This window comes from Sphingomonas panacis, assembly GCF_001717955.1.
Classification (GTDB): Bacteria; Pseudomonadota; Alphaproteobacteria; order Sphingomonadales; family Sphingomonadaceae; genus Sphingomonas; species Sphingomonas panacis.
Genome location: NZ_CP014168.1, coordinates 2188642 through 2246312, shown reverse-complemented (window position 1 = coordinate 2246312; position 57671 = coordinate 2188642). Strand labels below are relative to the sequence as shown.

Genomic DNA, 57671 nt, shown 5'->3' with positions numbered 1-57671 from the left:
CAAACCCCAAACCACCTTGCGCGTTATGTTTAGGCTCACGTCCTGAATCTGTGCGTCGAAGCGTATCAGTGACAATTGCACCATCACGGCAACCATGCCGAAATTTACGCTGTCGCCGAGGTAAAAAGTCGCCCCTACCCACTTTGTCACGAAGCCGCGGTTGCATAGCAAAAGCCCACAAGCGCTCGCCGCCAAAATCAGCAACAGAACCTCACGCGCCCGGGCGTGGAGCCCTCGCGCTGCGTCCACGTCATTCCTGCCAATCATGTTGCCAATCCGCGGCATTACCGCGCTGCCCGTCATTAGACAGATCGATAACGCGAACTGCGCGACATAGCTACAGAAGGTGTATCGGCCGACATCTCCCGGACCGCGCAAATAGCCAATCAGCAGCACGTCCGATGACAGCATCGCCATTTGCACGAGCGACCAGACGAGTGTCCAGTTGCTGAAGCCAAGGACGCGCCTAACGTCGGACCAGTGCGGCCGCTTGATCCCCCACCAGCTCACGTAGCGGCGCGCGAGAACCCACATCACGGAACCGTTCAGGACCGATCCAGTCAGTGTAGCGACCCCAAGCCCAATGATGCCGAAGCCGGAATATGCCGCCCACACCATACCAAGATTGCTGCAGACGAGAAACACCGTCGTCATGCTGTAAGATCGATAGCCCTGATTCGTACCTGCAAGCACCGCGTCGGGTACGCCAAGCAAGGCCGTCAGCAATACGTTCAGCCCAAGCAAGGCGGCCGTTAGCCGGGCAAGCAAAATGTTTTGCGGAGAAAGGCCATTTATGAGAGATGGCAGACTCCAAATTGTAAGGCCAATCGCGACCAGCAAGAATGGTAGCCAGATCGCCCATATCACCATCGCAGCACCGATGTCGCGCTGCTTGCGAGCGTGATCGTCCGAACCTTCCTCCCGCGCAACTATCCATTTCAACGCTTGCGTCGCTCGACCGTCGGCAACCGATGTCAGATCAAGTATACGTAGACATGCCTTCCAAATACCGAATGCATCGACTCCGAGGAAACGGACCAGAAAAGGATTAATGACCAGACCGACGACAGCGAGCACGACAAAATTTAGGTAAAGCGCTAGCGCGTTCAGCTTAATATTGCTCATCGGGGAACGGAGTCCGGTTCAAAAAGTGACAGGATTGAGGCTCGCGCAGCCCCGTGACGATCAGCATAACGCCGCCGCGTAGAGTCGCGATCGGCGCGGGAGAACGACGCATTCGAATCGATCCACGCCAACGCGCGAGTAACGAAGTCGTCCTCCCGCTCCACCACGAGCCCGTCCGCCGCAACCTGTCGCACGATACAACCGCGATCGAAACTGATGAGCTTACATCCTGCAGCTAGCGCCTCGAATAACACGGTTGGCTGCGCTTCGTTTACATATTGCGTAGGAAAAACGAACAGGTCGATCGCATCATAGAAGGCTTGCTTGTCCTCGCCATAAAGCGGACCGCGATAGTCGAGCCGAGCACCGAGATCACGTACCGCCGCTTCGATCGCGGCACGATCCTCATTGTCGCCGACCGGACCGGCTAGAATGCCCCGCACTTCCGGTTCCGCGCGACGGAGCAACTCGAGGAAAATGTACAATCCCTTCTCGCGCGTGAGGTTACTCAGATGACCTACGACGGGTCCCGCCCCCGCCGGCACTCGCGCGACTGGATGCGGTGGTACAAACGCAGCATTCGAAACAATACGCGACGTTTGCGGGCGATACTGCACCTCGAACTTATCGCGCATGATCGAGCAGAGGAATAAATGTGTCATACGCGGCGCAACAGCAAGTATCGCGCGCATTAGCGCTTTGTTCGCATCAATATAATTGAAACTGTGATGATGAAGCTGCGTAGGATAGCCGCATATCCGAGCGACCGTGACGACGGCGAGCGTGTATACCAAGCCGTGCCCGCCTTCACATGCGACATAACACAGCCGCCGCTCCGCACGCGCGCGCCTTACCAGCCCGATGCAGGCGCGGACGCTCGCCGCTACTCGCGATAAGTGCTTGCGAAACCCAGAGGCACCGCGCGTGCCTACGAGATCGTACTTTGCCAGATTTACATTACATCCCGCCTCGTCGAGCACGCGCGCGGTAATATAAGAAAATCCGCTGACCGGTGGCGGGAGTTGGCCGATCGCTACCACGGTACGCCGTATCGTCACACGAAGCTCCTCATGTTCGGATTACCGCAATTGCTGCTGCGCAACGCCCCCGCCAGCAAAGATGTATACTCAAGGCCGATGATGTCCCGCCCCCTGGAAAACGATCGGTTTTGGCCCGATCTCGCCGGTCCGCATTTCCGTTAGCTGAGATGCGCGGGGCTGCCAATCGCTATCGAACGGAAAACCGCATTCGCCCCCGCAGCATAAAATAAGCGATGCCAGAAGGCCCAAATTAAATACGGATGCCTTTCCAAAACTGCAGCACAGAGCGAGCGACCGCGCCGGAACCACAGCCTCAGCCTTGAAGACGAGGGTTGCATTGGCTGCCGTGAGGGGCAAGAAAACGCTAAGTCTGTTGGTGCAGCCTGGCGCCAGTGTAGCGCACGGTTAGTTTCCGATCCCAGCGCCGGCAGCGAGCGAGTCCTTCGAAGAGGGCGTCGTGTGCTTAAGGACGCCAGATGCCGACCGGCGGGAATACTGTCGCTCACTTGTTTACGGATATAGTCCGGCCGCTCCCAACTCACATACTCTCCATGCGAGCCGGGGATCAGCGCCAGTCTCTGACCCGCCCATAGCGACGACTCCTCGACTCATGGGTGGCACCATCATATCCAGCCACGACACTGGCCTACCAAAGGCATAAGCGCCGCCGTAAATCTGGATGACGACCCCATCGGCAATTTGACAAACCAGCCGCGGACGATCCCACTTATCAGTTGCAGACCCTATGCTGACAAACCGAACCACCTCTACATACGTGAGGCAGTCGCAGTTTGAGTACTCAGCGATCGCCGGTCACGAACGCCGTTGAGCCAAGCGGCTTGCCCAATACAGTGGTTTTGCCGTCTCGCACGACTTTCAGGGCGGCAAAGCTAATGCTCGGGCTCTCGCAATGCTGCACTGCCGTTATATTTTCTGCCAAACGAACGGATTCGTTTTCAAAATGAACGACGCTATTCGAGCTCGCACTGCATCGGATCCCCGCTTCGCCAACATTCACGATCATGTCGCGCGCAAAGGACAGTTTTCCAGGCATGTGTACGAAAATGCCGGCATGAGAGGTGGAAGAAATTACATTTTGCTCAAATCGGATTCCAGAACTACCCTGATCCGCATAAATCCCCCAACCGCCGTAATCGCGTGCGTTCCCATTCGAAAGTCGATTGTCCGAAACTACTGTACCTTCCTGACGGCCGAGCGTATAAATGCCGCCGAAATCAGACATCATACCTTGCCCGTAATGATCGATGGCGTTCCCAGTCACGCTGTTGTCGTGACTCAGCGACGGACCGTCGTTCCACACCCAGCCCATCGATATCCCGCTGTAATATAAATCGCTTATGCGGTTCTCGGCAATACGCACGTGACTCGCCTGCCCGCTCAATACGCCTGCAGCGGCATGTTGGATGCGCCCCAGCCCATATATATCGTTGCCAACGATCTGGATGTCGGTTGTTTCCCCCTTCGCTACGTCGCCGGCCGTCCAAGCGGACCCCAGCATCGGCTTGCGCTGAAAGGATCCGACCGAGATCCCGCCTCCTCCCAAATCGTGCAGATGCGAGCCCGTGATCGCGACGTGGGCGCAATTGGCGCGGATGCCGATCCCGTTTGCCCCCGTATGCTCTACAGTGATGCCGCTGAGCAAGACGTCATGACAATTCGCCAATTCGAGTGCTGCGGACAGCCCAACCTCAGCCTGCATCGCCGCCCAACCTTCTGTTGGCACCGCCCAAGCACCATGCGCGAAGGCGATATCGCGAAAAGCGACATCGTGCACCGGCGCGGCCACACTACCCCCTATTACCAGCAATTGCGAGAGCCGTGGCACAACCGCCTTGAGCGTCCCCGGGGTCTCACCGGGAATTGGCTGATACCGTATCGAGCGTGACTGCGGATCGCACTGCCAGGTTCCGGGCGCCAACTGTCTAGTCGGCGCGTTTTCAATATAATAGGGTAGCCCAGCCCTGAACTCGCGTTGGACGCCGTGGCCGATGAAGTCGCCGCGGAGATCGATCTGGCGCGAACCCTTATCGTACCGAGCCAACCACAAGCGCGAGGCGGTCCACGCGTCTATGATAACGATCTCCGTCGCCGCATCCGGGTGAAACCCGACGGGGAGGTCGCCGGCCTTTACAGTGAATCGGTCAACAACCGCCGCGCCGCCGGCCGGGGTCGGAAAAGCTGACCCCATTTCGAACGTACCAGACGACGGCAGTCGCGGCCGCCCGCGACGCTGGTTGCCGACGAACAGTTGGGTAGGACAGATGCCCGCACTCGCGTGCAGATCGAGTGCCGCAATCCACTCTCCGGAACTTCCTGCATGCCACGGACCGACCGGGCTGCCGCCGCTTAACGTAACGCTCGCGCCCGGTTCTGCCCGATAGGTGACAGGTGCATTCGGCGCGCCCGAATCTTCAGGCCCGAGTCGAAGCGGCTGCGATAGAACGTAGGTGCCCCCGGCTAGCAGGACATCTACGCCACGGTCAGAAGTCTTGGCGCGCAATGACCGTACTATCGACTGTGCGCGGGTGATCGTGCGCACGGGGCCTTTCCCGTCGGTGCCGCGGGCGGGCGCCGAGCCGTCATTACGATCGTCGCCATCAGTCGCGACATATACAGCCAACCTCGGCGACGCTCGTCCCGTAGAAACCGCTGCACCACTGGTCGCGACAATCAGACAGCTAAAAAGGATTTTACCGATTGACCTGGGGCTGCTGGACATGATTAGCGTATCCGTCCGCGCAATTCGGGAACCGCTTGGACAAGGCCATCCGCCACAAGACCGGATATCGCGCCGGCGCCGCGAGGATTGAGGTGAATGTAGTCCGCCTGGTAAGACCGCCGCGGATCGTTGGCCCGCACTGACTCGCTGGCCGGAACACTATCGCTGATTCTTCCGTCCAGCGTGCTTCCGCTTGCCGCAGCGAGCTGTTCGGCGGCACTGGGCGAATGCACCTCAAGGCTCAGCGCGCCGACCGCTCCCAGCTTCTGGTAGAATGCCTCGCTGCTGCGGTTCAAGTCAACCACCGGCACACCAGCCTTGCTAGCGACAGCGCGGACCTGCGCCGCCCAAGGCGCGATCGTATCGTCCAGCTTCCCTGCCCGGAAGTGCCGCGAGGCAAGCGGAGTGATTATCACTGGAATAGCCCCCGCGGCCCGTCCCTCTGCGATAAAACGGGCAATATTTTCTGGGAACACGGTCTTGATATCCGTTCCGATTGTTGGGTCAGAATTTTTATCGTTGTGCCCCAGTTCGATCAGCACATAAGTTGCCGCATATCCCGGGGTCCGCATCTCGTTGAGAGCAAGTTGCCAAGAACCTTCCTCGCGATACGTCTTGGAACTGCGACCACCGCGCCCCAACGGCAAGCAGGCGACCATCGGCGATACGTGCAGATCGCAGAATGCGCCGCCCCAACCCGTGGCTTGAGCTGTCGTGGAATCTCCAACTAGAATGATCTTTACAGGCAAATTCTCGAGCGCTTGCTTGTTCTGCGGTGCGTTCGCGCACGTCGCGGCCGTAAGCGGAACCAGCGCCGCCGAGAAAAATGAAAAAAGGGGCGTTCTCATCGTGCTATCCCGCTGTTCATCTATTATCTTACGTCGTAGTCGCCCACCTGTATCGTGAAATGTTTTTCACTCACCCCACCGCCTCACACTGCGCCGCGGTTACCACCTACGCTGTGCAGGTGCAGCATGAAAGTCCTTGCACCCTCGCGTGCCAGGCGACATGGATTGCCGTATCGATCTGGAGGGTAAGACATGGCGATCCTAGTGACCGGCGCAGCTGGCTTCATCGGCTTTCACGTCGCCGAAGCGTTGCTCTCGCGTGGCGAGACCGTAATCGGAGTCGATGATCTCAACTCATATTACGATCCGGCCCTCAAACACGCGCGATTGAGCCAATTATCGACCCGATACGGTAACACTTTCGTCTTCCACAAACTCGACTTTGCCGACGAAGCAAAGCTGGATGATGCGCTGGTTGATGTAAAAATCCAACGGATCGTTCATCTCGGCGCGCAGGCTGGCGTGCGCTATTCGATTGAAAATCCGCGCGCTTATGTACGCTCGAACCTAGTGGGGCACGTGAACTTACTGGAGTTTGCTCGCACACGGAAGGTCGCGCATTTGGTGTATGCCTCATCCTCGTCGGTATATGGCGCAAACAAGAAGCTGCCTTTCGGCGTGGAAGACCGGGTCGATCATCCGGTGTCACTTTACGCCGCGACGAAAAAATCTGACGAACTTATGAGCGAGACCTATTCCCATCTCTACCGAATCCCACAGACAGGCCTGCGCTTCTTCACAGTGTACGGCCCGTGGGGCAGGCCCGACATGGCAATGTGGATCTTCACCAAGGCAATTCTTGCCGGCAAACCAATCCCTGTGTTTAATCACGGTCAGATGCAGCGCGACTTTACCTATATAGACGATATTACAGCTGGCGTCATCGCCTGCCTTGACAACCCGCCCGCCGACGACGGGGCGATCAAGCCTGGAGGCAGCATTGCCCCACACCGGATCTATAACATTGGCAATAACAAACCCGAGCAATTGGGCACGCTAATCAACTTGATCGAGCAGGCATGCGATCGTGAGGCAATTCGCGACTATCGCGATATGCAACCCGGTGACGTTCCCGCGACGTACGCTGACATTAATGCAATCTCGTCAGATTTGGGCTTCGCGCCTACCACTTCACTTCAAGTCGGTGTGCCACGCTTCGTGGAATGGTATCGCAACTACAATAAATAGGGGCCCTTAATCCTTCAACGCGCCAGGTTATATCTCCGCAAGGTGAGGCTGGCATTTGGTACAGCTCCTTAGCGCACCAAGGACCGAGACTCCGAGCACGAAGTTGATTTACCTATATAACCCCATGGCTACTTCGAAATCACCTAAGATACTTTGCCGCCGCCAGCGATCCTCGGCGCGGGCACGGCCCGCCAACCCGTAAGCATGCCGGGCACCTTCGTCGTCGAGCAAAGATTCTAACACCCGGGCCATGGCGACCGCATCTTCAGGAGCAACGACTTGACCGCACCCCTCCACTTCTCGAGCGAGTCCAGTGCCTGGGCTGGCAGTGGCCAGCACCGCTCTGCCAGAGGCAAGCATATTAGCTAGCTTTGACGGCAAGACGAGATCAGCCGCTCCAGCGATCTGCGGCAACAAATGCACGGTTGCGAGGCCAAGCAGATCAGACATCATCTCAGCCGGCTGAAGATCCTGGAACTGGACGTTCGATAGCCCTTCCGCCGCAGCTATTAGTCGATCTCGCGAGGCGCCATTGCCACATATCACGAAAGTGACATCACGCCGATCCGACAACAGCCGAGCCACTTCAGGAATGATCTCGATCCCCTGCTTGTTACCGAGGTTGCCCGAATACAACGCTACGTGTGGAGTCGTAATGTTCCAACGCTCGCGGTAGACCGATGGTCTTTCAAGAGGCTTGATATTGTCGATGTTAGCCCAGTTACGGAATTGATATATGCGCGCGTCCGGCACGCCCAGCTCCCGCAACTTCGCGCACATCTGAGGAGAGATCGTGCTGACCATCCCTCCTTTCAGGCACCACTGCTCAAAGCCCCGCGCGGCGGTGGCGACAATTCCCCGATCCTTGAGGAGGCCAGTGGCAAACGCAGCCTCTACCTCAAAATCCTGAACGTGAACCCAGACTTTGGCACCGAACATCCGAGCGATCGCCCGCGCTGCAACCATCGAGATAAGAGACGGCGCGATGCACATGACCACATCAGGCTTTTCCGCCCGCGCTGCGCGCACCATTTCTGGAAAGGCGCGGAGCGCGAATGAGGCATGGTGGACCAGGCGGCGCCCACCGCTAGGCTTCGACGGCACGTAGATCGGCACGCGGCGGACCTGCACCCCGTTTTCCACCGAATATAGCACCCCCGGTTTCCGGTACGACTCCTGCACCTTCCAATCGGGATAATAGGGCTTGCCGCAGACGACGGTCACCTTGTGCCCCGCTGCCGCCAGGAACTCGGCAGTACCAGCCGTATAGGGTCCGATGCCGACTGGCTCGGGCGCGTAATTCAACCCGAGAATTAAGACGTTCATGCTGTGGTCCGAGCCGCCTCGTAATGATCGAGAAACCATCGATATGTTTCTCGAACACCCTCGGCAAGCGCGACGCGGGGTTTCCACCCCATCGCCTTCAGGCGACTCGAATCCATCAACTTGCGCATGGTGCCGTCCGGCTTTTCGCTATCGAAGGCGATGCGACCCTTAAAGCCGGTGACCTCCGCGATCATGTGCGCCAGTTCCGCGATCGTGACGTCTTCGCCAAAACCTACGTTGATATGACTCAACATCGGCTCGGTGTTTGCCTCATAGGTTTCCTTGTCGAGATCGAACACGAACAATGAGGCCTCTGCCATGTCGTCGACGTGGAGGAATTCGCGCCACGGCTTGCCCGTGCCCCAGATCACCACCTCGTCTGCGCCGCTTTCGACAGCCTCGTGAAAGCGACGGATCAGCGCCGGCATCACATGGCTGTTTTCCGGATGAAAATTATCACCCGGCCCGTATAGATTGGTCGGCATCACGCTGCGATAATCTGTGCCGTACTGGCGATTGTAGCTCTCGCACAGCTTGATCCCGGCGATCTTGGCGACCGCATATGGCTCGTTGGTCGATTCCAGAACCCCCGTAAGCAAAGCATCCTCGCGCATAGGCTGTTCAACTGCGCGCGGGTAGATGCACGAAGAGCCGAGGAACAGCAGTCGCTGAACGCCCGCGGCGTAAGCCTGATGAACGACATTGGCTTCGATCATCAGGTTTTCATAAATGAAGTCAGCCGGATAGGTGTTGTTGGCATAGATGCCCCCTACCTTAGCAGCTGCCAGCACCACGCCATCTGGTTTCTCGCTCGCGAAGAAAGCGCGCACCGCAGCCTGATCGGTCAGATCAAGTTCGGCATGGGTGCGCGTGATGACCTCCACCCCGCGCTCCCGCAATTTGCGCGCGATCGCCCCGCCGACCATGCCGCGATGACCCGCCACGTAGATGCGCATGGAATGCTCTCCCATCAGCCTTCGATCGAGACCGGAAGTTCGTAGCCATGCGCCTTGAGCAGCGCGTGACGCTTGGCGGTGTGGAGGTCCGCGGCGACCATTTCCTCGCACATGGTTTGTACACTGATCTCGGGAACCCAGCCAAGCCGCTCCTTGGCCCGGGTCGGATCACCGAGCAGCGTCTCCACTTCGGCCGGACGGAAATAGCGCGGGTCGATCCGGACGAGGATGTCGCCCGCCTTGACCGCAGGCGCATCATCGCCCTCGACCTTGTCAACGATGCCGACCTCATCGACACCCTCGCCCTCGAAGCGCAGCGTGATGCCGAGATGCGCGGCCGACCACGTGATGAACTCGCGTACCGAATATTGCACGCCGGTAGCGATGACGAAATCTTCCGCCTTTTCCTGCTGAAGCATCATCCACTGCATGCGAACGTAGTCCTTGGCGTGCCCCCAATCGCGCAACGAGTCGATGTTGCCCATGAACAGACAGCCTTCGAGGCCTTGCGCGATGTTGGCGAGGCCGCGGGTGATCTTGCGGGTTACAAATGTCTCACCGCGACGCGGACTCTCATGGTTGAACAGCACGCCGTTGCAAGCGTACATGCCGTAAGCTTCACGATAGTTGACGGTAATCCAGTACGCGTAGAGCTTGGCGACGGCATAAGGCGAGCGCGGATAGAAGGGCGTGGTTTCCTTCTGGGGGATCTCTTGAACCAGTCCGTACAGTTCTGAGGTCGAGGCCTGGTAGAAGCGCGTCTTCTTTTCGAAACCCAGGAAACGGATCGCCTCGAGCAGGCGCAGCGTGCCGATGCCATCGACATCCGCGGTGTATTCAGGCGCCTCGAAGCTAACCGCAACATGGCTCTGCGCACCGAGATTATAAACCTCGTCAGGTTCGACTTCGCGCAAGATGCGCGTGAGGTTCGAGGTATCCGACAAGTCGCCGTAGTGCAGCTTGAGATTCGGCTGCGACGCATGCGGATCCTGGTAGATGTGATCAATGCGCTGCGTGTTGAACAGCGAGGCCCGGCGTTTGATGCCGTGGACCTCATAACCCTTCTCAATCAGGAATTCGGCCAGGTAAGAGCCGTCCTGCCCCGTAACGCCTGTAATCAGCGCCTTCTTGCGTGATGTCACCGCTCACTCCCTAACCATTTTGGCTCAATCAATACGCGAAATACATAACGAGATGAATCCAGCTTTGCCCGAAATCACGCCGCACTGCAACGCACTTGGCGCGCAATCACATCGATAGCGGTATTTTCGGCGGAGCCCGACTGCAGCGCCCGCCCATTTTTTATTACAATCTGCAACCTTCATATAACACTTTACTACGTCGCCGCTCTGTCGCCGCTCCGATCAATAGATGACAGGCCCTCACTGCGGATTTTAGCGCGCATCAAAGACGCCGACGGTCGCCATACCGCAGCGCAACATGCCGTGCAAAGCCCTGCCCGCAAACCCGATTTCTAAGTGGCGCGGCAATGACCATATTGGCGATTTTCGCAGCAGAAACTCAGACAAACCCCGCACGGCGCCTCGGGGCACCTGCGTCAATCGAGCACACCTCCACATCGACAATCGGCTTCGTCAGACGCCCCGCCGACCCGACCTCGAGCTTTTTCCATTGCTCGACCCCATACCCGCACGGACGCGAGCACGGCGGTTCATCGCTAGGGCAGGATTTTCCAGCGAGGTTGACCGCCTTCTGCCCTCCTCATCGCCCGGATTGCCGTTGCGCGCGTCCACTTCTCCCGTCCACAGCATCGCCAGAGCCAGCAGAAGGAACACCTCTCCGATCGTATCGCGGTCGAACAGACTAGACTCAGTGAAGTTGTGACTGAAACAGAAAAATAGAACACTTACAACCAGCGCCCAGGTCGCGTCAGTTAGACGGCGCGTAGCAATCAATTGGTACGCCGGTATAATCAACGTTGCAACCAAGACCAAAATCAACCCAGGCAATCCGACTGTAATCAATAGATCAAGGTAACCGTTATGGCCTTCCGAGACAGTTTGCACCCACCCCTCGCCATACCTAAAAATTGGGCTGGCGTTACCGATATTCCAAAACGAACCGTATCCAGCCGAAAACACCGGATTTGTGAGATAATAGCGCATCATCGCCGTCCAAATCTCAGTACGCCCGGTTAACCCAGAAGAATCCGCAATATAGTTTAGAAATAGCTCGCTCTGCACGCCGAAATGGATCAATGGCACCAAGGCCAAAGCCACAGCGACAAGGATCGGGTTGCGGATTCCCGGCAAGATCGCACGGCGGCTGTTCAGCCAAGCCCTCAGCCGGGTAAATCCAAAGCTCGCAGCAATCGCTATGAAAACAAGGCCCAGCGAGGTTTTTGATGCACTGAACCAAAGAAAGATAACCGACAATAGGATAACGACCGCCGACAACGCGTTTGGCAATTTTCTGCGGTCGAAGGTAAAGAATATTATCGTCAATGCGCAAATCAATCCGGCCTGATTCTTATCTCCCATCAAGCCGCGCCATTTCCCGACGAGAAGCGGATCTTCCGATCCAAGATTATGCAGGCCAAGCGTCGGAATGGCTAAAACAACAATGTAGTTTACGATCAGAATCGCGATCAACGCGATCCTCACAAAAAGCAGCGTTCGCTCGATTCCCAACTGTCGAACGACCGCGAATACGGACCATATAACGATTGTCGTCAACACCAAACGCCGAACCGCTACGCTAGGATCGAGCGCCCACGCGAGGCTCAACCAACACCAGGCCAATGCCACCCAGAAAAACCAGGGCACCACGGCAAGCCGTTCGGGATGCTTGAGCGGACGCATTGCGATCAATGCCAGCCCAAACACAACCGCATAGCCGAGCTGGCGCACCGCATTGCCGGCACCGCTTTCCGAATCGCCAAGCGTCGTCATCGCCGGACCGAGTACCGTTAATGTAAGCAGAAGTGCCATTGCCGCCATTGCCAATGGCAGCCGGACAGGCTGCGAAAGATTACTAAGGCTACGCAATTTTCTCGGCATCTGGCGGCTCGCTGCGCTTACGGAAAGGAAGTAACCCTTAGTCCGTCCCACAATCGGACCGACAGGGGAAGATCAAATTATGTCGCTTCTTCCTCGCGCCAAATGTCGTCTGACCGCGCAAATCGGCCCCATTTCAGCCGCACAATGCCTAGCAGGCACCGCGGTGTCTGGATGGCGGGGCGGAGACGCTGACCGCCGCACGGCAGCACGTCGCCTTGCCCCCGAAGAGCGAACACGAGATGGTGCTCCCAAGGCGACGGAGGCTTCTTATTGGCAAACACCTGCCATGGCGAGTTCACGGGATGGCGCTGGACCCACCATCGGCGCGCGCCACGCGCTACACCGTCGCCAGCCGACTCATACACGGATTAGGCATGCAGTTGAGGGCGCCGAACGTTGCCCAGCCGTTCGTCGTTGGCACGGTCGAGCGCCACGCCGCCGCCCTCCCGAGCAATCCTGCGCGACCTCGAAGCTGCTGGCTTCTATCTCAATCCGAACCGAACAGATCGCGCGTGAAGATCTTCCCCCGTACATCCGCAATTTCGGCGGTCATGCGATTGGCGATGATGACATCGCATTCCTGCTTGAAGGCACCGAGATCGCTCATGACCTTCGAGCCGAAAAACTCGGTTTCATGCATCGCAGGCTCATAGATGACCAGCTCGATCCCCTTTGCCTTGATCCGCTTCATGATGCCCTGGATCGAAGATTGGCGGAAATTGTCCGACCCCGCCTTCATGACGAGACGAAACACGCCGACCTTGCCGGGCTTCGTCGCAAGAATTTGATCCGCCAGAAAATCCTTGCGCGTGCGATTAGCATCGACGATCGCGCGAATCAGATTTTGGGGAACTTCGGAATAATTGGCCAGAAGCTGCTTGGTGTCCTTTGGCAGGCAATATCCGCCATAACCAAAGCTGGGATTGTTGTAATGCCGCCCAATGCGCGGATCGAGACCGATGCCATCGATGATCTGGCGCGTATCCATGCCGCCAGCGATCGCGTAGCTGTCGAGTTCGTTGAAGAACGCCACCCGCATCGCAAGGTAGGTGTTGGCGAACAGCTTGATCGCCTCGGCCTCGTTCGCATCGGTGAAGAGAACTTCGACGTCCTTCTTCTCCGCGCCCTGAAGCAGCAGATCGGCAAAAATTCGCGCCCGCTCCGAACGCTCGCCGACGATGATCCGCGAAGGATGGAGATTGTCGTAAAGCGCGCTGCCCTCGCGCAAAAACTCCGGACTAAAGATCACCTGAGACGTGTTGAAGCGCGCTCGCACGTCGTTGACGAAGCCAACGGGAATCGTCGACTTGATCACGATCGTCGCTTCGGGGTTCGCCGCGATCGCGGTGCGGATCACGGCTTCGACCGAAGAGGTGTCGAACTTGTTGGTCTCGACATCATAGTTGGTCGGCGTAGCGACGATGACGTAATCAGCACCGGCAAGCGCCTCATTCGCATCGAGCGTCGCCGTAAGGTCGAGCGGCTTCGTGGCGAGAAACGCCTCCAGCTCCGCATCAACGATTGGCGACTTGCGGGCATTAAGCATCTCGACACGATCGGCTGAGATGTCGACCGCCGCTACTACGTTGTGCTGCGCGAGCAGCACCGCGTTGGACAGGCCGACGTAGCCGAGACCAAAAACCGCGATTTTCATGCCCGTGTCACCTTCTGCGCGCGTTCGTCGGTGCGCGACCGTGATGCCTGCTCAAGCAAATGCTCGCCTCTATACACACTCATGCGCACCCCCGAAGTTGCTTATCCGCCATCCAACATCGCCGCCGATCACGTCAATGCGATTATGCTGCACCTGCACAAATTGCGTATAGGAAGTTCCGCTTGATCCGAACAGATACAAGTTGTCGAATTTCGCCTCGAGCGCCGCGATCCCACTCGCGAATTCGTACGCGCTGTGTTGGCGAGGGCATAACGCGCTTGAGATAGACCCGACTGCGCCCAACGAATCGCCGCAGCGCCGTCTCCGGTAATCGCATTTTGTCCCACGATGTTTTCCGTACATTTTCCGTACGGCCATCGCGGCGTTCTGCTAAGTCATTGAAAAGATGGTGCACCCGACTGGATTCGAACCAGTGGCCTCTGCCTTCGGAGGGCAGCGCTCTATCCAGCTGAGCTACGGGTGCCTGGGGGCAAGCGCCTAGCAAAGCGCGGGCGGTTGCGCCAGTCGTTTCGTCACGTGGCGCGTGCGGCGGTGGCGGGGGGTGGCGTCTTGGGTTTGTAGGCGCACAGATCGGCGACGATGCAGCGCCAGCATTCGGGCTTTCGCGCCTTGCAGACGTAGCGGCCGTGCAGGATCAGCCAATGGTGCGCGTGCAGGCGGAACGGTGCGGGCGTCGCCTTGTCGAGCTTGAGTTCGACCGCCAGCGGTGTCTTGCCGCGCGCGAGGCCGGTGCGGTTGCCGACGCGAAAGATGTGCGTGTCGACCGCGAAGGTCTCCGCGCCGAACGCGACATTCATCACCACGTTGGCGGTCTTGCGACCGACGCCGGGCAAGGTCTCCAGCGCGTCGCGGTCGGCGGGGACTTCGCCGCCGAAATCGGCGATCAGCTTTTCCGACAGAGCGATGACGTTCTTGGCCTTGGTGTTGAACAGGCCGATCGTCTTGATGTGCCGTTTCAGCCCCTCCTCGCCGAGCGCGACCATCTGTTCGGGGGTCTTGACCTCCTCGAACAGCGCGCGCGTCGCCTTGTTGACGCCGACATCGGTCGCCTGCGCGGAGAGCGCGACCGCGACGACGAGCTGGAACGGATTGCCCGCTTCGAGCTCGGTCTCGGGGTGCGGATTGTCGGCGGCGAGTCGCGCGTAGAACTCGATGACGTCGGACTTCTTCACACGCCCAATCCTCAGACGCCCAACACTTCCGCCATCGTGTAGCTGCCGGCGGGCTTGCCGGCGAGCCACAGCGCCGCGGTGACCGCGCCGCGCGCGAAGATCGCGCGGTTCTCGGCGCGGTGGCCGATCTCGACGCGCTCGCCCTCACCCGCGAACACGACCATGTGATCGCCCGCGACCGAGCCGCCGCGTAAGGACGCCATGCCGATCGTCCCCTCGGAACGCGCGCCGGTCAGCCCGGCGCGGTCGGTCACCTTGGCCTCCGACAGAGCGATCCCCCGCCCCGTCGCCGCCGCCTCGGCGAGCAGCAGCGCGGTGCCCGACGGGGCATCGACCTTGTGGCGGTGGTGCATCTCGACGATCTCGATGTCCCAATCGCTGCCGAGCCGCCCGGCCGCCTCGCGCACCAGCTTGGCGAGCAGCGTGACGCCGAGCGAGACGTTGCCGGTCTGGAGCACCGCGATCTCGCTCGCGGCTTCCTTGACGAAGGCGTGATGCGCGGCGCTGAGGCCCGTGGTGCCGATCAGGATCGGCGTGCCGGCGGTGCGTGCGGCGGCGAGATTGGCGGCGAGCGCGGAGGGTGAGGAGAAATCGACCAGCACGTCGGCGCGCTCGGCCAGCGCGGCGAGCGCGGCGCGATCGGCGCCGGCATCGATGCCGCCCGCGACCGTGCCGCCGAGATCGGGCACCGCCGCCGCGATGGCCTGGCCCATCTTGCCAGCGCTTCCCAAGATGCCGATCGCCGTCATGCCCGAATCCCGCTTGTCTGGTGTCGCGGCGCGCATGACAGAAAGCGCGCGGCGGGGACAGGGGCAATGCGCTTTTCCGGCGCGCGGCCCCTCGCCTTGCGGTGCGCGCGCGGTGTATCGTGCGTGCCATGTCCAAGATCCGCAACATCGTCATCCTCACCGGCGCCGGCATCTCCGCCGAGAGCGGGCTTGCCACGTTTCGCGGACCCGGCGGATTGTGGGAGGGCCACCGTGTCGAGGATGTCTGTACGCCCGAGGCGCTCGCGCACGATCCCGAACTGGTCCACGGCTTCTACGATGCGCGGCGTGCGGCGCTTGCGACGGCCGCACCCAATGCCGCGCATGTCGCGCTGGCGCGGCTCGATGCCGAATGGCCGGGCGATTTGCTGATCGTCACGCAGAATGTCGATGATCTGCACGAGCGCGCGGGCGCGACGCGTGTGCTCCACATGCACGGCGAGTTGCGATCGGCGCTGTGCGCCTTGTGCGGGGTGCGGACCGAGTGGAGCGACGACCTGCCGCCCGGCGAGCCGTGTCCGAACTGCGATGCGCCGGCGCTCAGGCCCGACATCGTCTTTTTCGGCGAGATGCCGTACCAGATGGAGCGGATCGAACAGGCACTGGCCGACGCCGATCTGTTCGTGTCGATCGGCACCTCGGGCGCGGTCTATCCGGCGGCTGGGTTCGTGCAGGGCGCGCGGGCGTATGGCGCGGATACGCTCGAACTCAATCTGGAAGCCTCGGCCGGGAGTGCCTATTTCGCCGCGACACGGCTTGGCCCGGCGAGTAAGCTGGTGCCGGAGTGGGTCGATGCGATGCTGGCCTGAAGGAGATATCGATGCTTGGACGGACTATTCCCGACGTTACGTTGAAGACGCGCGTTCGCGACGAGAGCGTCGGCGGCCCCAACCCGTTCCGCTGGCAGGATGTCGGCACCGGCGACCTGTTCGCGGGCAAGCGGCTGGTGGTGTTCAGCCTGCCGGGCGCGTTCACGCCGACCTGCTCGACCGAGCAATGCCCGGCGTTCGAGCGCGATTACGACGCGCTGAAGGCGCAGGGCGTCGACGAGGTCTATTGCATCTCCGTCAACGACGCGTTCGTGATGTACCAATGGGGCCGTCACCTCGGCGTGGAGAAGGTGAAGCTGCTACCCGACGGCTCGGGCGATTTCACGCGGCGGATGGGCATGCTGATCCGCAAGGACCATCTCGGCTTCGGCGAGCGGAGCTGGCGCTATGCGATGGTGGTCGACGATGGCGAGATCGTCGGCTGGTTCGAGGAGCCGGGGATCAACGATCAGGGGCTCGACGAAGACCCCTATGGCGAGAGCGCGCCGGACAAGGTGATCGCGTGGCTGGAGGCCAACCCGAAGTAACGGCGAGCGTTTCGTTCCTTGCCTCAGCGAAGGCCGAACCTCCGCGATACGTTCTTGTTCTCCCGCGCATGCGGGAGTCCAGAGTCTCAAGAGCCGTAAATCGGTGTTTTGCCTGGCTCTGGATTCCCGGTTTCGCGGGAAAACGAGATAAGATTGCGCCTTCGAGAACGTGCGTAGAGGTCATCTGAAGGATGGCGACGGCGCGGCTACAGCGCCAGTTCCCACGTCTCGCCGGCCACGGGTTCGCCGAAATCGGTGTGGGTAGCGGTGGCGACGATGCGGAAGCCGTGCGCGGCGTAGATGCGGCGTGCGCTTTCGAGGATCGTATGGGTCCACAGCGTCATCCGCGTGTAGCCCGCCTCGCGTGCGAAGGCGATGCAGCGGCTGACGAGATCGTTAGCGATGCCGAGCCCCCGCGCGTGCGGTTCGACATAAAGCAAGCGCAGCTTGGCGACGCCCCCGCCCCCGTCGGTCGCGAAGATCGAACCCGCGATCGTGCCGCCGCATTCGGCGATCCAGCAGCGTTCGCGCGCCGGATCGAAGCTGCGCAGGAACGCCGCCGTCACCTCGCCGAGCAACGCCTCCATCGGCGCGCCCCAGCCGAACTGTTCGGCGTACAGGATCGCCTGGCGCGCGGTGACCATGCCCATATCGCCGGGGCGGTGGGTGCGGATCGTATAGCCGGCGCGCTCCTCACCCGAGAGCAGGCCGCGCGCGGTATCGAGCGCGCCGACCAGAACGCGCCGGTCGGCATCTCCCAGCGGTTTGAGGCGGTCTTCCAGCACGGCGCGCTGGCGCGTGTCGAGATCGGCGAGCAGCGCTTGCCCTGCCTCGCTCAGCGCGACCGGGCGCTGGCGCGCATCGCTGCCACGCCCCCGCACGATCCAGCCTTCCGCTTCGAAACGGCGTAGCAGGCGGCTCGCGTAGCCGGGATCGAGCGCGAGAAAGCTTTGCAGCTCGACCGCGAGCGCTTCGCCGCGCGTGCCGATTTCGTAGAGCAAACGCGCTTCGGTCAGCGTCAGCGGCGTGCCCAGATACTGCGCGTCGAGGCCAACGACGAACTGGGTGTGAAAGCGGTTGAAGGCGCGGAGCGCGAGGAGGGTGTCGTCCATCCCGCTACTCTGTCACCATACTTGACGGAGTCAACTATTCGGCCGGGACGCCGAAAATTTCCTCGAGCACTTCGCACGGGCGCTCGAACACCATGTCCGGTTCGCAGCGCAGGAGGACATCGCGGTTGGCGTAGCCCCACAGCACGGCGCCGGCGGCGATGCCGACCTTGCGCGCGGCGGCGATGTCGCGGGTTTCGTCGCCGATCGAGAGCGTCGCCTCGCGCGCTATCCGCATCCGGCGCAGCACCTTGCGGTAGCGCGGCGCCTTGCCGAACAGCGATGCGCCGCATTCGAACATCTCGATGTGTTCGGCGAGCGACCCGAGCACCGCGCGGGCATTGTGTTCCGAATTGGAGGTGACGACCGCGATCCGCACGCCGGCGGCGGCGAGCGCGTGAATCACGTCTTTTACGCCGTCGAACAAGGCGATGCGATCGATCTGCGTGGCGAGCTTGGCGTGAACGTAGCGGCCCATCGCGGGCAGCTTCCAGCGCGGGATGCCGAGGTGGCGGATCACCTCGCGGGTGGTGCGGCCGCGCAGAGATTCGACTTCGCCGGGGGCGACACGGCGGAACTTGAAGCGATCGGCGAGTTCGTCGGCGATCGACAGGAACCAGTCGCCGCTGTCGGCGAGCGTGCCGTCGAAATCGAAGATCGCGAGCGCATAACGTGCGGGGCGTGGTCCGGTCGGATCGAGCATCTGCGTCACGGAGCCTCCGGCCCGCCCCGTTTCTTGCCGCGCTTGCCCGGCGCGCGGTCCCCGTTACCGACACCACTGCGGATCGTCAGCAGTTCGGCGCGAGTGAGATTGCCGTCATGGTCGCGGTCGAGCCGGACGAAGATCGTATCGAAACGCGCTTGCAGTTCGGTGAGCGTGATGCGGTTGTCGCCATCACTATCAACCTCGAACGGGCTGGGCAGCGCGTTGGCGTCACCCAGCCATGTCCGCGCCCAGTCGCCATAATCGATATAGCCGATCGACCCCTTGTGGCCGGCGTCCGCGCTCGCGAAACTGTGCGCCACGCACGTCGCGAGTTCGGCGCGCGACACGATCGCGTCGCCGTTCGCGTCGCACGCGGCGATCATCATCGCGACAGGCTCGGCGACGATCGTGGCGAGCGGCTGGCCCGGTGCCGGGGTGCCGGTTGCGGGCGCGGGCTGTTGCGCGCCGGCGGCGCAGGCGAGCGCCGACAAAGCTGCAAGAGCGGCACTCCGAACACACGGTCTCATCACGCCCTACCCCCGGGGAATCAACCCCGACATCGCCGGGGCCGCCGATAGCGATAGCCGAAATCGGCGGCGTGGCGATAGGCTTGCCGGGAAAGCGCGTCAGCGAGTCACTTCGGCGATCACCACGCCCGCCTTGGCGACGGCGTCGGCGGTGTTGAGCTTGCCGGCCTGGATATCGTCGGCAAAGCCCATCAGCCGCGCGCCCGATGCCGAGCCGGTCTCGGCCACTTCGGCGACCTTGACGCCCCTCCCCTTGACGACCGCCGCGTCCCACAGCTCGCGCACCGCCGCCCAATAGTCTTTGGTCGCCGCCCAATAATCGTCCGCCGCCTTCACGTCGAAACCGGCGTCCTTCACATAGGTGTTGAGCACCGATTCCTGGACGAACGGCACGACTTTGCCGTCGACGAGGCCCATCTTGATATTGTCCTGCCAGTGAATCCAGCCAGCCGGCGACGGCGAATGGCGGTTGATGCCGAGATAGCGATCATATTGCGGATGCCGCACGGCGTCGCGCCGCGCGAGCGGGCGCCACGTCCAGTTCGAGCGCCAGCGCCGCACGCCGCCCTCCTCGGTCCATTGGCCCCAGCCGCCGTAGCGTGGCGAATCGTCGGTCTGCCACACCGTCTGCGACCAGCGCCCGGCGCGCATCGCCGCTGGCACGTCGTCGAGCTTCCACACGCCCTGCCCGGCATAGGTGAGCACGCTCGCCGGTTCGTACACCCAATCCTGCCGCCAGTGCTTGACGACGACGGTGTTGCCGGCGTCGCCGCTGACCACGAGCAGATGCTGGAGGACGATCGTGCGGCCGGTATCGGCGACGACTCGCACGACCTCGTGACCGCCGCTGATCTTAGGCGGAATCGGCGTGTAGCCTGCGCGCCACGGCGTCGTTTCCTTCATGTCGAAGGTGACCTTGAACGTGCCCGCCATCGCCAGGATCGAGGCGCGATCGGCCTCGAACGCAGCGGTTTGCGCGGCGGCGGAGCTGGTCGCGACCGGCCCGTCGGCGAAAGCGGGGGTGGCGAGCGCGCCGGCGAAGACCGTCGCGGCGAGCAGCAGGGAGGCGGAACGGCGTATCATGCGAGTGCTCCTCATGGTCAGAATCGGGCCGAAAGCGACACGGACGCATTGCGGCCCGGTTGGGTATAGGCATCCTTGACCGTCGAGCTGTCGGCCAGCCCGCGCACGTCGCTCCACCATGCGTATTTGGTGTCGAGCAGGTTGAACACGCCCGCGCGCAGCGTGAAACGCTCGGCGACGCGCAGATAAGCGGTGGCGTCGAGGATCGTGAATGCGCCGGGGCGGTAGAGCGTCGCGTCGGCAGCCTTGAGTTCCTTTTGCGCCGAATGCGTCATGATGAGCTGCCCGCCGAAGCGTTTGGCGGGATCGTCATAACCGACGCCCATCACCAGCTTGAGCGGATCGACCGTCGAGAGCGGCGTGCGCGTACCATCCGCATCGGTGACGGTGCCGACCGCATAGCTCAGCGCGACCCGGCCGTTCAGCCCCGAGCGGTCGGCGAGCGTGAGGCTGCCCTCGGCGCCCTTGATGCGGACGCGGTTGAGATTGATGAACTGGAACACCGCCGGATTGGACGGGGTGAAGGCACCGCCGACGATCTCCTGGCTGATGAAGCCCTTGTAGCCGCCGGTGAACGCGGTCGCGGCGAAGCGCACCGCATCGCTGCCGACGCGCACGCCCGCTTCCCAGGTCTCGCTCGTCTCGGGGCGCAGGTTGGGGTTGGGGATCGAGGTGTAGCCCTGAGTCGGGTTCGCGAAGAACTGGTTGATCTGAGTCGGCGAGGGCGCGCGGAAACCGCGCGCGTAATTGACGAAGATATTGGTGCCGCCGGTGACGCCGAGCAATGCGCCGAGCTTTGGCGACACGCGCGACCCGTCCTGTCTGGCGCTCGGCATAGCCGGGGTGAGCGCATCGGGCTTGGGCGTGAGCTTGTAATAATCGACGCGCACCGCCGGGAACAGCTTGAGGTGCCCATCCGCCACCGCGATCGTATCGGCAAGATAGCCACCGGCGAGCAGATAATCGGTCGGCGGGAAGGCGCGCGTCGGGAACACGTCGGGCGGCGTCGGCACGGTGCCGTCGCGCAGGCCCGATTGCCGCGTCACGCTGAGATCGGCGCCGTACGCGAGCTGGTTGGCGATTGCAGCGACGGTGAAATCGCTGCGCAGTTCGGCGCTCAGCCCCCAGACGCGATTATCGAAGGTGTTGATCCGGGTGCGGTCGGCGGCGGTCTTGCGGTCCTCGGCGGTGAACTGGCGGTTCTTCGCCCATTGGTACCAGCCGGTCACCTGCGCGAAATCGATCACGCCGTCCCCCTGATAGCGCCAGTCGAGCGCGACGCGGTCGCGCTTGATCGTGTCACGCGCGGTCAAGCCGATCACGCTGGTCGCGGCCGAGGCGACCGGGGCGACGCCGCTCAGCACGTCGGTCGCGACGCGGCTGTCGTAATGGTCGTAGGTCAGCCGCGCGCGGTTTGCGTCGTCGGGTTGCCAGACGATCTTGCCGAGCACCGCGTTCGATTGCGCATCCTGCGGATTGGCGGCGGTGCGCGTCGCGTTGGCGGCGGTATTGCCGCCGTGCGTTTCATATTCATGCCCGTCGCGGCGGGTATAGGAGACCATCGCCGACCACTGCCCGGATCGGCCGGCGATGATCCCCGTTTCGGCGAACTGATCGTTCGACGAATCATAGGCCGCGCGCAGCAGCCCGCCGATGCGCTTGCCACCTTTGAGGAAATCCTCGGGATCGCTCGTCACGAAGCTGACCGCGCCGGCGAGACCATCCGATCCGTACAAGGCCGAGGCGGGTCCGCGCAGGATCTCGACCGACTTGACGATGCCGAGATCGACGTAATCGCCGCGCCCGGCCGATTGCGCGCCGAACTCGAACCCATCGGGCACGCGCACGCCATCGACCTGGATCAGCACGCGATTGCCGTCGAGCCCGCGGATGGTGAAGCCGCCGTTGCCGTCGCGGCCAGTCGTCCCCTGCGCCGCGCCGAAGCGGGTCGGCGCGCGGTGGACGCTGACGCCGGGCTCGAAGCGGACCAGATCCTTGATGTCGGCGGCGAGCTGGTCGGCGATCTGATCGGCGGTGATGACCGAGACGGTGGCGGGGATTTCGCTCGCCGGGGTGGGAATGCGCGTGCCGGTGACGACGACGGGATCGCCGACCTGACCGTAATCGATGGGGGCGCCGGTGGGCGCCGCCGGGGCGGCGGCGTCCGACCGCGCCTGCACAGGCGTAGCCGAAAGCGCGGCCGCGAGCGCCGCGACGCTGGTCATGACGGTGATGTTCAAGATGCCCCCTTAAAATGCGAACGATTCGCATTTGCATTTAAAAGGACTGGATTGGCGCGTCAACCGTAACGACCCGCAGGCCACCAGGCACAGGCACATTGCTGCACTGCGTCAAAATATTAAAACGGTGATGAAAACGTCACGGTGGCGAAACACAGCGCACCCACAGCCGCCGCCAAGTGATCCTTGGGGGGACTGATCCATGTTGCAATATTCGTTGTCTTCGTCGCGCCGCCTGCTGGCCGCGACCGCGCTCTGCCTGAGCCTCGCCGCCACGCCCGCCTTCGCCGCAGAACCGGCGCCTGCCCCTGCCCCTGCCCCTGCCCCTGCCCCTGCCCCTGCCGACGCGAGCGATACGCAGGGCCTCACCGACATCGTCGTGACCGCACAGAAGCGCCCGGAAAGCCTCCAGAAGACGCCGATCTCGATCTCCGTCATCAGCGCGGAAGGGTTGCAGGACCGCCATGTCGTGTCGCTTGTCGATCTCGGCGACGGCGCGATCCCGTCGCTCAAGGTCGCGCCTTTCTATTCGCGCAACTCGGCGCTGATCGTGAACATCCGTGGCGTCGGCGTGCTGTCCGACGGCAACCAGCCGGCGCGCGACCAGGGCGTCGGCGTCTATGTAGATGGCGTGTACATGGGCCGCGCGCAGGGCCTCGGCACCGCCCTGTTCGACATCAACAGCATCGAAGTGCTGAAAGGTCCGCAGGGCACCTTGTTCGGCCGCAACACCGAAGGCGGCGCGGTCAACATCACCACCAAGAAGCCCACCGGCGAGTTCCACGTCAACGCGATCGGCGGGGTCGGCAATTTCGGCAGCTCCAAGGGCGAGCTTCACGTCGACCTGCCCGAGTTCAACAACATCAGCATCAAGATCGATGGCGTCACCGCGCATCGTGACCCGATCGTGAAGAACCCGCTGCAGGGCGCCTATGGCTTCAACTATTACGACAAGCAGGGCGCGCATGTCGAAGCGCTGTGGCAGCCGAGCAGCGACTTCAGCGCGGATTATTCGTTCGACATCTCGCGCGACGCATCGACCTCGCTGTATCTGCAACTGGTCGCACCCGGCACCAACAAGCAGGCGGTACTCGGCACGGTTCAGCCTGATCGCGTCACCGTCGCCAATGTCGGCGTGCCCGAGAAGCCGAGCGTCGGCGACGTCAGCGGCCACCGCCTGACGCTCGAATACAAGATCGCGCCGAGCCTGCTGCTCAAGTCGATCACCGCCTACCGCGAGCTGACGCAGAGCCAATATGACAACGGATCGGCGGCGACGACGATGTCGGTGGCGCCGTCCGCAGCCAACCCGACCGGCAATTTCACCGGCATCGGCTTCGCCCGTTACAGCCTCGCGCAGTTCCGCCAGAACCAGTTCAGCCAGGAACTGCAGGCGGTCGGCGATCTGCCGAACTTCAAATACGTGGTCGGCGCGCTTTATTATCAGGAACACGTCCAGGATAATGCGCAGGCGTTCAATACCAATGCCTTCACCAACGCAGACGGCAGCGGATATGCGATCCTGACCGGTCCGAAGTTCGTCGATTACACCCAGCAGTCGGTCGATCGTGCCAGCTATGTCCAGACCACCAGCATGGGCGCGTTCGGCCAGGGCACCTATACGCCGCCGCTGCTCGACGATGCGATCCACATCACCGGCGGGCTGCGCTGGACCCGCGACATCAAGCACGGCAAGCTGCTGACCGTGAACAACGCGTTGCCGGTCGATCGCAACGGCGTGTCGGGCGCGATCCACCTCGACCATAGCTGGTCGCGCGTCGATCCGATGGTCAACGTCGCGGTCGATGTCGCGCACGGCGTGATGGTCTATGGCAAGTGGAGCACCGGCTACAAATCGGGCGGCGCCAACTCGCGGTCGCAGGAATATGACGAGTTCAACCCGGAAACGGTGTCGATGTTCGAGATCGGCGCGAAGACCGAGTTTCTCGATCACCACGCGCGCTTCAACGTCGCCGCTTATGCCGGCAGCTACAAGGACATCCAGGTCGATTTCAGCCGCCCGTATGAGACCGGCGGCGTGCGCACCAACCGCACCACCACCTCGACGATCAACGCGCCCGGCACGGGTGGCCTGCACGGCGTCGAGGCCGAACTCACGCTGCTGCCGGTGCGCGGGCTGACGCTGACGGGTTCCTACGCCTATAATTACGTCCGCATCCCCGCGACGGTGAACCCGTATCCGAACGCAGCCGGCGCGATCAGCACCATCGCGGTGCCGATCTACCAGACCTACACGCCCGAACATTCGGGCAGCGTCGCGGCCGATTACGAACTGCCGCTCGACGGCTTCACCGTGCGCGCGCATCTCGACGGCAATTTCGATTCAGGGTTCTACGCCAACGCCAATGATCCGGTGTATCTGGGCGTCGGCGCGGCGGGCAACGTGCCCCAGCCCAAGGGTGAAAAGGCGACCGTGTTCAACGGCAACATCGCGCTCGCCGATATCGAAATGGCCAACACCGGCGCGAAGGTCTCGCTGTCGTTCTGGGTGCGCAACCTGTTTGACGAACAGCATATGTTCTACAAGGCGCTCAGCCCGACCAGCGGCGTCAACGGCTTCTTCAACGAACCGCGCACCTTCGGCGGCCAGGTGCAGGTGAAGTTCTGATGATCGCCATTCAGGGAGCAACCACGATGCGTCTTTCGAATCGTTTCCGGCGTTTCGCCGCGCCGGCCCTGATGCTGTCGCTGGCGGCGGGAATGCCGGCGATCGCCCGGCCGACCCCCGTCGTGGCGGCGGCGCACGCGCGCCTGCTGCCGCTTCAGGGCGGCCGCAACTTCCGCGATCTCGGCGGCTACCGCACCGCCGACGGCCGCAGCGTGAAATGGGGTGTGCTGTTCCGCTCAGGCTCGATGCACGGGCTGACCGAGGCCGATTACCGCTCGCTCGAAGCGCGCGGCATCCGCGTCGTGTGCGATTTCCGCGACCGGCGCGAGCGGGCGAACGAGCCGGTCACCTGGCCGGCGGCGGGCGCGCCGCGCGTGCTGAGCGACGAGTATGATCTCGACATGCACTTCCTGCCCGCCGGCAGCCCGAAGAGCTGGACGCCAGACCAGGTCCGCGCGGCGATGACCAGGGCATATCCGGCGATGCTCGGCCAGTTCAACGGCCAGTATCGCCGCATGTTCGCGGAACTGCTCGCTGGGCACGCGCCGCTCGCGTTCAACTGTACGGCGGGCAAGGACCGGACCGGCATCGCCGCCGCGCTGCTGCTGACCGCGCTCGGCGTGCCGCGCAAGGACGTGATCGCGGACTATCTGCTCACCAACCGCTATCTCGACGCGAGCGCGCTGACCAAGGGCACGCCCGGCCCGGCCAACCCGCTCGCCGGCCTGCCGCCCGAGACCGCCAAGCCGCTGATGGCCGCCGACGCCGCCTATATCGAAGCGGCATTGGCGGTGGTCGACGCGCACAAGGACGGGGCGAAAGGCTATTTTCGCGACGAAATGGGCCTGTCCGCCACCGATCTGGCCAAGCTGCGCAACACCTACCTCGCGCGCGCGTGATGTGAGAGCGCGGGCGGCCTCGTCCTTGGGGACGTGAGCCGCCCCGCTAGGGCTTCATCCGCGGATCGATCGTCCAAGTCTGTTTCGCGCGGAAATCGGCGAGCGGGCCGGCGACCCTGGTCGGGCCGGTCGCGTTGCCACGGATGTCGCCTTCGAATCCGTCGAGCGCACGCACCCGTGGCAGCGGCACGGCCGCCGCGACGGTGAGCTTGAGCGTGGCGGGATCGAACGCGATCTCTGCGCTGGCCATCAGCGAAGTCCGATCCCAGCCGTGGGCATCCCGCCACGTCGCCAGATCGCCGTAGCGGACCCGGCGCCACGCATCGGGCGCGGACGCCACGGTCTGCGGCTCCGCCAGCACGCCGAGAAAATCCTTGGGCATATCGACAAACACATTGCCGTCCGACCGATTGTTCGTGCTGAGGAAGACCATCGCCGACTTGCACTTCACAAAGATGTTGTTGGCGACGTGGTTGTTGTCCGCCACCGGGCGACCGCGATCCGGGCGGACGATCGTGAAGATGCCGGCATTGTCGCAGCGCCCGATCAAATTCTGCGCGATGACGAGGTTGCTGCTCGCATTGTCGAAAATGCCAGACCCCGCGCAGCCGCGCTGGCCGGGCGTGCCGGGCTCGGCGTTGCGCACGTCCCAGATGATGTTGGTATCGATCATGTTGCGCGCCGGCGTCATTTCGAAATGCAGCGCGGCGCTGACCGTCAGCACGTCGGCGACGACGTTGCGCGTCACCCGGCAATTGGCGTTGTCGACATCCCACCACGCCGCATTGGCATGGCGGATGTGGCGGATCACGTTGCGGCGGAACAGCATGTTCCTGGCGCGGTGGAACTTGGCGCCGGCGGCTTCCCACCCGCGTTCGGCATCGGCCCAGCCGCACCATTCGATCAGATTATCCTCGATCAGCGCATCGGTAGTGCCCATCCCGCCAATCCCCTCGACGCCGCAATAGCGGATGGTGTTGCGGCGGACGATGATCGACGTGCCCGAATGCGGCGCACCGGCGCTGTCGCCGTCGCTGCCGATGGCGAGGCCGATGCCGTTCGCCCATTCGAAAACATTGTCCTCCAGAATCCAGTGATCGCCGCCGGCGAGCGACACCATGCCGTATTGCGGGAACGGATAGGCATTGCCGACGTGGCGGAAGGTGATCCCCTTGACGCGAATGAAGCCGATGCCGCTGTGCGCGGGGATGAAGGCGTGCTGGCGGGTGGTGACTTCGATCGCGTGATCGGCGGGCGTACCCGACGCCAGACGGACGTAGACCGCCGTGCCGGCATGATCGGCCCAGAAGCGTGCGGTGGGCGTACCGCCGATCTCCTGCATGACCGGGCCGCCGCGCCGCCGCGCGGGCATGCCGTTCTGCGGGGTCGCCCGACGGGTGAAATCGGACATCGGCGGCAGATCGGCCAGCGCCAGTTCGCGGAGCTGCTCCATCGGCTCCAGCGGCTTGCCATCGACGAACACCAGACCACGCCGGCGCAGATACGGGCCGAGATCGGCGGTCGCCCCGTCCAGCCAGCCCCATGATCCCATGATGCTGGGGAGCGCGAACGGATTATAGGCGTCAGGGAACAGCGCGCCGGTGAGATCGTGCCGCCATACGGTGACGCCCGGCCCGACCGGGCTTCCCGGAAAGGGGAAGCCGGGCGTGACCGTCTGCTGCTGCCAGCCGTCCCTCAGAACCTCCGAGCCGGTGATATGAACCGTCGCGCCCGGTGCGGCTTCGTAGCTTATCATCGCGGCCGGGCCGGTGCCGCCGCGCGCGGGGCGGACGCATTCGCGGTAGGTGCCCGCTGCGATGACGACACGCTCGCCCGGCTGGAGGATTTCGGCGGCCCTGCCGATCGTGCGGAAGGGTCGCGCCGCGTCGCCCGGGCCGGCATCGTCGGCGTGGGGCGCGGTGTTGTCGACGTAATAGGTTCTGGAGAAGGTCAGCGGCTGCTCCCAGCGCGGAAACTGCGTGCCATCCGGCAGGCGCGCGTCGGACTCGTCGCCGAGCGCGGCACCGGCCTGGTCCCACGCGCCCGCGCCGAGACCGGCAAGCGCCCCGGCCCAGGCCGCGCTTTCCAGAAAGCCGCGGCGATTGACGCCCTCGCCGGCAGCGGCGCGTTCCTCTTGCTGTGAACTCACCAATCCTGCTCCTGTTGTTATGTCGCGAAGCCGGCTTCGGCTCGTGGTCGGCGCGGGCGCTTAGCTGCCGGCCGGCTCCAGCACCACGGCCGCCCCGCCCGATGGCGCGAGCGTGAGCTGGATACGATCACGCGACTGGACGTGCGTGGCCGAGGTCTTGAGGTGGTTCATGTCGGCGCCGTCCTGCCAGATGCGCGCGCGCCAGCTTTTGCCGGCGCCCAGCATCGACAGCGGCACCGATACCTTGCGCCCCTGCTCGTTGGTCATTGCGCCGATATACCAGCGGTCGCCCTTGCGCCGCGCCAGCACGATCGACTGGCCGATCTCGCCCGAGATGAAGCGGGTTTCGTCCCAGCTCGTCGGCACCTCCTTCAGGAAGTCGGCACCGTCGGTCAGCCGGCCGTTTGCGTCGATATAGGCGTCGGGGCTGTCCGACAGCATCACCAGCGGCGATTCGTAGACGACGTACATCGCGATCGCCTGCCCGCGCGTGGTCTGGACATAGGGGCGCAACAGCCGGTGCCGGCTCGCGAATTCGGAAGGCGGGAGTGCGCGGAACCCGCCGGGGGTATAGTCCATCGGGCCGAGCAGCATGCGGGTGAACGGCAAGGTGACGTTGTGCGTGGCGGTGATCCGCGCGCCGAACTTGTTGTATTCGGCGCCGAGCACGCCTTCCTGAGTGACGAAATTGGGATAGGTGCGAAGCAGCCCGTCGGGCGGATAGGCGCCGTGCAGATCCACCATCAGGTGATGCGCCGCCGCCTTGGACAGCAGTTCATGGTAGAATTCGACCATCTCCTGGTCGTTGCGGTCCATGAAATCGACCTTGATGCCCTTGATCCCCCAGGCTTCGTACAGCGGCAACGCGGCATCGAGCTGGCGCTGGAGCTGCTTCCATTGCAGCCAAACCCACACGCCGACGTTGCGCTCGGCACCATATTTGACGAGGCCGGGGATATCGACCGCCGAAACCGGCACGGTCACGTCGGCCGGGCGCGGGCCTTCGGAACTGCCCTTGTACCAGCCCTCGTCGATCAGGATATATTCGAGGTTCATCGACTTCGCGAAATCGATATACGCCTGATAGGTCGCGGTGTTGATGCCGGCATTGGGCACGTTGACCGCCCAGCCGTTCCACCAATCCCACGCAGACTTGCCGGGTTTGATCCAGCTCGTGTCGGCGATCGCGGAAGGCGCGGCGAGAAGCTGGACCAGGCTCGACTGGATCAGGTCGCCCGGGCGGTCGCCGATCATCACCGTCCGCCACGGCGTCAGCAGCGGCCCCGCCGCGAGCGTGGCGTGCGCCGATACCTTGAACGCGGGGCTGTCGGGCACGTTGTCGCGCCGCGAGGTCAGCGCGACATTGACGCCGAGGCCGGCATCGGCGCGCCTGGCGTAATAGGCTCCCGGATAGTCGCGCTTGTCGGCTTCGACGATGGCGAAGCTGGTCTCACCCTTGCCCGTCCGGCACAGCAAAGGCGCGTCATAGAGGTGGAAGCCGCGCATCGCCGAGGCCTTGATCGGATCGAATTCGGTCTCGTGTGAATTCTCGAACCGGCCGCTGTTCGCGCCCCAGCAGGCGTAATCGGCGGGGAAATAGAAGCCGGTCGTTTCCCAATTCACGTCGATCGTCTGGAAGCGGGGCTGCGCCGCGACGGCGAAGCGGAAGGCGACGCCGTCGTCATAGGCGCGCGCGACGAGATCGTAGGTGACGCCGTCCTTCGCGCGGGTGAGGTGGAACACGACCTGATTGTAGCGGTCTGCGACTCGGCTGGCCTTGCCCGCGACCGGAACATAGCTGTCGTTGACCGTGCTCGCTTCCGAAGACGTGACCGCGGACTCGCTGGTGCCGAAGCTGCCCTCGCTCGTCACCATGCCGATCGGCGAGGTCGCGATCACCACATTGCCGTCGCGCACCACGCGGTAGCGCAGCCCCGAAGCCGAATCGATCTCAAGCCGGGTGCGACCGTCCGGCGAGACGACGGCGGGCGGCGTCTGCGCCTTCGCCGCCGCCGGGGCGAGCGCGGCGGCGGTGGCGAGCAGGGTCGGTAGCAATCTCATCGTCTTTCCCTTGTTCGATCGAACCGCCCGGCGGGCGCGCAACCTGCCGGCGATCCGACGCCGGCGGGCACTTTACCGGGACGGCACCGAGATGCCGGCCTTGGTCTGGACCACCGGCTTCATCGTCCCATCGGGATTGTAGTGGAGATATTCGACCGTCACCGCGCGCCGGCCGACCGCCCCGCTCTGATCGCCGACCGCGATGTCGGCGTTATGCAGGAACAGGTACGACTTGCCCTTGAACTCGGCGATGCCGGGGTGGATCGTGAAGCTGTACTTCCCCGATCCGGTCAGTTCGCCGCGATACGTCCACGGGCCGGTGATCGCCGGCGCGGTCGCGTAGGAGACATGCTCGTCGCGCTGGGTCGCGCGGTCGAGCGAAGCGTATGTCAGGTAATAGAGCTTGCCATGCTTGTGCAACCACGGCGCCTCTTCGAAATGCGGCGGCGTGATCTCGGTGATCGGCCCGTCGAGCTCGATCATGTTCGGCTTGAGCTTGGCGATGTAGCAATTGCGGTTGCCCCACGCGATCCAGGTCGTCCCGTCGGTATCGGTGAGCACGGTGGGGTCGATGTCCTCCCAACTGTGCGGCCCCTTGGGGGTCATCTCATTGGTGATGAGCGCGGAGCCGCGCGCATCGACGAACGGGCCGATCGGCGTGTCCGATACCGCGACGCCGATCGCCTTGCCGGGATGCGTGTTATCGTGTTCGACGGGCGCGTAGAAATAGAACTTGCCGTTCTTCTCGATCGCCTGCGGCGCCCATGCGTCCTTCTTGGCCCATTTGAAATCGCTGACCTTCATGATCGGCGCGTGTTCGGTCCAGGTCTTCATGTCGGTGGTCGAATAGACCAGCCACTCGCGCATGTTGAACATCTCGTCACGCTGCGCCTCGTCGTGATCGACGTAGAGATAGAGCGTGTTCCCCACCACGAGCGGCGCCGGATCGGCGGTGAACTTGTCGCGGATGATCGGGTTCGATCCCGGAACCGGGCGCGGCTGATCCGCCGCACCGGACGGCCCCGCCGCCAAAGTTGCCAGCACCACGAGAGCCGCCGCACTGAATGTCCGTTTCATCATCATCTCCCGGTCTTCGTTAGCGTTAACAATAGTCGGACCAAACACGCCGTCAACAGTCGTTGCGTGGCCGGTTCACGATCGAACCAGCGACTGGTGCGCGGCGACTCCTGCGAGCACGCCCGATGCGGAGGCGATCGTCGCATTGTGCATCGGCGAGGTCGCATCACCGGCCGCATAGACGCCCGGCACCGACGTCAGCCCCCAGCCGTCGACCTTCACGAACGGCCCGCTCGGGCCTTCCTCCATGATGCAGCCGAGCGCCTCCGCAATCGGGCTCGTCGGCCGCGTCTTTGGGCCGGTGAAGATCGCGGCGACATCGATCATCCGGCCGTCGGCGAGCCTGACCGCCCGCAATCCGGGCGCATCGCCGATCAGCGCGACGACCGGCGTGCGCTCGATCACGACACCGCGCGCGAGGAGTAGCCCCATATCCGCCGCTTCCGGTTCGTGGATGCCTTGCGTGAAATAGGTGGTCGGTCCCCAATCGGGGATCAGAGCGGCTTGATGTGCCGACATCGGGCTGACGGCGATCACCCCCAGCGCGTGATCGCGCACCTCGTAGCCGTGGCAATAAGGACAATGGAGGACTGTCTCGCCCCATCGCTCGGCCATGCCGGGAATGTCAGGCAGCGTATCGGTGACGCCGGTCGCCAACACCAGCCGCCGGGCGCGCCGCTCCTCCCCCGCGGCGAGACGCACGACGAAATGCCCGTCACTTTGCGTCGCGGCCTCGGCCTCGCCGGCGACGACCTCGACGCTCGGATAGGCCAGCAACTGTGATGTGGCGTCGCGAAGGATCGCCCGGGGCGAACGCCCATCCTGTCCGAGAAAACCATGCGCGGCATCGGCGAAGCGGTTCCGCGGCGCGCCCGCGTCGATCAGCAGTATGTCCTGCCGGGCGCGCGCGAGTTGCATCGCGGCGGACTGGCCGGCGAAACTTCCGCCGATTACAATGACGTCGTGCATAGATGTGTCCCTGGATAGCGTTGCGACTCACGCAACTTATGCACTTACGTATCTGGCACCCTGGCTTTTTGCAACTTATCAAGTAACATGATATCCGACGGACAACGCATGAGGGTGTGATGCAACTGGACGGACGCTTGTCGAGGATGCTCCACATCCTGATTCACATGGATCGCGCCGAGGGGCCGATCACGTCGGAGGCGGCGGCGGAGATGCTCAACACCAACCCGGTGGTGGTCCGCAGGACGATGGCTGGGCTGCGCGATGCCGGGCATGTCCGTTCGGTCAAAGGGCATGGCGGCGGGTGGACTCTCGCCAGCCCGCTCGACGCGATCACCATGCTCGACATCTACCGCGCGGTCGGCGAACCGCGGATCTTCGCGATCGGCCTGACCGATCCGGAACCGCAATGCCTGGTCGAGCAAGCCGTCAACGCGTCGATAACATCGGCGCTGCGCGATGCGGAAGCGCTGCTCATCGCGCGGCTGGCCGAGGTTACGCTCGCGCAGATCGCGCGCGATTTCGATACGCGATTCGCTTCGACCGAGATCGCGTGGGACCAAATCGATGCGCGTGCGTTGGCGCTCAAATCTTCATGAGAACAGGCGACTGACATGGCAACGATCACGGCGACCTTCGATACGCGACGCGAGGCGGAACTTGCGGTGGAACATCTCGTCCAGGAGCATGAAATCGATCGCGGCGACATCGTGATCGGGAGCGCGTCGGACGAGAACAGCGCCGGCAACGAAGCGGGTGGCGCGGACCTCGATACCGATTTCGAGGACGGCAATGAGGACGAAGCGGCCTTGAACGGCAGCGTCAAAGTGACCGTCACGCTCGACGACGAGGATATGGCCGAGGATGTCGAGGACGTGCTTCACGAATTCGGCGCGAGCGACGTCGTGCAGGACTGATCGGCCCCGCGCACGCGCCGGGTGGCCGTGCGAGCGAGGTGTGACCGCTTTCCGCGGGCGCGAGGCTGTCCTACAAGCGTCCGATGTCTCGCCTTGCTTTACCATGTCTCGCCAGCGCGCTCGCGCTGTCGGCCTGTGCCGGCGGCACGTTCCGTACCCCGAGCGACGTTCCGGTCAGGATCGGCAAGCCCTATGTCGTGCGCGGCGCGACCTTCGTTCCGGCCGCCGACCCGACCTATGACATGCTCGGCTATGCGAGTTGGTATGGTAGCGAATCGGGCAACCGGACGGCCAATGGCGAGCGTTTCCGCCCCGACTGGATCACCGCCGCCCATACCACATTGCCGCTGCCGACCTATGTCGAGGTGACCGCGCTTGCGACCGGGCGGCGGATCGTGGTGCGGATCAATGATCGTGGTCCGTTCATTCCCGGGCCGCGGATCATCGACCTGTCGCGCGGCGCGGCCGAGCGGCTGGGCATTCGCGCGGTCGGCCAGGCGGCGGTGCGCGTGCGCCGGATCGAACCCTCCGAAGCCGAGCGGCGGCGCTTGCTCAAGGGCAAGCCGACCCCAGAGCTTGCCCCCGTGAGCCAGCCGGTGCTGGACAGGCTACGCCGGCAATTCGAAGCGGCCGGAATGCCCGTGACAGGGCCGACGCGCCGCGCCGCCGGACGGTAACGGCTCACAGCGTCAGGGCGCGACCAGCGCGGCGAGCGTCTCCGTGACCCGATTGCGCAGTTCGGGTTCGCGACTGACTTCGAGCAGCGCGGTCAAACTGGCCCGCGCCGCGGCCACATCACCGTCGATGCCTTCGAGCCGCGCGCGTTCCCACCACGCCGGCCCATAATCCGGCGCCATCACCGTCATTCGCGTATAGAGTTCGAGCGCACGACGCCCCTTCCCCGCCTGCTCCGCGCGCGTCGCCTGATTGAGCAAAAGCCTGACCAGAACAGCGCGGTTGGGCATCGCCGCGACGTGCCGGACGGCAGGGGCCGAGCCGCTCTGCGCGGCCATCAGCAGCGCACCGAGCTGCGCCGGCTCGACCGGAATGCCGCCACAAAACGGATCGACGATCACCGGCGCGACCTCTTCCCCCACCAGCACGAGGACATGGCCCGGCACGTCGAGCACGTTCGCCGCCCAGCCGACCCGCCGCGCGGCGGACACGTAGAGGATCGACCGGCTCACCGGCAGGCCGCGACGCCGGTCGATCACCCGGATCAGATCGGCATTGGCCGGATCGTCATAGGTCGCCTCGTCGCCTTCGAAGCCGAAGGCGTCGCCGAGCACCGACGACAGCGCCTCGGCACGCTCGCGCGCGGTGGCGGCATCCTTCCCGATCGCTTCGAGCCGGGTCGCCACCGCATCAAGAAGGTCGTGGTACGGGTCTAGGTCTACGTTCGGCTGGTCCAGGCGCGCCAGCGACAGCGCGGCTTCGTCGAGCACGATCTCGTCATCATCGACGAGGCCCAGGCGGATCACATCTTCAAGCATAGGCATTACATGGGGGCGCATCCGGGCCGCGCCAAGCCGGTGCACGGCGGGTTTGAAAACGGTCATGCCGACGATAACGCCCGGTGATCTTGAAAGCCCGGTAGTGATCGGCCATCTGCTGCGCACGCTCACCTTGGAGATCATTGGAAAACAGCATGACAACGACGACCGAAGCCGCGCCAGAAACCCGTTCCTTCGAAGCCGATGTCGCCAAATTGCTGCACCTGATGGTGCATTCGGTCTATTCGGACAAAGACGTCTTCCTGCGCGAACTGATCTCGAACGCGGCCGATGCGTGCGAGAAGCTCCGCTATGAGGGGCTGAGCGACGCCACGCTGCTCGGCGACGACGGTCAGCCGCGCATCACCGTGACGCTCGACGCCGAGGCCCGCCGGCTGACGATCGAGGACAATGGCATCGGCATGAGCGAGGACGAGCTGGCCGACGCGCTGGGCACGATCGCGCGCTCGGGCACCAAGGCGTTCATGGACAAGATCGCCGGCGCCAAGGACTCTGGAGACAGCCATCTCATCGGCCAGTTCGGCGTCGGCTTCTATTCGGCGTTCATGGTCGCCGACCGGGTCGAGGTGATCTCACGCCGCGCCGGCACTGATACCGCCGCATCCTGGGCGTCGGACGGTCTTGGCACCTATACGATCCAGCCGGTCGATATCGCCGATGCGCCCGCGCGCGGCACCCGTGTGCTGCTGCATCTGAAGGAGGATGCGACAAGCTATACCGAGAGCTACACGGTCGAACGCACCATCAAGACCCAGTCTGGCCATGTGCCGGTGCCGATCTTCCTCAAGGACACGCCCGACGCCGAGCCGAAGCAGATCGCCGACGGCGCGGCGTTGTGGACAAAGCCCAAGTCCGAGATCACGGCGGAGGAGTATAAGGACTTCTACCGCAGCGCCGCCGGGCAGTTCGACGAGCCGGCGCTGACGCTCCACTACCGCGCCGAGGGCCTGCACGAATATACCGTGCTCGCGTTCGTGCCCGAGACCAAGCCGTTCGACCTGTTCGATCCCGACCGCGCCGGCCGCATGAAGCTGTACGTGCGCCGCGTGTTCATCACCGACGAGGCGCAGATCCTGCCGCGCTACCTGCGGTTCGTGCGCGGGCTGGTCGATTCGAACGATCTGCCGCTCAACGTCTCGCGCGAGATGATCCAGGAGAGCCCGGTCCTCGCCGCGATCCAGAAAGCCGTTTCGAACCGCATCCTGTCCGAGCTCGACAAGCTCGCGACGAGCGACACCGAGCGTTACCTCAAGATCTGGGACAATTTCGGCCCGGTCCTGAAGGAAGGTCTCTACGAGGATTTCGCGCGGCGCGAGACGTTGCTCGGCCTCGCCCGCTTCAAGTCCACCGCGTCGGGCGGCGCATGGCGTTCGCTCAAGGACTATGTCGCGGATCTCAAGGACAATCAGACCGCGATCTATTACGCGACCGGCACCGATCTCGACCGTCTCGCCACCTCGCCGCAGCTCGAAGGCTTCCGCGCGCGCGGGATCGAGGTGCTGCTGCTCGCCGATCAGGTCGACAGCTTCTGGGTCACGTCGGGCGTGGATTATGAGGGCAAGCCGTTCAAGTCGGTCACGCAAGGCTTGGCCGATCTCAGCCTGATCCCGCTCGCGGATGGCGAACAGCCGGCCGCTGCCGCCTCCGACGCGGTCAACACTTTCATCGCCTTCGTGAAGGAGACGCTGGGCGATGCCGTCGCCGACGTGCGGGCGTCCGATCGCCTCACCGAAAGCGCGGTCTGCCTCGTCGCACCCGAGCACGGCATGGACCGCCAGCTCGAAAAGCTGCTGGCGGGTGCTGGCCGGCTCGACGCGGCGGCGAAGCCGGTGCTGGAGATCAATCCGCGCCACGCCCTCGTCGAGCGGCTGAGCGCCGAGACCGGGGATGCGGAGGTTCGCGCCGATGCCGCGCATCTGCTGTTCGACGAGGCGCGCATCGCCGATGGTGAACTCCCGGTCGATCCGCGCGCGTTTTCGGCGCGGCTGATGCGGGTGTTGCAACGCGGGATCAACTGATCTTCGCTTTTATGGGACCGGCGGCGAGATCGACCTGATCCTCGCCTGCCGGTGCCCGTTTCCAATGCTTATTGGTAGCCGCCGTTTTCCTCGCGTTCTTCGGCGGCGTCCTTCTGCACTTTCTCCATCTCCTCGGCTTCCTCGGCCTCGGTCGGTTCCCCGTCGGAGCGATCGTCATGCCCGCCCGTGAGGTCGCTCGTCGTCGTTTCGCCCGGGTTCTGCTTGTCGATGTCGCTGGAGAGATCCGCACCCTCGTTCGCGTTTGCTCGATTGTCCGACATATCACGCTCCCACATCTGTCATGACTCCAACGAGCGGTCGCGCGGATCGGACCCGGGCGAATCGCACAAAAGGATCATGCGCCTTTTCCGCCCCGTTGATCGTTGGGCTGACCGCCGTACTTGCCGACGGAGCGCAAAGCGCCCGCCCGCACCGGCCGAAATCTCGCACAACACGGCTAAGGATATTGCATGGCGATCAAACTCAAGCCGCTTCGCGAACAGGTGCTCGTCGTAACGGGCGCGACCAGCGGCAACGGGCTGGCGACGGCCGAAGCGGCGACCGCGCGCGGGGCGGCGGTGGTCGCGGTGGCGCGCAATCAGGCCGCTCTGGAGGCGCTTCGCGAACGGCTTTCCGCCAAGGGCGCGCGCATCGCGATCTGCGTCGCCGACGTGAGCGATCTGGCGGCGGTCGAAGCGATCGTCCCGGTTGCCGTCGCGGCGTTCGGCGGGTTCGACACCTGGGTCAACAACGCCGGCGCGGGAACCTACGGGACGGTCGAACAGGTGCCGGTCGAGGATCACCGTCGCGTGTTCGACGTCAATTATTTCGGCGTGCTCCACGGCTCGCTGGTCGCCGCGCGCCATTTGCGGACACGCGGTGGTGGTGCCATCATCAACGTCGGCTCGATCCTCAGCGACCGGGCGATCGTGCAGCAGGGGCCATATTGCGCCACCAAGCACGCCGTTCAGGCGCTGACCGACACGCTGCGCATGGAACTGGAGCAAGAGGGCGCCGGCATCTCGGTGACTCTGATCAAGCCCGGCGCGATCGACACCCCCTTTCCCGAACACGCCCGCAACTTCATGAACGCCGCGCCAAGCCTGCCGCCGCCGCTCTACGCGCCGGAGGTGGTCGCCGACGCGATATTGTTCGCCTGCGCGCACCCCCGCCGGACGCTCTATGCCGGCGGTGGCGGGCTGCTCTCCTCCCTGCTCGCGCGGGCGGCGCCACGCCTGACCGATGCGATCATGGACGTGGCCGGTACGAGACTGCAACAAAAGCCGGGTGATGCGGGAGACCCGGCGCGGCGGGACAACCTCTATCATCCCCGCGCCGATGCGCTGCGCGGGAGCCAGACCGTCCGCGCGCGCTCGTCCAGCGTTGCGCTCCAGATCCAGAAAGCGGGGTCGCCGATGCTCGTGGTCGGAATGTTGGGCGGCGGGGCGGCGCTTGCCGTCGCCGCGCGTATGCTGCGGGCACGGCGATGACGGGCGATACGGCCGTGGAACGCGACTTCGAGGTCGTGCTGGTGCTGAGCGGCGGCAATGCGCTCGGCGCGTTCGAGGCGGGTGTCTACGAGGCGCTGCATACGCATGGCCTCCAGCCCGATTGGGTGGTCGGCGCGTCGATCGGCGCGATCAACGGCGCGCTGATCGTCGGATCGGCGCCCGAGCGCAGGCTCGATACGCTGCGCGCGTTCTGGCGTCCGAACATGCTGGCGTCGATGGCGCCGTGGCTACCGTCCGCGGTCGAGACCGCGCGGCGGACAAGTGCGGTCGCCTGGACCGCGGCGGCGGGGCGCTCGGGCATCTTCGGGCCGCTGCTCTCCTCGCTGACCGCGTGGCCCGACACCCAGCCGTCGCTCTTCGAGACCAACCAGCTTGGCGCCACGCTGGCGCGGCTGATCGACTTCGATCGGCTCAATGCCGGCCCATGCCGCTTCACCGCCACCGCGGTCGATCTCGAAAGCGGCGCAGATGTCGTGTTCGACAGCCGGCACCAGCGAATCGCGCCGGATCACGTCCGCGCCAGCGCCGCGCTGCCGGTGGTGTTCCCCCCGGTCGAGATCGAGGGCCGGTGGATTGTCGATGGCGGGCTGTCGGCGAACCTCCCGCTCGATCCGGTTATGGCCGATCCGCCCGCGCGGCCGACCTTGTGCATCGCGGTCGATCTTCTGCCGTTGTGCGGCCCGCTGCCGACGACGCTCGGCGACGCCGCCAGCCGTATGCAGGATCTGATCTTCGCGGCGCAATCCCGCCGCACGATCGCGCGGTGGCAGGCCGCATATGCCGCGCGCAGCGACACGCGGATGTCGTTGGTCAGGGTCGCCTATACGGAGCAGCAAGACGAAGTGGCGGGCAAGGCGCTCGATTTCTCCGGGTCGACGATCGAGCAGCGCTGGGCGGCCGGACAGGCTGCGGGGATGCGGGTCGCCGCCGGCGTTCGGGCCGGAACAGTGGCGATCGGCGCCACGGGATTGAACGTCGTCGAGCTGTGCGAGTGATTCAGACCTTGCCGGAAATCGGCGGGCCTAGCCGCGCCATTTCCGCATCGCCGCATCATACGCCGCCTGCGCCTGCTCGGCTTCAGCGCGCAGCGTGGCGACCTCGGCCGCCTGGCGCTTTTCGGTGTCGCGCCGCTCGCGCGCCAGTGCGGCTTCACGCTCGGCGAGCGCGTCACGCTCGCGGCGATGGCGGGCCGCAGTCTCGTCGAGCGCGGCGCGGGCCGCGTCGAGCGGGGCGCGATCCGGCTTCGGCTTCGGTTTGGGCTTCGGTGCGGGGGGCGGCGGCGATGGCTCCGCCACCTCGCGCGCGCGCTTCGGGCGGTCGGCGGGAAGCGCGGCGATCTGTTCGGCGGCGGTGCCGCGCGACCGGCGGACCACCTCGCCGGGCTTGGCGAGCGGCTCGCGAGTCAGCTCGGGATCGCCGACCAGCTCGGCGATGCCGCGCGCGAACAGATCGTGGTCGCTGCCCCATGCCACCAGTGCCGCTTTCTGGCTCGGCGCGGCGACATAGGCGTCGTGGAACCCGATCGGGGTGCGATAGACCTTGAGCTTCTGCTTGCGCGTCAGTTGAACACCCATTCCACCGACAGCCACAATTTGTCGGTATCGGTCGCGAACGTGTCGGCGCGGTAATGCGCGTAGCGTGCGGCCACGGTATAGCGCGCGATCCTGGCTTGCGCGATCACATCGATCTCGTCGCCATAGTGGCGCGCCGCGCGATCGCTGTCGAAACGGTGGACGGTCGCGCCGATCCCGTAGCTGCTGACCAGCCCGGCATGTTTCCAGGTGGCGCCGAGCGTCGCATAGCCGTCGCGCACGCCGTCCGGCGGGGTGGTGGCGAACTTGTCGGCCCAGCCCTGAAAGCCGAAGATCGACCCGAGCGGCGTCTGCACGCTGGTCAGCGCGGCGCCCCGCGCGGCGCCGAGCACCTCGTAGCCGACCGTGCCGCTCAGCGCCTTGCGCGACAGAGTCGCCTCGCCGAGCCAATAGGTCGCCGCATAGCGGTTGGCGTTGCGGGCATAGTCGCTCTGGCGCGCGACGCTGGCGATATAGCCGAGCGTCCATCCGCCCCCGCCCAGCTTGCGATTGCCCGCATAGCGCCCGCCATAGGTCTGGCTCGACAGCCGCGCGCCGGCGATGCCATTCGATCGCTCGTCGATCAGATAGGCGAAACCGGTGAGCGTGCCGAGTGGCATCGCATAAGCGACATTGCCGAACCAGAAATGGCCGCCGATCGCCTGCGGGCGCGCCGGGGTGCCCTGGATGCCGGTGACATCGCGCTCGGACCAGGCATAGGTCGCATCGACGCTGAGGCCGGGCAGGACCGTCCACTGCCCGCGCGCCGCATCGAAGGTGCGCTGGTTCTGCCGCCAGCTCGCCGATCCGACGAAGCGCTGGTCGCCGAGCGTGACCAATTGCCGCCCGGCGGTGAGCGCGACGCCGTAATCGGCGTAGCGGAGCTGCGCGCGGTTGAGTTCGATGTTCTGCGCATCGCCCACCACCGGCAGCGGCTTGCCGTTATAGCCGTCGTTATATTGCGGGCCGATCGCAAGCGTGCTTTCGGATTCGACCAGTGCGGAGAACGGCCCCCTGCTCGCCTGCACGCCGCTGCGCACGCGCAGCGTCACCGCATCGGCGGTGTCGGCGATGCCCTGCTGGTCGACATGTTCGTAGCGCAGCCGCGCATCGATCAGCGGCTTGAGCACGATCTCCTGAGCCTGCGCGGCGGACGCACCCGCCACGCAGGCCACGAGCGCCAATGCGCCCGCAGCAACGTCTTTCATGAAGTCTCCCGGTTCAGGCGGCCTTGGCCACCATTTGGCTGTCGAGCGTACCAAGCTCCCCTTCGGCACGTGCACGATTACCATAGACGATTTCGAACAGCGGACCTGCCATCATCGTCGTGATAATCGCCATCAGCACCAGCATCGCGAACAACGTCGGCCCGATGATGCCCTTTTGCAGCCCGATATTGATGATGATGAGTTCCATCAGCCCGCGCGAGTTCATCAACGCGCCGATGCCGAGCGCGGTGCGATTGTCCTCGCCCGAGAGCCGTGCCGCCGCCCAGCACGCGCCGAACTTCGCCAGCACCGACACAGCGAGGACAACGAGCGCGACCAACAGCAATTGCGGCGAATTGACCATGTCCATCCGCGTGTTCAGCCCCGAATAGGTGAAGAACATCGGCAATAGCAGCACCACCGCGAGCGGCTCGACCTTGCGCTTCAGCTCCGCGACGAACGCCCCGCGCGGCATGCACACGCCGAGCAGGAAGCCGCCGAAGATCGCGTGGATGCCGATCGCGTCCATGAGAAAAGCGGAGGTACAGAACAATGCCAGCGTGATCGCGAGCACCGTCATGCTCATCTCGCCGCGCGCCTCGACCGCGGCTCCGAGCGGCAGCAACAACCGCCGACCCACCAGCAGCATGAACGCGACGTAGAGCACCGCGCCGCCGATCGCGAGCAACGCCACGCCCGGCCCGCCACCGAAGGTCGCCAGCACCACCGCGAGCACGCACCACGATGCGGCATCGTCGAAAGCGCCCGCCGTCAGCGACAGCGTGCCGAGCGACGACCCCGCCAGCCCGCGCTCGTTGATGATCCGCGCCAGCATCGGGAACGCGGTGAGCGCGATGCACGCGCCGAGGAACAAGGTGGCGTTGGCCCGGCTGATGCCGGCGGCGAACAGGCCGTCGATCCCGGTCAGCCACGGCACCAGCAGCGCGGCGAGCAGGAACGGCACGATGATGCCCGCCGCCGAGACCATGCTCGCGCTGCGCAGCTTGCTCTGGACGTGATCGAGCCGGAGCGTCAGCCCGACCAGAAACATATAGAGACCGACGCCGAGCTGCGCGCCGGCATACAGCACGTTGCGCGTCTCCTTGGGGAACAGCGCGAGCTGGAGATTTGGAAACAGCAGTCCGAGCAGCGACGGCCCGAGGATCACGCCGGCGATCATCTCGCCGACCACCTGCGGCTGTCCGAGCAGCTTCTGCCCCAGCCAGCCCGCCACGCGGCAGGTCAGCAGGATAACCGTCAGTTGCAGGAAGAAATGCACGCTGAAATCGCCGGGGGTATAGCTGGCCGCGGATTGCAGCGCGGGCCCGTGCGGCGAGAGGATTTCCGTCACCGTCTTCGACAGACTTCCGATTGCGTCCTGCGCCATATCCACCCCCATGTTCCCCGCGTCGCAGTCCGTTCACCGCGACGCGGCGCAAACAACACCAGAGCTGGCGGGATCGCAAGCGGGAAATGGTAGCGCTACAATCATTGCGTCAAGCATAGCCGCGCGCATGTTGCCGGAGCGTTGCCCGCGTTTGACGTAATGTAACCGCGTCCGGTTTATCATCGCGGACTTGCCTCGGTCGTGCGGGCCGTCCATCGGCACTTGATGGCAAGGGACGAACGACATTGGTGGCGGCGCGAGGCGCTGGCGATGGTGGTGCTCGCCTATCCGTTGGTGCTGACCAATCTCGCGCAGGCGCTGATCGCGACGACCGATGTCGTACTGCTCGGCTGGGCAGGCCCGCATCCGCTGGCGGCGGCGTCGCTCGGCGTCAACCTCGTCAATGCGTGCGTGTTCTTCGGCACCGGCCTCGTCACCGCCGCCGCGCCGATGATCGCGCGCGCGCTCGGCGAGCGCAGCAACGCGGTGCGCGACGTGCGGCGCACGGTGCGGCAGGCGTTGTGGGTATCGGTGACGTTGGTCGTGCCGATGTGGCTGGTGCTGTGGCAGGCCGAGCCGATCCTGCTCGCCTTCGGCCAGCAACCCGATCTCGCGCACGATGCGGTGAAGCTCGTCCACCCGATGATGTTCGGGCTGCTGCCGCTGATGGGCTATTACGTGCTGCGCGCGTTCGTCTCGGCGCTGGAGCGGCCGATCTGGGCGTTCGTGGTCGGCGTGGTGGCGGTGCTGCTCAACGCGGTGCTTAACTATGCGCTGATCTTCGGGCGGTTCGGCCTGCCAGCGCTCGGGCTGTTCGGTGCCGGCCTCGGCAGCGCTTTGTCGAACCTGTGGATGTTCGTCGGCCTTGCCGTCGTGGTCGCGCGGCACAAACGCTTCCGCCGTTATCACCTGTTCGGCCGATGGTGGCGCGCCGACTGGCCGCGCTACCGCGCGCTGTGGCGGCTGGGCCTGCCGATCGCGGTGACGGTCGGGCTGGAAGTGACGATCTTCAACTGCGCGGTGTTCCTGATGGGGCTGATCGGCACGCCCGAACTCGCCGCGCACGCGGTGGCGATCCAGCTCGCCGCCTTGTGCTTCATGATCCCGCTCGGCCTCGCCCAAGCGGCGACCGTGCGCGTCGGCCTCGCCTTCGGGCGCGGCGATCCTATCGGCGTGGCACGCGCGGGCCGGGCCGCGCTCGGGATCACGATGGCGGTGATGGCCTGCACCGCGACGATCCTGCTGACGCTCCGCCATCCGCTCGTCGCCTTGTTCCTCGCCTCCGATACGCCGGCCGAGGCGCATGTCGTGTCGCTGGCGGTGTCGTTCCTCGGCGTGGCCGCGCTGTTCCAGTTCTTCGATGGCGCGCAAGCGGTTGGCGCGGGGATGTTGCGCGGGCTGCACGATACGTTCGTGCCGATGCTGCTCGCGCTGATCGGCTATTGGATCGTTGGGCTGGGGACGGCGGTGGTGCTCGGCTTCTGGCTCGGCTGGGGCGGCGTCGGCGTATGGGTCGGGCTGGCCGCCGGTCTCGCCACGGTGGCGGTGCTGATGGTCGCGCGCTGGGCGACACGTGGCCGCCGCGCGGGATAGTCAGCGCGCGTTCACGCGTTCCGGCTCAGGCCGGACACATAGTTCGAAGGAGACCCGATGATGCCGCTGATCGCGCTGATGATCGCCGCGCAAGCCCTTGCTGGTGCGCCAGCCGCACCCGCCTGCCGCCCGGCGCAATTGCGCCTCTCGCTCGACGGCAAGGATGGTGACTTCAACGGCATGTCGCATGCCGGCACCGAAGTTTCGATTCGCAACACCGGCGCCGATTGCACCCTGCCCGCGCTGCCGACGATCCAGTTCCGCGATTCGCGTGGGCGCGTGCTGCCGGCGGCACGCCGCGCGCCGGCCGGCATGCACCCCGGCCCGGTGATGCTGCCGCTGCGTCTTGCCGGCGGCCACCGTGCGACCACCGATCTGCGCTGGGTGGCGGGGCCGGTATTCCCGCACAACCGCAGTGCGCGGGCGGCCAGCATCGTCGTGAAGATCGGCGCCGGCACAGTGCGCGTGCCGACGATGGCGGTGCTGTACGGCGAAACCGGTAAGAGCATCGGCTTCGAGCAAAGCCCGCTGCATGCCGAAGAGGGCATGGCAGCGGGCGAGCCGGCTTAGTTCGCGTTCTGCACGACAGGCGCGGGTGCCGTTGCCCCCGTCGGCAATGGCGCGGGAGCCGCGGCGCCCGCAGGCAACGGCGCGGGAACCGCACCACCCGGAGCGACACCCGCCGGCGGCGGGGGCGGCGGCGCGCGATCCGGGCCTTCGCCCGGGCCGGGACCGTGCGGGCCGGGGCCGCCAGGGCCGCCCGGTCCACGCCCGATTTCGACGACCTTGCCCGATGGGTCGATGAGGAACATCGGGTGCAGCGTGCCGCGATCGAAGCGGCCCTGCACGCTGACGATCGCACCCTTAGGGGCGAGCGATCCGTCCTCGACCGCAGGGCCGCCATCGATCAGCGCCTTGCCGGTGCCATCCTCGATGGTGAACTGATTGCCATAGGTCTCGGCGACGCGGCCTTTGACGGTGACGATGCCGCCGTCATCGCTGAGGCTCTTGATCGCGACCGCATGAGTCGGCGCCATCGCGATCGACGGCTGCATCGCGCGGCCAGCGACCGCGCCGCCGGCACCGCCCACGGCGAGCAGTGCGATCGCGGTGGCACCGAGGCCAAGCTTGCGGCGTGAGGGGAAAGTATCGGTCATGGGGTGCTCCATTCGTGGTTGATGCCTCCTTCTACAGCCGCCATGCCGACGCGGTCTGAACCGCGGCGTTCAGTTTCGGTTTAGGCCCGTGGCATAGCGGGGGCCGCGAAGGAGCGAGACGATGCGGGTATTGCTGGTCGAGGACGATGCCGCGCTGGCCGAGTCGATCGCGCGGGCGCTGCGCGCCGAATCGTTCGCCGTCGATGTCGCCGACAATGGCGAGGACGGCGGCCATCTCGGGTCGACCGAAGCCTATGACGTCGCCGTGCTCGATCTCGGCCTGCCGCGCCGCGACGGGCTGTCGGTGCTGGCCGAATGGCGCAGCGGCGGGCGCACGCTGCCGGTGCTGATCCTCACCGCGCGCGATGCCTGGTCGGACAAGGTGCTCGGTTTCAAGGCCGGCGCCGACGATTATCTCGTCAAGCCGTTCCGCGTGGAGGAACTGGTGATGCGGCTGCGTGCGCTGGTGCGCCGCGCCGCCGGCCATGCGGCAAGCGTGATCCAGTGCGGCCCGCTCAGCTTCGAGGCGCAGACCGGCCAGTTCCAGCTCGACGGCATGCCGCTCAAGCTGACCGCGTTCGAGTGGCGTGTGCTGTCGTGCCTGATGCTGCGCAAGGAAGCGGTGGTCGAGCGGCTCGACCTGCTCGAACGCGTCTATGAGGGCGACGCCGATGTCGATTCCAATTCGCTCGAAGTCATCATCGGCCGGTTGCGCCGCAAGATCGGCGCGTCGCTGATCGAGACGGTGCGCGGCCTCGGCTACCGGCTGACGGCTGGGCCGGCATGAGGCTGCTCCCGCGCTCGCTGTCGGGCCGGCTGCTCGCAACCGCCGCGGTGACGATCGCAATCGCGCTGGCGCTCGCCGCCGCCGCGATCGGCCATGTCCTTGAACGCTTCGTGATGAGCGGTCTCGACGACCGGCTCGACGCGCAGATCGCGGTCGTCGCGCGCGCGGTCGGGCCGGATGGGACGCTCGATGCCGCCAAAGCGATCGACCTGCCGCCGTTCGATCAGCCCGGTTCCGGCTGGGCGTGGGAGGTGATCGGCCCGGCCCGGACGCTGCGCTCGGCCTCGCTGCGAGGCGCGGACCTGCCGCTGCCGCGCGACGATGGTCCACCGTGGCCCCGCGAGCGCGTGCGCGAACGGCCGCATCCGCTCGAAGGCACCGACGCCTCGGGCCTGCGAATCCACTACCGGATCATGCGATTGCCGACGCTGCGCGGCGATGCGCTGGTGGTGGCAGCGGGGCCGCGCGCGATCGTCGATCGGCCGATCCGCGCGGCGATGCTGCCACTATTGCTGTCGGTGCTGCTGCTCGGCGGGTTCCTCGCGGTGGCGCTGGTCGTGCAGTTGCGGATCGGCCTGCGCCCGCTCGCCAAAGTGCGCGAGCGGGTCGCCGAGGTCCGCGCCGGCCGCGTCCGCCACATCACGGTTGAGGAGCCGACCGAATTGCTGCCGCTGGTCGCCGAACTCAACGCGCTGATCGACGCCAACGAAGCGGCGGTCGCGCGCGCGCGCGGCCACGTCGCCAACCTAGCACACGGACTGAAGACGCCGCTTGCAACGCTCAAGCTCGATCTCGCCGGGGGAGACGCGCGTTTGCGCGGGCAGGTCGAGCGGATGGAGCGCCAGATTCGCCACCACCTTGGCCGCGCCCGCGCCGCCGAACCCGGCGCGGCGGCCGCGCGGGTGCCATTACCGCCGCATCTGAACGACCTGATCGCGGCGATGGCGCGCATCCACGCCGATCGCGCCATCGTGCCGCTGGTCGATCTCGCGCCGGATCTGGAGGTGCGATGCGACTCGCAGGATCTCGACGAGATGCTCGGCAACCTGCTCGACAACGCCTGGCGACACGCTCGCACGCAAGTCCGCGTCAGCGCGCACGCCGCCGAGCGTGTCATGCGGATCGAAATCGCCGACGACGGCCCCGGCATGACGCCCGCGCAAATCGCCGAGATCACCCGTGGCCGTCGCCTCGACGAACGCGGCGAAGGCCACGGCTTCGGCCTCGCGATCAGCCGCGAACTGGCAGAATTGCACGGTGGCACGCTTGAGCTTGGCTCGAGCGCGGCGGCGGGGCTTACGGTCGTGCTGAGTCTGCCGGGTGGTTCGGCCTAGGCAGAACGCGCTCCCCTCCCGGAAAGCAGGGGAATCGCATTTGGCGATGAGAGGGCTATCCAAGTTTGATAGATTGGATTCTGTAGTCTCTCCTGGGTTGCCGGGGAGATTGGTATGCGCGGGTTCCGTGAGGTGTTCGATGTCGTGCCGGACCCACGACGTTCGAACAGCAGCCATGCTTTGCCGGATATCTTGCTGATCGCGTTCGCCGCGCTGCTGTGTGGGGCCGAGACATGCGTCGATATCGCCGAGTTCGGCGAGGCGAAGCGGGACTGTCTTGGCCAGTTCCTGAAGCTGGATCATGGAACGCCGAGCCACGACACGTTCAGCCGGGTCTTTCGCACGCTCGATCCGCCGTCGTTCGAGCGGGCGTTTCAGCGCTTCGTCAGTGCTTTTGCCGCAACGCTGGAGCGCCAGGGGATCGCCGGGCCAATCATTGCCATCGACGGCAAGTCGTTGCGGGGGGCCGTCGATAGCGCGCGCCGCACCATGCCTTTGCATCTGGTGAGCGCCTGGGCGGCCGATCATCGGCTGGTGCTGAGCCAGTGCCGCGCGCATAATCGCAGCGAAGTCACCGCGGCCCGCGAGATCATCGCCCTGCTCGACCTGACCGGCTGTACGGTTACCGCCGATGCGCTGCATGCCAGCCGCCGGACGGTCTCGGCGATACGGGCGCGCGGTGGCGACTATGCTCTGATCATCAAAGGCAATCGCGGACCGCTGCACGCCGCGATCCGGGATCTGCTCGCCGATCCCGACGCCGCACAGGCTGCCAGCACCAGCGAGACCGCGCATGGCAGATACGAAGAGCGGCGGGCATGGGTCGTCCCCGCGCCCGCCGACTGGGCCGATCGATATGGCTTCGAGGGTCTGGGCGCCATCGTGCGGATCGACAGTCTGCGCCGCGTCAAAGGCGAGGAGCAAACCGACACCCGCTATGCCATCCTCTCCCGCTTCCTGCCGCCGCGCGAGGCGCTTCGGGTGATCAGGGCACACTGGACGATCGAGAATCAGCAACACTGGCTGCTCGATGTCGCCTTCGGCGAAGATCGCATCCACACCCGATCCGATCACTGCGCCGAAAACCTCGCCCTCCTGCGAAGGCTCGCCCTCAACCTTCTCCAGCACGATCCAAGAAAGCTTTCCATCCGCGCCAAAATCAAACGCGCCGGATGGGATGACCACTACCTCGCAACCCTCCTCCGCCAAATGCGATAGCCCTGCTTCCAGGGAGGGGAGGAGATCGTTGCGCCCGCAGGCACCGCCGTGGCTCAATACGGAATGACACCCCCCACGGTCGGCGTGTCCTTGCCGCGCAGATGGTCGATCTCGGCCTTACGCCCGTTGAGGTAGAAATCGCGGCGTGCGCTATACGGGTCGTTGGTCGCGCGGAACGCCTTGAGCTGGTCGTCGAACTTGACGCGACGATCGAGCGTGACGCCGGTGCCGGTGGCGATGTTGTAATACGGGCTGGTGAACGGCGAGCCGATCAGCGTCGGCAGGATCAGCCGGTCGAGCGTGCCGCCGATCAGATCGCGCAGCGTCGTCGGCCCGGCCAGCGGCAGGAAGAAGAACGGCCCCGTTCCGATCCCGTAGAAGCCGAACGTATCGGCGAAGCCGTTGGGGCGGCGGCGCAGATGGAATGGTTTTCGCTTGGCGATGTCGAACAGCCCGGCGACGCCGACCGTCGAATTGATGACGAAGCGTCCGACCGTCTCGGTCGCCTTGCCGATCTTGTGCTGCAACACGAAGTTGATGAAGACCGCCGGCTCGCGCAGGTTCTTGATGAAATTGCCCAAGCCGTCGCGCATCGGCACCGGCACCACCGAATCGAACCCCATCGACACCGGCTCGACCACCGCCGCATCGAACTTCTGGGTCAGTTCGAAGCTCTTGGCGTTGAGCGCGACGAACGGATCGCCGGGCACGTTGCGGCGGGCGTTGACGACGATGTCTTCGGGTTCGGCCTCGTGTGGCACCGGTTTGACGGCGGGGTCTTTGGTGACGGGGTGTTTGGCGGCGGGCTCGGGAACCGGCTCTTGCGATGGTACGGCGGCTTGCAATGCCAGCGGGGCCATCGCGCCTGGGGCCGGCGTGTCCGCGCCGGGAGACCCCGGCGTCAGCATCAACGCGGCGATCGACAATGCAACGCTCATCCGGGTGTGTTCGCCATCGTCGCTCGCATCGTCGTGCCCCTGATCCTTGTCTTGTGCTTGTTGCCAAGACGCCACCGATTATCATGTCCACAGCTTGAGATCATGACAAATTATTCATCACGCCGACCTGTGGTTTGTTTCGGGTGCGGCGTCTCTCGTTCGGGGCATGGGTGGGCTGATCCACCGACGGGAGCGAGTGGGACCAATGTATCAAAGTTTCGGAAGCGACGAAAAGGCGTCGATGGTTCGGATCGGCACTGCGCGGGGGCGCAATTGCGCGTGGAGCGTCGTGCTACCTTTCTTCAACGAGGCGGAGCATCTCGCCGATACGATTGCCGGTCTGGCCAGCCAGAGCGCGCCGTTCGAGCTGATTCTGGTCGATAACGGCAGCACCGACGGCAGCGCGGAGATCGCGAGCGCCGCCGCGCGCCGGTTCGGTCTCGACTGGCGGTTGCTGGTGCAGCGGCGGCCGGGCAAGGTCTCGGCGCTGGCGATGGGGCTTGCCGCGGTCGGGACGCGGTGGGTCGCCACCTGCGACGCCGATACCTGGTATCCGCCGCACTATCTCGAAGCCGCCGGCGCGTTGCTCGCGCGCGATGGCTGCGTCGCGGCGGGCGCCTATTACGTCCGCACCGATCAGCCGGTCGAAAAGGCCGAGCGCGCCGCGCGGAAGATCCTGCTCGCCTCCCGCCTGCTGCCCGGCCAGTGCCACACCGGCGGCGCCGGTCAGGTGTTTGACACCGCCGCGCTCCGCCTCGCCGGCGGCTTCGATCCCGCGCGCTGGAATCTGGTGCTGGAGGATCACGAGATCATCCACCAGATGCTCAAACAGGGCCGCGTCGCGTATGCGGAGACTTTGTGGTGCGCGCCCTCCCCGCGCGAGCGCAAGCGCCCCTCGACACGCTGGACGCTGCTCGAGCGCATCGCTTATCATCTGTTGTCCGACAGCGTGGGAGACTGGTTCTTCACCGGCTTCCTCGGCCCCCGCCTCGCCCGCCGCCGGCTGACCAGCGAACGCCTGCGCGAGACGCCGACGCCGGTCTGGCAACCCCAGCAGCTCGCGGCCTGACGCGGTGCAGGCCGGGCACGCCATGACCTTTGACGGCGCGGGCACGCACGATGCCCGTCTCTGGTCTTGCCCGGCCCCGCAAAGCGGGCCAAACACCGCCACCTTGTTTGTCGAGGGATACCGGCCCGTTACCACGCACCCGTCCGGACTCATGCAGATCTACCAGGAGTCGCGTGGCGAGCTGCTGCGTTTCCTGACGGCACGTGTCGGCGACCGCGCCGAGGCGGAAGATCTGCTTCACGACCTTTGGCTGCGTATCCAGAGCGCGGACGCCGGGCCGATCGCCAATGGCCGGTCATATCTCTACCGGGCCGCGCAGAATCTGGTGCTTGACCGGGCGCGGGCGCGCCAACGCCGGTTAGTCCGCGAAACGGCATGGTCGGGCCACGGCGACGACCATGCCGAACCGGCCGATCCGCGCGCCGACATCGAGGCGCTGATCGCCGCGCGCGAGGATGCCGCAGCGCTCGCCGCCGCGATGGCGAAGCTGCCCGAGAAGGCCGGGCAGGTGTTCCGCCTGCACAAGATCGACGGACTGCCGCACGCCGAAATCGCGGCGCGGCTCGGCATCAGCCGGAGCGGCGTGGAAAAACATATCGCAACCGCCATGACGCATCTGCGCAGGGCGCTCGACGGGGGCACCGCATGACCGACGCGATCACGGAGGCCGCCGCGCGCTGGCACGCCGCGCAAGATGACGACACGATGGATTGGGACGGCTTCACGGAATGGCTGGAAGAAAGTCCGGCGCACCGGGACGCCTATGACGCCGTCGCTCTCCTCGACGATCGGATCGATCGCGCGATCCCGGCGCTGCGCGACCTGCTGCCCGAGGCGCAGCCCGTCGGCCCACGCCGGCACCTCCGCGTTGTCGGCTGGAGCGCGGCTGCGGCTGCGCTGTTGGTCGGCGCGATCGGTTTCAGTACATGGCAGACTACGCAACCCGGCACCGCGGAGATCGCGCTGTACCGCGCTCCGGCCGGGCAGACCCGCGCGGTCGCGCTCGCCAGCGGCTCGCGCGCGACGCTCGCCCCCGGCGCGACGCTGCGCGTCTCGAATGGCGCGCAGGTCGCGCTGGAGGGCAAAGGCTATTTCGAGATCCGGCACGATCCTGCGCACCCGTTCACGGTGACGGCCGGGGCGTACCAAATCCGCGACATCGGCACCCGCTTCGAAGTGGTGTCGGACGCGGGCATGCTGCGCGTCGCGGTCGCGGAAGGGACCGTGGGGGTAACCTCCCGTACCGCGAACGGCGAGGTCGTGGTCGGGGCCGGCAAGACGCTTACCGCGTTCGCCGCCGATCAGCTCGCCGAAGTGCGCACCACCTCGCCCGCGCCGATGGCCGCGTGGCGGGGTGGACACTTCAGCTATGACAACGAACCTTTGGGGTTGGTGGCGGCCGACATATCCCGCTATGCGGGCGCTCCGGTGCTGATCGACGGCGTCCTGGCGCGGCGGCGATTCTCCGGGATCATCGCGCCGGGGTCGCGGGCGGTCATGGTCCGTAATCTGGAGCAATTGACGGGTCTCGATGGCACGACCGAAGGCGACGCGATCCGTCTTGGCGACCGCACTGGCGGTTAGCGGCATGGTCTGCGCGCACGGCGCAGCCGCGCGCGAGGCACGCTACCGGGTCACCGTGGCACGCGGCGATCTCGCCGCCGGGCTGGAAACGCTGGGCGCACAGACCGGCATGTCGTTCGGCTGGGACGGCGCGTTGCCGCGCACGTCCGCCGCCGCTGTCGCCGGACAGATGACCGCGCGCGCCGCGCTCGACCGGCTGTTGCGCGGTACCGGCCTCCACGCGGTTCGCGCCGGACCGACCACGTTCCGGCTCGTCCGGACCGGCCCCGGCGGTGCGCCGCGCACCGACATCCCCGAGACGATGCCCGACGTGATCGTCACCGCGCGCAAACAGCCCGAGGCCTTGTCGACCGTCGCCGCGCCGGTCGCGACCTGGGTGCCGGGCGCGGACCCGGCCGAGTCGAGCAAAGATACGCACGGCGTCGCGGCAAGCGTCGAGGGCATGGTCGTCACGCATGCCGGCACCGGCCACGACCGCGCCTTCATGCGCGGCATCGCCGACAGCCCGTTCAACGGCTTCAGCCAGGCGACCGTCAGCGTCCAGCTCAACGACGCGCGCATCACCTACGACGCCGCCGAACCGGGGCTGAGCCTGATCGACATCGCCCGCGTCGAGGTGTTGAAGGGGCCGCAGGGGCCGCTCTACGGCACCGGGTCGCTCGGTGGGGTATACCGCATCGTCACCAATCCGCCGGTGCTCGGCTCGGTGGCGGGGTCGGCGGGGGCGGCCTTCACCGCGATCCAGCACGGCGGCGTCGGCGCGTCTTCCGAAGCGACCTTCAACCTGCCGGTGATCGATGACCGTGCCGCGATCCGGCTGGTCGGCTATGCCTCGGTCATGCCCGGCTGGGTGAATGTGGCGGGGGCGGCGCGCGGCACCAACCGCAGCGAAACCTATGGCGGCCGCGTGTCGCTGCGCATCGTGCCCGTGTCCGGCTGGATGATCGACGTCGTCGCGACCCAGCAGGCGACGGGCGCGCGCGACAGCGCCTATGTCGATCTGAACGACAAGGACCTCACCCGCCACGTCGCCTTCCTTGAGCCGCGCGACGGGCGCGTGCGCGTGGTGGAGGGCAAGATCGCCGGACAGATCGGCGCGGCGCAACTCGTGCTCGTCACCGGCTATACGCGGCAGGACCAAGGCGAGACCTATGACGCCTCGGCATCGGCGGTGGCGTTGGGCCTGCCGCGCGGATCTCTGGCTAACTATCAGGACACCCGCGCCTACAGCGTGTTCGATCAGGAGGTGCGGCTCTCCGCACCGCCGGGACAGATTTTCAACTGGGTGGTCGGCGCGTCCTATCTTTCGGCGACCACCGCCGCCGATGGCGAACTGTCGCAGCCGGGGCGGCCGCTACGCCCGATCTTCGCGCTGTCGCGCCAGGCGACCGAGATTGCGTTGTTCGCCGACACCTCCTTTCCGCTGTTCGATCGGCTGCGCGCGTCGCTGGGCGCGCGCGCCTTCCGCGCCACCACCGAGGACAGCCGGCGCGAGCGGCGCAAGCTTCAGGCTGACGCCAAAGCGACGTTCGGCCTCACCCCCAGCGCATCGCTGGCCTATAGTTTCGCACGCAACCAGCTCGTGTTCCTGCGCTTCGGTTCGGCGTTCCGGTCGGGCGGGCTCGATTCGACCAACACCGTCACGGGGCGCTACGCCGCCGACAAGGTTCGCACCCTCGAACTCGGCGGGCGGCTGCGCGTCGGTGACCGGCTCTCGGTCGAGGCCGATCTGTTCCGTTCGGTGTGGACTCACCTCCAGTCGGATTATCTCGAGGCGAACGGGCTCACCGCCACGCACAATGTCGGCGACGCGGTGATTCCGGGGGCGGAACTCGCGGTGGAATGGCGGGCCATGTCCGCGTGGCACATCAAAGGCGGTGCGACCTGGCAACGCCCCCGTCTCGATCGCGCGATGAACGGCAAGCATCTCATCAAGGACGCGCGGCTGCCGGTGGTGCCAGATCTGTCGGCGCGGCTCGAGATACGGCGCGACTTCACCGCCGGCGCGTGGCGAATCTCGCCGTATGCGGCGGCGAACTACACCGGCGCATCGCGGCTGAGCTTCGATGCCGGGCTCGACCGTCACATGCCGGGCTATGGCCTTGTCCGCACCGGGGTCGCCGCCGTCTCGGACGCGCTGACGGTGCGGCTCGACATCGACAATATGTTCGACGCGCGCGCTGACACCTTCGCGTTCGGCAATCCGTTCTCGGTGCGGACCACGCCGCAATTCACCCCGGCGCGCCCACGCGCCATCACCGTCTCGGTGTCGCACCACTTTTAGCGACGTCGCCGTGCCGCTATCGTGGGGTCGATACCGCACGCTTCACCACATAGGAAAACCGGAATGACCAAGCCGATGGTTGGGCGCGACACCAAAGTGTGCATGTCGCTGGCGGCGCGGCCGGGCACGTTCGGATCGCGCTTCCAGAACCGCCTCTACGAAATGCTCGGGCTGGATTTCGTCTACAAGGCGTTCACCACCACCGATCTGCCCGCTGCCGTCGGCGGCATCCGTGCACTCGGGATACGCGGCTCGGCGATCTCGATGCCGTTCAAGGAAGCGGTGATCCCGCTGCTCGACGGCCTCGAAGCCTCCGCCGCGGCGATCGACAGCGTCAACACGATCGTCAACGATGACGGCCGGCTGACCGGCTACAACACCGATTATAGTGCCGTGCGGACTCTGCTGGAGGAAAGTGGTCTGGAAGCCGACACGCGGTTCCTGCTGCGCGGATCGGGCGGGATGGCGAAGGCGGTCGCCGCCGCCTTGCGCGATGCCGGTTTCACCACCGGCACGATCGTCGCGCGCAATACAGCCGCCGGGCGCGCGCTCGCCGAGACCTATGGCTTCGCGTGGCGCGCCGAGATCGGCGACGAGGGCGCGCCGCTGCTCGTCAACGTCACCCCGCTCGGGATGGCGGGCGCCGATGCCGACGCCCTCGCCTTTCCACCGGCGATGATCTCGGCCTGCACCGCCGCGTTCGACGTGGTCGCGCTGCCGGCGGAGACGCCCTTCCTCAAGGCCGCAGCGGCGGCGGGCAAGCAGCGCATCACCGGCACCGACGTCGCCAAGCTTCAGGCACTCGAACAGTTCGTGCTCTACACCGGCGTCACGCCCGCGCCGGATCAGGTCGAGGCCGCCGCAGCTTTCGCGCGTGGTGAAACCGACTGAGCCTCAGATCACCCCGGTGCCGCCGTTCGCGCCGAACACGCTGCCCGAGGTGAAGCTGGTGCCGCTCTCCGCCAGCGTGACGTAGAGCGACGCGAGTTCGGCGGGCTGGCCGGCGCGGCCGAGCGGCGTGTCTTGCCCGAACTCGCCCATCTTGCCCGGCAACTGCCCACCGGCGACCTGAAGCGGCGTCCACACTGGCCCCGGCGCGACCGCGTTGACGCGGATGCCCTTGGGGCCGAGTTGCTTGGCCAGCCCCTTGGTAAAGACCATGATCGCGCCCTTGGTGGTCGCATAATCGAGCAGTTCCTCGCCCGGATCGACCGAATTGACCGAGGCGGTGTTGATGAAGCACGCGCCCGGCTTCATCAGCGGCACCGCCGCCTTGGTGATGTGGAACATCGCATAGACGTTAGTCTTCATCGTGCGGTCGAACTGCTCGGGCGTGATCTCGGCGATCGACGCCTTGGATTGCTGATAGGCGGCGTTGTTGACGACGATGTCGAGCCCGCCCAGCGCCTTCGCCGCCTTGCCCGGCAGTCCGTCGCAGAACGCCGCGTCGGTGAGGTCGCCGGGGATCAGCACCACCTTGCGGCCTTCGCCGCGCAGCAGCTTGGCGACATCCTGCGCATCCGGCTCCTCGGTCGGATAATAATTGATCGCGACATCGGCGCCTTCGCGCGCAAAGGCGATCACCGCCGCGCGGCCGATGCCGGAATCCCCGCCCGTCACCAGCGCCTTGCGCCCGGCGAGCCGCCCGCTGCCGCGATAGCTCGCCTCGCCGCAATCGGGCACCGGCTTCATGTCGCGCTGGAGCGCCGGCCACGCCTGCTTCTGCTCGGGGAACGGCTCGCTGCGGAACTTGGTCTTGGGGTCGGGCGCGGTGCGGCCGGCTTGCGCGAGTGCGGGCGCGGCGGCAAGTCCGGCGCCGGCTGCAGCCGCCCCTTTTAGCATCGCGCGGCGGGTGGTCTCGTCGGTCATGGAAGGCCTCGTCATGTCAGTGGACAAAGGCCGCGATGCGGTGTCGGCGGTTCCGCCGGCTCGCTCGAAAGCCTGTGTCCTCAACACTTTGCGACCGGCCGCGTTCCGCAAAACCTGATTGATCTGGATTGACTTCGGACGTGTCCAGACCGCGCTACCGCGCGACGATCATGCTCTCGACAGCCAGCCGTCCGCCGAACCGGGCGCGCACCCGGTCCCCCACGGCGACGGGATGGACACCGGTAACCGCGCCGGTCGAAATCCATTGCCCCGCCTCAACCGGGATACCGCGCGCCGCGAGCAGCTCGAACAGGAACCGCGCCGCGCCGAACGGGCCGTCGAGCATCGTCGCGGTCGTCGCGCTGCCGATCAGCGCGTCGTTGATCCACAGCTCCACCGGCAATGCGTCGAGATCCACGTCGCGCCAATCCTCGATCGCCGCGCCCACGATAAGCCCGTTGTTGTTGCCGAAATCGGACACGGTGACGGTCGGGCCGTGATCGTTGATGCCCGGAAACGGCGAACTCGCGATTTCGATGCCGACATGCACCGCGTCGATCAGCGCGGTCGCCTCCTCGGTCGTGTAGCGTGTCTTGCCCGGGTCGGGCGCGGTGCCGATGCGGAGCAGGAACTCGGCTTCGGCGGCGCCGAACCCTTGCGCGAAGATCGGCATGGCGAGGTTGTCGCTCGCCGGCACGACATGGTCGGCGAAGATCGGGCCGGCGAGCCGATCGACTCCGTCGAACGGCGGGCTGATCTTGCCGACCTTCCATCCCGCGATCCGCGCATCCGACAGCGCGATCGCGCGGTCCTGCACCGCATAAGCCTGCGCCAGCGAGTCCGGAAAGCGGCCGGGGAACTCCGGCAGGGCCACGCCGGCGCGGCGCGCATCCGTGAACGATCGCGCGATCCGCTCTGCATTGTTCTCCGGCGTCACCGCATCCCTTTCTCGATCGTACAGGACGGCGATATGTATTGGAAACCGGTGTCAATGACAAGCATTGCGCGGACACTGGTTCACGCTGCCACCAGCGACTATGCAGGCGGGA

51 protein-coding genes and 1 tRNA gene (2 of these 52 only partly in view) are annotated in these 57671 nt (G+C 65.2%); 22 read left to right on the top strand and 30 right to left on the bottom strand.

What is annotated here, in order from left to right:
* From J0A91_RS10180 to J0A91_RS10165, 4 genes are all read right to left on the bottom strand, one after another.
* Positions 1-1125: the 5' portion of an oligosaccharide flippase family protein gene (locus J0A91_RS10180; RefSeq protein ID WP_069204829.1), read on the bottom strand. The gene continues 366 nt to the left of window position 1, outside the view; only the first 1125 of its 1491 coding nucleotides appear in the window; it begins with the start codon at positions 1123-1125; its stop codon lies beyond the left edge, outside the window.
* Positions 1122-2183: a glycosyltransferase family 4 protein gene (locus J0A91_RS10175; protein ID WP_169833120.1), complete on the bottom strand. Its 1062-nt coding sequence runs from the start codon at positions 2181-2183 to the stop codon at positions 1122-1124. The genes J0A91_RS10180 and J0A91_RS10175 overlap by 4 nt, the downstream gene beginning before the upstream one ends.
* A gap of 781 nt (positions 2184-2964) precedes the next feature.
* Entirely contained in the window at positions 2965-4905 is a 1941-nt protein-coding gene (locus J0A91_RS10170) for a right-handed parallel beta-helix repeat-containing protein (RefSeq protein ID WP_083224608.1), read from the bottom strand.
* 2 nt (positions 4906-4907) lie between these two features.
* Positions 4908-5753 carry a GDSL-type esterase/lipase family protein gene (locus tag J0A91_RS10165; protein WP_069204827.1) on the bottom strand — a complete coding sequence of 282 codons (846 nt, stop codon included), beginning with the start codon at positions 5751-5753 and terminating at the stop codon, positions 4908-4910.
* Between the two features lie 192 nt (positions 5754-5945).
* On the opposite strand from J0A91_RS10165, the gene J0A91_RS10160 reads away from it, so the two are divergent.
* The gene (locus J0A91_RS10160) at positions 5946-6941 is read left to right on the top strand and encodes an NAD-dependent epimerase/dehydratase family protein (RefSeq protein ID WP_069204826.1); all 996 of its coding nucleotides are present in this window, start codon (positions 5946-5948) and stop codon (positions 6939-6941) included.
* Between the two features lie 108 nt (positions 6942-7049).
* Here the strand turns inward: J0A91_RS10160 and J0A91_RS10155 are convergent, their stop codons facing one another.
* The 8 genes from J0A91_RS10155 to dapB all read right to left on the bottom strand — a co-directional run bounded on the left by J0A91_RS10155 (position 7050) and on the right by dapB (position 15839).
* The gene (locus J0A91_RS10155) at positions 7050-8267 is read right to left on the bottom strand and encodes a WcaI family glycosyltransferase (protein WP_083224607.1); all 1218 of its coding nucleotides are present in this window, start codon (positions 8265-8267) and stop codon (positions 7050-7052) included.
* Positions 8264-9223: a GDP-L-fucose synthase gene (fcl, locus tag J0A91_RS10150; protein WP_069204824.1), complete on the bottom strand. Its 960-nt coding sequence runs from the start codon at positions 9221-9223 to the stop codon at positions 8264-8266. Before fcl ends, J0A91_RS10155 begins: the two co-directional genes overlap by 4 nt.
* 14 nt (positions 9224-9237) lie before the next feature.
* A complete protein-coding gene (gene gmd, locus J0A91_RS10145; protein WP_069204823.1) occupies positions 9238-10365 on the bottom strand; it encodes a GDP-mannose 4,6-dehydratase in 1128 nt (375 codons plus the stop codon).
* 453 nt (positions 10366-10818) lie between these two features.
* Complete coding sequence (locus tag J0A91_RS10140; protein WP_169833119.1) at positions 10819-12174, bottom strand: O-antigen ligase family protein; 1356 nt, start codon at positions 12172-12174, stop codon at positions 10819-10821.
* Positions 12175-12730: 556 nt separating this feature from the next.
* The gene (locus J0A91_RS10135) at positions 12731-13897 is read right to left on the bottom strand and encodes a nucleotide sugar dehydrogenase (RefSeq protein WP_069204821.1); all 1167 of its coding nucleotides are present in this window, start codon (positions 13895-13897) and stop codon (positions 12731-12733) included.
* 407 nt (positions 13898-14304) lie between these two features.
* Positions 14305-14381 (bottom strand) — tRNA-Arg (locus tag J0A91_RS10130).
* 49 nt (positions 14382-14430) lie between these two features.
* The gene (gene nth, locus J0A91_RS10125) at positions 14431-15090 is read right to left on the bottom strand and encodes an endonuclease III (protein ID WP_069204820.1); all 660 of its coding nucleotides are present in this window, start codon (positions 15088-15090) and stop codon (positions 14431-14433) included.
* 11 nt (positions 15091-15101) lie between these two features.
* Complete coding sequence (gene dapB, locus J0A91_RS10120) at positions 15102-15839, bottom strand: 4-hydroxy-tetrahydrodipicolinate reductase (RefSeq protein ID WP_069207204.1); 738 nt, start codon at positions 15837-15839, stop codon at positions 15102-15104.
* 128 nt (positions 15840-15967) lie between these two features.
* On the opposite strand from dapB, the gene J0A91_RS10115 reads away from it, so the two are divergent.
* Both J0A91_RS10115 and J0A91_RS10110 read left to right on the top strand, forming a co-directional pair.
* Positions 15968-16666, top strand: a complete 699-nt coding sequence (locus J0A91_RS10115; RefSeq protein WP_069204819.1) for an NAD-dependent deacylase — start codon at positions 15968-15970, stop codon at positions 16664-16666.
* An 11-nt stretch (positions 16667-16677) separates the two neighbouring features.
* A complete protein-coding gene (locus tag J0A91_RS10110; RefSeq protein WP_069204818.1) occupies positions 16678-17214 on the top strand; it encodes a peroxiredoxin in 537 nt (178 codons plus the stop codon).
* Positions 17215-17420: 206 nt separating this feature from the next.
* Here J0A91_RS10110 and J0A91_RS10105 read toward each other — a convergent pair whose 3' ends face one another.
* From J0A91_RS10105 to J0A91_RS10085, 5 genes are all read right to left on the bottom strand, one after another.
* Entirely contained in the window at positions 17421-18326 is a 906-nt protein-coding gene (locus J0A91_RS10105; RefSeq protein WP_069204817.1) for a bifunctional helix-turn-helix transcriptional regulator/GNAT family N-acetyltransferase, read from the bottom strand.
* Positions 18327-18360: 34 nt separating this feature from the next.
* Positions 18361-19026 (bottom strand): HAD hydrolase-like protein, encoded by a 666-nt coding sequence (locus tag J0A91_RS10100; RefSeq protein WP_069204816.1) that lies wholly within the window; start codon positions 19024-19026, stop codon positions 18361-18363.
* A 5-nt stretch (positions 19027-19031) separates the two neighbouring features.
* Entirely contained in the window at positions 19032-19556 is a 525-nt protein-coding gene (locus J0A91_RS10095) for an EF-hand domain-containing protein (RefSeq protein ID WP_069204815.1), read from the bottom strand.
* A gap of 99 nt (positions 19557-19655) precedes the next feature.
* Positions 19656-20639 carry a DUF6607 family protein gene (locus J0A91_RS10090; protein WP_069204814.1) on the bottom strand — a complete coding sequence of 328 codons (984 nt, stop codon included), beginning with the start codon at positions 20637-20639 and terminating at the stop codon, positions 19656-19658.
* Between the two features lie 17 nt (positions 20640-20656).
* The gene (locus J0A91_RS10085; protein ID WP_240502253.1) at positions 20657-22879 is read right to left on the bottom strand and encodes a TonB-dependent hemoglobin/transferrin/lactoferrin family receptor; all 2223 of its coding nucleotides are present in this window, start codon (positions 22877-22879) and stop codon (positions 20657-20659) included.
* Positions 22880-23081: 202 nt separating this feature from the next.
* Between J0A91_RS10085 and J0A91_RS10080 the strand changes: the two genes are divergently transcribed.
* Complete coding sequence (locus J0A91_RS10080) at positions 23082-25508, top strand: TonB-dependent receptor (protein WP_069204813.1); 2427 nt, start codon at positions 23082-23084, stop codon at positions 25506-25508.
* Between the two features lie 26 nt (positions 25509-25534).
* Positions 25535-26407 carry a tyrosine-protein phosphatase gene (locus J0A91_RS10075; protein WP_069207202.1) on the top strand — a complete coding sequence of 291 codons (873 nt, stop codon included), beginning with the start codon at positions 25535-25537 and terminating at the stop codon, positions 26405-26407.
* A 46-nt stretch (positions 26408-26453) separates the two neighbouring features.
* Here the strand turns inward: J0A91_RS10075 and J0A91_RS10070 are convergent, their stop codons facing one another.
* The 4 genes from J0A91_RS10070 to J0A91_RS10055 form a co-directional block, all read right to left on the bottom strand.
* A complete protein-coding gene (locus tag J0A91_RS10070) occupies positions 26454-28556 on the bottom strand; it encodes a right-handed parallel beta-helix repeat-containing protein (protein WP_206365012.1) in 2103 nt (700 codons plus the stop codon).
* 60 nt (positions 28557-28616) lie between these two features.
* Positions 28617-30617 (bottom strand): glycoside hydrolase family 97 protein, encoded by a 2001-nt coding sequence (locus J0A91_RS10065; protein WP_069204812.1) that lies wholly within the window; start codon positions 30615-30617, stop codon positions 28617-28619.
* 72 nt (positions 30618-30689) lie between these two features.
* Positions 30690-31694 carry a glycoside hydrolase family 43 protein gene (locus J0A91_RS10060; protein WP_240502252.1) on the bottom strand — a complete coding sequence of 335 codons (1005 nt, stop codon included), beginning with the start codon at positions 31692-31694 and terminating at the stop codon, positions 30690-30692.
* A 75-nt stretch (positions 31695-31769) separates the two neighbouring features.
* Positions 31770-32663: an NAD(P)/FAD-dependent oxidoreductase gene (locus J0A91_RS10055; RefSeq protein WP_069204811.1), complete on the bottom strand. Its 894-nt coding sequence runs from the start codon at positions 32661-32663 to the stop codon at positions 31770-31772.
* Between the two features lie 119 nt (positions 32664-32782).
* On the opposite strand from J0A91_RS10055, the gene J0A91_RS10050 reads away from it, so the two are divergent.
* The 3 genes from J0A91_RS10050 to J0A91_RS10040 all read left to right on the top strand — a co-directional run bounded on the left by J0A91_RS10050 (position 32783) and on the right by J0A91_RS10040 (position 34257).
* Positions 32783-33262, top strand: a complete 480-nt coding sequence (locus J0A91_RS10050; RefSeq protein ID WP_069204810.1) for an Rrf2 family transcriptional regulator — start codon at positions 32783-32785, stop codon at positions 33260-33262.
* Positions 33263-33277: 15 nt separating this feature from the next.
* Positions 33278-33580 carry a hypothetical protein gene (locus J0A91_RS10045; RefSeq protein WP_069204809.1) on the top strand — a complete coding sequence of 101 codons (303 nt, stop codon included), beginning with the start codon at positions 33278-33280 and terminating at the stop codon, positions 33578-33580.
* Positions 33581-33663: 83 nt separating this feature from the next.
* The gene (locus J0A91_RS10040; RefSeq protein ID WP_069204808.1) at positions 33664-34257 is read left to right on the top strand and encodes a septal ring lytic transglycosylase RlpA family protein; all 594 of its coding nucleotides are present in this window, start codon (positions 33664-33666) and stop codon (positions 34255-34257) included.
* Positions 34258-34269: 12 nt separating this feature from the next.
* Here the strand turns inward: J0A91_RS10040 and J0A91_RS10035 are convergent, their stop codons facing one another.
* Entirely contained in the window at positions 34270-35079 is an 810-nt protein-coding gene (locus J0A91_RS10035) for a transglutaminase-like domain-containing protein (protein WP_240502251.1), read from the bottom strand.
* Positions 35080-35228: 149 nt separating this feature from the next.
* On the opposite strand from J0A91_RS10035, the gene htpG reads away from it, so the two are divergent.
* Positions 35229-37112 carry a molecular chaperone HtpG gene (htpG, locus tag J0A91_RS10030; protein WP_069207199.1) on the top strand — a complete coding sequence of 628 codons (1884 nt, stop codon included), beginning with the start codon at positions 35229-35231 and terminating at the stop codon, positions 37110-37112.
* 68 nt (positions 37113-37180) lie between these two features.
* Here htpG and J0A91_RS10025 read toward each other — a convergent pair whose 3' ends face one another.
* Positions 37181-37393, bottom strand: coding sequence for a hypothetical protein (locus J0A91_RS10025; RefSeq protein ID WP_150126882.1), 213 nt, complete (start codon positions 37391-37393; stop codon positions 37181-37183).
* A gap of 189 nt (positions 37394-37582) precedes the next feature.
* Here J0A91_RS10025 and J0A91_RS10020 point away from each other — a divergent pair, with 189 nt between their 5' ends.
* Both J0A91_RS10020 and J0A91_RS10015 read left to right on the top strand, forming a co-directional pair.
* Positions 37583-38602, top strand: coding sequence for an SDR family oxidoreductase (locus J0A91_RS10020; RefSeq protein WP_069204805.1), 1020 nt, complete (start codon positions 37583-37585; stop codon positions 38600-38602).
* A gap of 14 nt (positions 38603-38616) precedes the next feature.
* Positions 38617-39618, top strand: coding sequence for a patatin-like phospholipase family protein (locus J0A91_RS10015; protein ID WP_169833118.1), 1002 nt, complete (start codon positions 38617-38619; stop codon positions 39616-39618).
* A gap of 27 nt (positions 39619-39645) precedes the next feature.
* On the opposite strand, the gene J0A91_RS10010 is transcribed toward J0A91_RS10015, so the two are convergent.
* From J0A91_RS10010 to J0A91_RS10000, 3 genes are read right to left on the bottom strand one after another with little or no spacing between them, the layout of a single operon-like run.
* Entirely contained in the window at positions 39646-40197 is a 552-nt protein-coding gene (locus J0A91_RS10010) for a hypothetical protein (protein ID WP_069204803.1), read from the bottom strand.
* Positions 40182-41402 carry an alginate export family protein gene (locus J0A91_RS10005; RefSeq protein ID WP_069204802.1) on the bottom strand — a complete coding sequence of 407 codons (1221 nt, stop codon included), beginning with the start codon at positions 41400-41402 and terminating at the stop codon, positions 40182-40184. The genes J0A91_RS10010 and J0A91_RS10005 overlap by 16 nt, the downstream gene beginning before the upstream one ends.
* A gap of 13 nt (positions 41403-41415) precedes the next feature.
* On the bottom strand, positions 41416-42789 hold the full coding sequence (locus tag J0A91_RS10000; RefSeq protein ID WP_069204801.1) for a cation:proton antiporter: 1374 nt from the start codon (positions 42787-42789) through the stop codon (positions 41416-41418).
* Positions 42790-43014: 225 nt separating this feature from the next.
* On the opposite strand from J0A91_RS10000, the gene J0A91_RS09995 reads away from it, so the two are divergent.
* Together J0A91_RS09995 and J0A91_RS09990 are read left to right on the top strand one after the other, a co-directional pair.
* On the top strand, positions 43015-44382 hold the full coding sequence (locus tag J0A91_RS09995) for an MATE family efflux transporter (RefSeq protein WP_069204800.1): 1368 nt from the start codon (positions 43015-43017) through the stop codon (positions 44380-44382).
* A 57-nt stretch (positions 44383-44439) separates the two neighbouring features.
* On the top strand, positions 44440-44952 hold the full coding sequence (locus tag J0A91_RS09990) for a DUF4232 domain-containing protein (RefSeq protein ID WP_069204799.1): 513 nt from the start codon (positions 44440-44442) through the stop codon (positions 44950-44952).
* Here J0A91_RS09990 and J0A91_RS09985 read toward each other — a convergent pair.
* Entirely contained in the window at positions 44949-45539 is a 591-nt protein-coding gene (locus tag J0A91_RS09985; protein WP_069204798.1) for a hypothetical protein, read from the bottom strand. The two genes, J0A91_RS09990 and J0A91_RS09985, sit on opposite strands and share 4 nt — an antisense overlap.
* A gap of 121 nt (positions 45540-45660) precedes the next feature.
* Between J0A91_RS09985 and J0A91_RS09980 the strand changes: the two genes are divergently transcribed.
* The 3 genes from J0A91_RS09980 to J0A91_RS09970 all read left to right on the top strand — a co-directional run bounded on the left by J0A91_RS09980 (position 45661) and on the right by J0A91_RS09970 (position 48878).
* Positions 45661-46326 (top strand): response regulator, encoded by a 666-nt coding sequence (locus J0A91_RS09980; protein WP_069204797.1) that lies wholly within the window; start codon positions 45661-45663, stop codon positions 46324-46326.
* Positions 46323-47660, top strand: a complete 1338-nt coding sequence (locus J0A91_RS09975) for a sensor histidine kinase (protein ID WP_069204796.1) — start codon at positions 46323-46325, stop codon at positions 47658-47660. The genes J0A91_RS09980 and J0A91_RS09975 overlap by 4 nt, the downstream gene beginning before the upstream one ends.
* Before the next feature lie 114 nt (positions 47661-47774).
* Entirely contained in the window at positions 47775-48878 is a 1104-nt protein-coding gene (locus J0A91_RS09970; RefSeq protein WP_069203655.1) for an ISAs1 family transposase, read from the top strand.
* 53 nt (positions 48879-48931) lie between these two features.
* Here J0A91_RS09970 and J0A91_RS09965 read toward each other — a convergent pair whose 3' ends face one another.
* Positions 48932-49891 carry an MlaA family lipoprotein gene (locus tag J0A91_RS09965; protein ID WP_150126881.1) on the bottom strand — a complete coding sequence of 320 codons (960 nt, stop codon included), beginning with the start codon at positions 49889-49891 and terminating at the stop codon, positions 48932-48934.
* Positions 49892-50057: 166 nt separating this feature from the next.
* Between J0A91_RS09965 and J0A91_RS09960 the strand changes: the two genes are divergently transcribed.
* The 5 genes from J0A91_RS09960 to J0A91_RS09940 all read left to right on the top strand — a co-directional run bounded on the left by J0A91_RS09960 (position 50058) and on the right by J0A91_RS09940 (position 55644).
* A complete protein-coding gene (locus J0A91_RS09960) occupies positions 50058-50885 on the top strand; it encodes a glycosyltransferase family 2 protein (protein WP_069207197.1) in 828 nt (275 codons plus the stop codon).
* Positions 50886-50907: 22 nt separating this feature from the next.
* The gene (locus J0A91_RS09955) at positions 50908-51534 is read left to right on the top strand and encodes an RNA polymerase sigma factor (protein WP_240502250.1); all 627 of its coding nucleotides are present in this window, start codon (positions 50908-50910) and stop codon (positions 51532-51534) included.
* Positions 51531-52469 carry a FecR family protein gene (locus tag J0A91_RS09950; RefSeq protein ID WP_069204794.1) on the top strand — a complete coding sequence of 313 codons (939 nt, stop codon included), beginning with the start codon at positions 51531-51533 and terminating at the stop codon, positions 52467-52469. The genes J0A91_RS09955 and J0A91_RS09950 overlap by 4 nt, the downstream gene beginning before the upstream one ends.
* Positions 52447-54753 (top strand): TonB-dependent receptor, encoded by a 2307-nt coding sequence (locus J0A91_RS09945; RefSeq protein WP_083224605.1) that lies wholly within the window; start codon positions 52447-52449, stop codon positions 54751-54753. The genes J0A91_RS09950 and J0A91_RS09945 overlap by 23 nt, the downstream gene beginning before the upstream one ends.
* Positions 54754-54816: 63 nt before the next feature.
* Complete coding sequence (locus tag J0A91_RS09940; protein WP_069204792.1) at positions 54817-55644, top strand: shikimate 5-dehydrogenase; 828 nt, start codon at positions 54817-54819, stop codon at positions 55642-55644.
* Between the two features lie 3 nt (positions 55645-55647).
* Here J0A91_RS09940 and J0A91_RS09935 read toward each other — a convergent pair whose 3' ends face one another.
* On the bottom strand, positions 55648-56622 hold the full coding sequence (locus J0A91_RS09935; protein ID WP_069204791.1) for an SDR family oxidoreductase: 975 nt from the start codon (positions 56620-56622) through the stop codon (positions 55648-55650).
* A gap of 154 nt (positions 56623-56776) precedes the next feature.
* Positions 56777-57559 (bottom strand): 2-keto-4-pentenoate hydratase, encoded by a 783-nt coding sequence (locus J0A91_RS09930; protein WP_069204790.1) that lies wholly within the window; start codon positions 57557-57559, stop codon positions 56777-56779.
* A gap of 111 nt (positions 57560-57670) precedes the next feature.
* Here J0A91_RS09930 and J0A91_RS09925 point away from each other — a divergent pair, with 111 nt between their 5' ends.
* Position 57671, top strand: partial view of a LacI family DNA-binding transcriptional regulator gene (locus J0A91_RS09925; protein WP_069204789.1) — a 1-nt sliver only. 1037 nt of this gene lie beyond the right edge of the window; only 1 of the gene's 1038 nt is visible here; only part of the start codon is in view: it crosses the right edge, with 1 base visible at position 57671; its stop codon lies beyond the right edge, outside the window.

Coding starts and splice junctions, on each gene's coding strand:
- J0A91_RS10090 (WP_069204814.1), bottom strand. CDS start 20,639: ATGATACGCCGTTCCGCCTCCCTGCTGCTCGCCGCGACGGTCTTCGCC.
- J0A91_RS10035 (WP_240502251.1), bottom strand. CDS start 35,079: ATGCCTATGCTTGAAGATGTGATCCGCCTGGGCCTCGTCGATGATGAC.
- J0A91_RS10075 (WP_069207202.1), top strand. CDS start 25,535: ATGCGTCTTTCGAATCGTTTCCGGCGTTTCGCCGCGCCGGCCCTGATG.
- J0A91_RS10135 (WP_069204821.1), bottom strand. CDS start 13,897: ATGAAAATCGCGGTTTTTGGTCTCGGCTACGTCGGCCTGTCCAACGCG.
- J0A91_RS09935 (WP_069204791.1), bottom strand. CDS start 56,622: ATGACCGACGAGACCACCCGCCGCGCGATGCTAAAAGGGGCGGCTGCA.
- J0A91_RS10050 (WP_069204810.1), top strand. CDS start 32,783: ATGCAACTGGACGGACGCTTGTCGAGGATGCTCCACATCCTGATTCAC.
- J0A91_RS10020 (WP_069204805.1), top strand. CDS start 37,583: ATGGCGATCAAACTCAAGCCGCTTCGCGAACAGGTGCTCGTCGTAACG.
- J0A91_RS10105 (WP_069204817.1), bottom strand. CDS start 18,326: ATGGACGACACCCTCCTCGCGCTCCGCGCCTTCAACCGCTTTCACACC.
- J0A91_RS09995 (WP_069204800.1), top strand. CDS start 43,015: ATGGCAAGGGACGAACGACATTGGTGGCGGCGCGAGGCGCTGGCGATG.
- J0A91_RS10005 (WP_069204802.1), bottom strand. CDS start 41,402: ATGAAAGACGTTGCTGCGGGCGCATTGGCGCTCGTGGCCTGCGTGGCG.
- J0A91_RS10040 (WP_069204808.1), top strand. CDS start 33,664: ATGTCTCGCCTTGCTTTACCATGTCTCGCCAGCGCGCTCGCGCTGTCG.
- J0A91_RS09955 (WP_240502250.1), top strand. CDS start 50,908: ATGACCTTTGACGGCGCGGGCACGCACGATGCCCGTCTCTGGTCTTGC.
- J0A91_RS10095 (WP_069204815.1), bottom strand. CDS start 19,556: ATGAGACCGTGTGTTCGGAGTGCCGCTCTTGCAGCTTTGTCGGCGCTC.
- J0A91_RS09970 (WP_069203655.1), top strand. CDS start 47,775: ATGCGCGGGTTCCGTGAGGTGTTCGATGTCGTGCCGGACCCACGACGT.
- fcl (WP_069204824.1), bottom strand. CDS start 9,223: ATGCGCATCTACGTGGCGGGTCATCGCGGCATGGTCGGCGGGGCGATC.
- J0A91_RS10065 (WP_069204812.1), bottom strand. CDS start 30,617: ATGAGATTGCTACCGACCCTGCTCGCCACCGCCGCCGCGCTCGCCCCG.
- J0A91_RS09985 (WP_069204798.1), bottom strand. CDS start 45,539: ATGACCGATACTTTCCCCTCACGCCGCAAGCTTGGCCTCGGTGCCACC.
- J0A91_RS10055 (WP_069204811.1), bottom strand. CDS start 32,663: ATGCACGACGTCATTGTAATCGGCGGAAGTTTCGCCGGCCAGTCCGCC.
- J0A91_RS10010 (WP_069204803.1), bottom strand. CDS start 40,197: ATGGGTGTTCAACTGACGCGCAAGCAGAAGCTCAAGGTCTATCGCACC.
- J0A91_RS09980 (WP_069204797.1), top strand. CDS start 45,661: ATGCGGGTATTGCTGGTCGAGGACGATGCCGCGCTGGCCGAGTCGATC.
- J0A91_RS09940 (WP_069204792.1), top strand. CDS start 54,817: ATGACCAAGCCGATGGTTGGGCGCGACACCAAAGTGTGCATGTCGCTG.
- J0A91_RS10000 (WP_069204801.1), bottom strand. CDS start 42,789: ATGGCGCAGGACGCAATCGGAAGTCTGTCGAAGACGGTGACGGAAATC.
- J0A91_RS10140 (WP_169833119.1), bottom strand. CDS start 12,174: ATGGCACTTCTGCTTACATTAACGGTACTCGGTCCGGCGATGACGACG.
- J0A91_RS10080 (WP_069204813.1), top strand. CDS start 23,082: ATGTTGCAATATTCGTTGTCTTCGTCGCGCCGCCTGCTGGCCGCGACC.
- J0A91_RS10155 (WP_083224607.1), bottom strand. CDS start 8,267: ATGAACGTCTTAATTCTCGGGTTGAATTACGCGCCCGAGCCAGTCGGC.
- J0A91_RS10045 (WP_069204809.1), top strand. CDS start 33,278: ATGGCAACGATCACGGCGACCTTCGATACGCGACGCGAGGCGGAACTT.
- J0A91_RS10115 (WP_069204819.1), top strand. CDS start 15,968: ATGTCCAAGATCCGCAACATCGTCATCCTCACCGGCGCCGGCATCTCC.
- J0A91_RS10170 (WP_083224608.1), bottom strand. CDS start 4,905: ATGTCCAGCAGCCCCAGGTCAATCGGTAAAATCCTTTTTAGCTGTCTG.
- J0A91_RS09975 (WP_069204796.1), top strand. CDS start 46,323: ATGAGGCTGCTCCCGCGCTCGCTGTCGGGCCGGCTGCTCGCAACCGCC.
- dapB (WP_069207204.1), bottom strand. CDS start 15,839: ATGACGGCGATCGGCATCTTGGGAAGCGCTGGCAAGATGGGCCAGGCC.
- J0A91_RS10060 (WP_240502252.1), bottom strand. CDS start 31,694: ATGAAACGGACATTCAGTGCGGCGGCTCTCGTGGTGCTGGCAACTTTG.
- J0A91_RS10025 (WP_150126882.1), bottom strand. CDS start 37,393: ATGTCGGACAATCGAGCAAACGCGAACGAGGGTGCGGATCTCTCCAGC.
- htpG (WP_069207199.1), top strand. CDS start 35,229: ATGACAACGACGACCGAAGCCGCGCCAGAAACCCGTTCCTTCGAAGCC.
- J0A91_RS09990 (WP_069204799.1), top strand. CDS start 44,440: ATGATGCCGCTGATCGCGCTGATGATCGCCGCGCAAGCCCTTGCTGGT.
- J0A91_RS10100 (WP_069204816.1), bottom strand. CDS start 19,026: ATGCTCGATCCGACCGGACCACGCCCCGCACGTTATGCGCTCGCGATC.
- J0A91_RS10160 (WP_069204826.1), top strand. CDS start 5,946: ATGGCGATCCTAGTGACCGGCGCAGCTGGCTTCATCGGCTTTCACGTC.
- J0A91_RS09960 (WP_069207197.1), top strand. CDS start 50,058: ATGGTTCGGATCGGCACTGCGCGGGGGCGCAATTGCGCGTGGAGCGTC.
- J0A91_RS10165 (WP_069204827.1), bottom strand. CDS start 5,753: ATGAGAACGCCCCTTTTTTCATTTTTCTCGGCGGCGCTGGTTCCGCTT.
- J0A91_RS10110 (WP_069204818.1), top strand. CDS start 16,678: ATGCTTGGACGGACTATTCCCGACGTTACGTTGAAGACGCGCGTTCGC.
- J0A91_RS09950 (WP_069204794.1), top strand. CDS start 51,531: ATGACCGACGCGATCACGGAGGCCGCCGCGCGCTGGCACGCCGCGCAA.